The 57671-nt window shown below is 60.8% G+C and carries 47 protein-coding genes (1 of these 47 running past the window's edge); 17 read left to right on the top strand and 30 right to left on the bottom strand.

Annotation, left to right across the window (positions count from 1 at the left end; genetic code table 11):
* The 21 genes from nuoG to HFO71_RS20880 all read right to left on the bottom strand — a co-directional run.
* Positions 1 to 1714 carry the 5' portion of an NADH-quinone oxidoreductase subunit NuoG gene (gene nuoG, locus HFO71_RS20980; RefSeq protein WP_221988386.1) on the bottom strand. Its footprint begins 866 nt before the window's first position, so the window shows 1714 of its 2580 coding nt (coding positions 1-1714); the start codon lies at positions 1712 to 1714; the stop codon falls past the left edge of the window.
* Positions 1715 to 1746: 32 nt separating this feature from the next.
* Positions 1747 to 3009 carry an NADH-quinone oxidoreductase subunit NuoF gene (nuoF, locus tag HFO71_RS20975; protein ID WP_168257961.1) on the bottom strand — a complete coding sequence of 421 codons (1263 nt, stop codon included), beginning with the start codon at positions 3007 to 3009 and terminating at the stop codon, positions 1747 to 1749.
* 4 nt (positions 3010 to 3013) lie between these two features.
* On the bottom strand, positions 3014 to 3523 hold the full coding sequence (gene nuoE, locus HFO71_RS20970) for an NADH-quinone oxidoreductase subunit NuoE (protein ID WP_131640135.1): 510 nt from the start codon (positions 3521 to 3523) through the stop codon (positions 3014 to 3016).
* Positions 3524 to 3539: 16 nt separating this feature from the next.
* Entirely contained in the window at positions 3540 to 4754 is a 1215-nt protein-coding gene (gene nuoD / locus HFO71_RS20965) for an NADH dehydrogenase (quinone) subunit D (RefSeq protein WP_027663739.1), read from the bottom strand.
* Between the two features lie 29 nt (positions 4755 to 4783).
* Positions 4784 to 5320 (bottom strand): NADH-quinone oxidoreductase subunit C, encoded by a 537-nt coding sequence (locus tag HFO71_RS20960; RefSeq protein ID WP_063474343.1) that lies wholly within the window; start codon positions 5318 to 5320, stop codon positions 4784 to 4786.
* On the bottom strand, positions 5317 to 5820 hold the full coding sequence (locus HFO71_RS20955) for a NuoB/complex I 20 kDa subunit family protein (protein ID WP_017961917.1): 504 nt from the start codon (positions 5818 to 5820) through the stop codon (positions 5317 to 5319). Before HFO71_RS20955 ends, HFO71_RS20960 begins: the two co-directional genes overlap by 4 nt.
* Complete coding sequence (locus HFO71_RS20950) at positions 5808 to 6173, bottom strand: NADH-quinone oxidoreductase subunit A (RefSeq protein WP_017961916.1); 366 nt, start codon at positions 6171 to 6173, stop codon at positions 5808 to 5810. Before HFO71_RS20950 ends, HFO71_RS20955 begins: the two co-directional genes overlap by 13 nt.
* 134 nt (positions 6174 to 6307) lie before the next feature.
* The gene (locus HFO71_RS20945) at positions 6308 to 7765 is read right to left on the bottom strand and encodes an NADH-quinone oxidoreductase subunit N (RefSeq protein ID WP_131640133.1); all 1458 of its coding nucleotides are present in this window, start codon (positions 7763 to 7765) and stop codon (positions 6308 to 6310) included.
* On the bottom strand, positions 7762 to 9237 hold the full coding sequence (locus tag HFO71_RS20940) for an NADH-quinone oxidoreductase subunit M (RefSeq protein WP_131640132.1): 1476 nt from the start codon (positions 9235 to 9237) through the stop codon (positions 7762 to 7764). Before HFO71_RS20940 ends, HFO71_RS20945 begins: the two co-directional genes overlap by 4 nt.
* Before the next feature lie 8 nt (positions 9238 to 9245).
* Positions 9246 to 11006 (bottom strand): Na(+)/H(+) antiporter subunit D, encoded by a 1761-nt coding sequence (locus tag HFO71_RS20935; protein WP_131640131.1) that lies wholly within the window; start codon positions 11004 to 11006, stop codon positions 9246 to 9248.
* A complete protein-coding gene (locus HFO71_RS20930; RefSeq protein WP_017961912.1) occupies positions 10999 to 11253 on the bottom strand; it encodes a hypothetical protein in 255 nt (84 codons plus the stop codon). Before HFO71_RS20930 ends, HFO71_RS20935 begins: the two co-directional genes overlap by 8 nt.
* Positions 11250 to 12713 carry a monovalent cation/H+ antiporter subunit D family protein gene (locus HFO71_RS20925; protein ID WP_077977074.1) on the bottom strand — a complete coding sequence of 488 codons (1464 nt, stop codon included), beginning with the start codon at positions 12711 to 12713 and terminating at the stop codon, positions 11250 to 11252. The genes HFO71_RS20930 and HFO71_RS20925 overlap by 4 nt, the downstream gene beginning before the upstream one ends.
* A gap of 4 nt (positions 12714 to 12717) precedes the next feature.
* Positions 12718 to 13020, bottom strand: coding sequence for an NADH-quinone oxidoreductase subunit NuoK (nuoK, locus tag HFO71_RS20920; RefSeq protein WP_131640157.1), 303 nt, complete (start codon positions 13018 to 13020; stop codon positions 12718 to 12720).
* Positions 13020 to 13520 carry an NADH-quinone oxidoreductase subunit J gene (locus HFO71_RS20915; RefSeq protein WP_131640130.1) on the bottom strand — a complete coding sequence of 167 codons (501 nt, stop codon included), beginning with the start codon at positions 13518 to 13520 and terminating at the stop codon, positions 13020 to 13022. Before HFO71_RS20915 ends, nuoK begins: the two co-directional genes overlap by 1 nt.
* A gap of 234 nt (positions 13521 to 13754) precedes the next feature.
* Positions 13755 to 17132 (bottom strand): DEAD/DEAH box helicase, encoded by a 3378-nt coding sequence (locus HFO71_RS20910; RefSeq protein ID WP_221988385.1) that lies wholly within the window; start codon positions 17130 to 17132, stop codon positions 13755 to 13757.
* A 134-nt stretch (positions 17133 to 17266) separates the two neighbouring features.
* Positions 17267 to 18919 carry a GNAT family N-acetyltransferase gene (locus tag HFO71_RS20905; RefSeq protein WP_077977690.1) on the bottom strand — a complete coding sequence of 551 codons (1653 nt, stop codon included), beginning with the start codon at positions 18917 to 18919 and terminating at the stop codon, positions 17267 to 17269.
* Positions 18920 to 19188: 269 nt separating this feature from the next.
* On the bottom strand, positions 19189 to 19680 hold the full coding sequence (locus tag HFO71_RS20900; RefSeq protein ID WP_017962677.1) for a hypothetical protein: 492 nt from the start codon (positions 19678 to 19680) through the stop codon (positions 19189 to 19191).
* 120 nt (positions 19681 to 19800) lie between these two features.
* Positions 19801 to 21150, bottom strand: a complete 1350-nt coding sequence (locus tag HFO71_RS20895) for an HlyD family type I secretion periplasmic adaptor subunit (RefSeq protein ID WP_077977691.1) — start codon at positions 21148 to 21150, stop codon at positions 19801 to 19803.
* A gap of 5 nt (positions 21151 to 21155) precedes the next feature.
* Complete coding sequence (locus tag HFO71_RS20890; protein ID WP_131640127.1) at positions 21156 to 23393, bottom strand: type I secretion system permease/ATPase; 2238 nt, start codon at positions 23391 to 23393, stop codon at positions 21156 to 21158.
* A 25-nt stretch (positions 23394 to 23418) separates the two neighbouring features.
* On the bottom strand, positions 23419 to 25452 hold the full coding sequence (locus tag HFO71_RS20885; protein ID WP_131640155.1) for a hypothetical protein: 2034 nt from the start codon (positions 25450 to 25452) through the stop codon (positions 23419 to 23421).
* Between the two features lie 144 nt (positions 25453 to 25596).
* Entirely contained in the window at positions 25597 to 26553 is a 957-nt protein-coding gene (locus HFO71_RS20880) for a fibrinogen-binding protein (protein WP_131640126.1), read from the bottom strand.
* An 828-nt stretch (positions 26554 to 27381) separates the two neighbouring features.
* Between HFO71_RS20880 and HFO71_RS20875 the strand changes: the two genes are divergently transcribed.
* Positions 27382 to 28164, top strand: a complete 783-nt coding sequence (locus HFO71_RS20875; RefSeq protein ID WP_131640125.1) for a helix-turn-helix transcriptional regulator — start codon at positions 27382 to 27384, stop codon at positions 28162 to 28164.
* 16 nt (positions 28165 to 28180) lie between these two features.
* Here HFO71_RS20875 and HFO71_RS20870 read toward each other — a convergent pair whose 3' ends face one another.
* A complete protein-coding gene (locus HFO71_RS20870; RefSeq protein WP_131640124.1) occupies positions 28181 to 28501 on the bottom strand; it encodes a hypothetical protein in 321 nt (106 codons plus the stop codon).
* 385 nt (positions 28502 to 28886) lie between these two features.
* Between HFO71_RS20870 and HFO71_RS20865 the strand changes: the two genes are divergently transcribed.
* From HFO71_RS20865 to HFO71_RS20845, 5 genes are read left to right on the top strand one after another with little or no spacing between them, the layout of a single operon-like run.
* Positions 28887 to 29909 (top strand): UDP-glucuronic acid decarboxylase family protein, encoded by a 1023-nt coding sequence (locus HFO71_RS20865; RefSeq protein ID WP_131640122.1) that lies wholly within the window; start codon positions 28887 to 28889, stop codon positions 29907 to 29909.
* Position 29910: 1 nt separating this feature from the next.
* Entirely contained in the window at positions 29911 to 30894 is a 984-nt protein-coding gene (galE, locus tag HFO71_RS20860) for a UDP-glucose 4-epimerase GalE (RefSeq protein ID WP_131640121.1), read from the top strand.
* Positions 30891 to 32759: a glycosyltransferase family 2 protein gene (locus tag HFO71_RS20855; RefSeq protein ID WP_131640120.1), complete on the top strand. Its 1869-nt coding sequence runs from the start codon at positions 30891 to 30893 to the stop codon at positions 32757 to 32759. Before galE ends, HFO71_RS20855 begins: the two co-directional genes overlap by 4 nt.
* Before the next feature lie 38 nt (positions 32760 to 32797).
* A complete protein-coding gene (locus HFO71_RS20850; protein ID WP_077977083.1) occupies positions 32798 to 33319 on the top strand; it encodes a DUF995 domain-containing protein in 522 nt (173 codons plus the stop codon).
* Between the two features lie 3 nt (positions 33320 to 33322).
* Positions 33323 to 34291 carry a glycoside hydrolase family 26 protein gene (locus tag HFO71_RS20845; protein WP_131640119.1) on the top strand — a complete coding sequence of 323 codons (969 nt, stop codon included), beginning with the start codon at positions 33323 to 33325 and terminating at the stop codon, positions 34289 to 34291.
* Positions 34292 to 34353: 62 nt separating this feature from the next.
* On the opposite strand, the gene HFO71_RS20840 is transcribed toward HFO71_RS20845, so the two are convergent.
* A complete protein-coding gene (locus tag HFO71_RS20840) occupies positions 34354 to 35640 on the bottom strand; it encodes an ABC transporter substrate-binding protein (protein WP_025396562.1) in 1287 nt (428 codons plus the stop codon).
* A gap of 147 nt (positions 35641 to 35787) precedes the next feature.
* On the opposite strand from HFO71_RS20840, the gene HFO71_RS20835 reads away from it, so the two are divergent.
* Genes HFO71_RS20835 through HFO71_RS20825 form a run of 3 tightly spaced genes read left to right on the top strand, consistent with a single transcriptional unit; the run spans position 35788 to position 39694 of the window.
* Positions 35788 to 36822, top strand: coding sequence for a LacI family DNA-binding transcriptional regulator (locus HFO71_RS20835; protein ID WP_131640118.1), 1035 nt, complete (start codon positions 35788 to 35790; stop codon positions 36820 to 36822).
* An 8-nt stretch (positions 36823 to 36830) separates the two neighbouring features.
* A complete protein-coding gene (locus tag HFO71_RS20830; RefSeq protein WP_131640117.1) occupies positions 36831 to 38687 on the top strand; it encodes a DUF2264 domain-containing protein in 1857 nt (618 codons plus the stop codon).
* On the top strand, positions 38684 to 39694 hold the full coding sequence (locus HFO71_RS20825; RefSeq protein WP_221988384.1) for a hydroxyacid dehydrogenase: 1011 nt from the start codon (positions 38684 to 38686) through the stop codon (positions 39692 to 39694). The genes HFO71_RS20830 and HFO71_RS20825 overlap by 4 nt, the downstream gene beginning before the upstream one ends.
* A 29-nt stretch (positions 39695 to 39723) precedes the next feature.
* Here the strand turns inward: HFO71_RS20825 and HFO71_RS20820 are convergent, their stop codons facing one another.
* The 5 genes from HFO71_RS20820 to HFO71_RS20800 all read right to left on the bottom strand — a co-directional run bounded on the left by HFO71_RS20820 (position 39724) and on the right by HFO71_RS20800 (position 45025).
* A complete protein-coding gene (locus HFO71_RS20820; RefSeq protein ID WP_131640116.1) occupies positions 39724 to 41001 on the bottom strand; it encodes a Gfo/Idh/MocA family protein in 1278 nt (425 codons plus the stop codon).
* 42 nt (positions 41002 to 41043) lie between these two features.
* Positions 41044 to 41874, bottom strand: coding sequence for a sugar phosphate isomerase/epimerase family protein (locus HFO71_RS20815; protein WP_131640115.1), 831 nt, complete (start codon positions 41872 to 41874; stop codon positions 41044 to 41046).
* Between the two features lie 26 nt (positions 41875 to 41900).
* Positions 41901 to 43064, bottom strand: coding sequence for a dihydrodipicolinate synthase family protein (locus HFO71_RS20810; RefSeq protein ID WP_077977091.1), 1164 nt, complete (start codon positions 43062 to 43064; stop codon positions 41901 to 41903).
* 3 nt (positions 43065 to 43067) lie between these two features.
* Positions 43068 to 44216 (bottom strand): Gfo/Idh/MocA family protein, encoded by a 1149-nt coding sequence (locus HFO71_RS20805; protein WP_077977092.1) that lies wholly within the window; start codon positions 44214 to 44216, stop codon positions 43068 to 43070.
* Positions 44217 to 44347: 131 nt separating this feature from the next.
* Entirely contained in the window at positions 44348 to 45025 is a 678-nt protein-coding gene (locus HFO71_RS20800; protein ID WP_077977093.1) for a TetR/AcrR family transcriptional regulator, read from the bottom strand.
* A 198-nt stretch (positions 45026 to 45223) separates the two neighbouring features.
* Between HFO71_RS20800 and HFO71_RS20795 the strand changes: the two genes are divergently transcribed.
* The 7 genes from HFO71_RS20795 to HFO71_RS20765 all read left to right on the top strand — a co-directional run bounded on the left by HFO71_RS20795 (position 45224) and on the right by HFO71_RS20765 (position 53959).
* Complete coding sequence (locus tag HFO71_RS20795; protein ID WP_077977094.1) at positions 45224 to 46510, top strand: ABC transporter substrate-binding protein; 1287 nt, start codon at positions 45224 to 45226, stop codon at positions 46508 to 46510.
* A gap of 6 nt (positions 46511 to 46516) precedes the next feature.
* Positions 46517 to 47476, top strand: coding sequence for a carbohydrate ABC transporter permease (locus HFO71_RS20790; RefSeq protein WP_017962699.1), 960 nt, complete (start codon positions 46517 to 46519; stop codon positions 47474 to 47476).
* On the top strand, positions 47469 to 48356 hold the full coding sequence (locus HFO71_RS20785; RefSeq protein WP_003544261.1) for a carbohydrate ABC transporter permease: 888 nt from the start codon (positions 47469 to 47471) through the stop codon (positions 48354 to 48356). The genes HFO71_RS20790 and HFO71_RS20785 overlap by 8 nt, the downstream gene beginning before the upstream one ends.
* Positions 48356 to 49453: a Gfo/Idh/MocA family protein gene (locus HFO71_RS20780; protein ID WP_170269373.1), complete on the top strand. Its 1098-nt coding sequence runs from the start codon at positions 48356 to 48358 to the stop codon at positions 49451 to 49453. The genes HFO71_RS20785 and HFO71_RS20780 overlap by 1 nt, the downstream gene beginning before the upstream one ends.
* Positions 49454 to 49485: 32 nt before the next feature.
* A complete protein-coding gene (locus tag HFO71_RS20775) occupies positions 49486 to 50562 on the top strand; it encodes an ABC transporter ATP-binding protein (RefSeq protein WP_077977095.1) in 1077 nt (358 codons plus the stop codon).
* 70 nt (positions 50563 to 50632) lie between these two features.
* Positions 50633 to 51508 (top strand): phosphotransferase, encoded by an 876-nt coding sequence (locus HFO71_RS20770; protein ID WP_131640113.1) that lies wholly within the window; start codon positions 50633 to 50635, stop codon positions 51506 to 51508.
* Positions 51509 to 53959 (top strand): GcvT family protein, encoded by a 2451-nt coding sequence (locus tag HFO71_RS20765; RefSeq protein WP_221988383.1) that lies wholly within the window; start codon positions 51509 to 51511, stop codon positions 53957 to 53959. It abuts the gene before it with no gap.
* A 412-nt stretch (positions 53960 to 54371) separates the two neighbouring features.
* On the opposite strand, the gene HFO71_RS20760 is transcribed toward HFO71_RS20765, so the two are convergent.
* Together HFO71_RS20760 and uxaC are read right to left on the bottom strand one after the other, a co-directional pair.
* Positions 54372 to 55829, bottom strand: a complete 1458-nt coding sequence (locus HFO71_RS20760; RefSeq protein ID WP_131661760.1) for a mannitol dehydrogenase family protein — start codon at positions 55827 to 55829, stop codon at positions 54372 to 54374.
* A complete protein-coding gene (uxaC, locus tag HFO71_RS20755) occupies positions 55826 to 57241 on the bottom strand; it encodes a glucuronate isomerase (protein WP_077977099.1) in 1416 nt (471 codons plus the stop codon). The genes HFO71_RS20760 and uxaC overlap by 4 nt, the downstream gene beginning before the upstream one ends.
* 177 nt (positions 57242 to 57418) lie before the next feature.
* Here uxaC and HFO71_RS20750 point away from each other — a divergent pair, with 177 nt between their 5' ends.
* Entirely contained in the window at positions 57419 to 57628 is a 210-nt protein-coding gene (locus HFO71_RS20750; protein WP_077977694.1) for a SlyX family protein, read from the top strand.
* Positions 57629 to 57671 lie beyond the last annotated feature (43 nt).

Below are 57671 nucleotides of genomic sequence, written 5' to 3'. Positions count from 1 at the left end.
CGCCGGATTCAGATGGGATTTCGGCGCTCCAGTTTCGTGCAAGAGTTGCGCGCCCCGCGTCATCGGCGACCGCCCGCAGCCCCGGCAGAGCCGCCGGCAGGACCCCCATGTCCCAGGCGCCCATCTGGTTGGCACGGTCGAAGAGAAACTGCATCGCCGGGCCCTTGCCTAGCAGGCGGAGAACGTGCAGCAGGTTGTTGAGCTGCTGCAGCGTCGCACGCGCTTCGGGTGATCTCAGGAGGTCGACGCTGACAAGCACGGTGACGCTGCGGCCTTCCGTGAGCGCGGCGGCCAGGCGATCCGGCCCGTCACTGCCGGCGCCCGCCGCTGGCCTGCCGATTGCCGCATCGATGTCCGCAACAGCGCCGCCCGGCAAGGCCTGACCAGCGGCCGCCACGAGACCGGCCACCACCGCCGCAAGGCTCGCCGCTTCTCCGCCCGGAGGCACACGAACCACCACCCTGGCATCGGCGTCCAGACGCGATGGCCGCGCCGATAGCATGAGCAATCCGGTCTGCCGCCGCCGCGCGCTGTCCCGCAGCAGGTATTCGGTGACCGGGTTCTCCTCGGTTATATTGCCTCCGACGACGAGCACGCAGTCGTTGCCGATTAGGTCGTCCAGCGGCGTGCGGCTGTAGAAAGTTCCCAATAGCGGGCCGAGCGTATCGAAGGGCGCGGCCCAGCGTGACGAACAATCAATGTTGTTGGTCCGAAATACTGTTCGCATCAGCTTCTGGAACTGATAAAGCACTTCGTTGGGCAGGCGAGGTGAGGCCAGCCCGCCGGCATCCTTGCTCTCGACGGCCAACAGTCGCCGGCGCAGATAGTCCCCCGCTTCGTCCCAGGAAACCGGAACCAGGGCGCCATCGTGACGGATCATTGGCTGCTTGATCCGGTCCCGGCTTGCAACGAAATCGAGGCCGAAGCGTCCTCGCACGCAGAGCGTTTCGTGGTTGACACCTTCGTCCCACTTCGAGCGCACCCGCATGAACTCGCCCTTGCGCGTGCCCACCGTCAGCTGGCAACCGGTGCCACAATGCGGGCAGACCGTGTCGGTCTCTATGAGATCCCAGGGGCGCGCCTTGTAGCGATAGGGGAAGCTCATCAGCGCGCCGACCGGGCAGACCTCGACGCAATTGCCGCACTGGTCGCAACTTGCCAGACTGCCCTCGAAGCCGGTGACGGCGGTATCCATGCCTTTTTCGACGGTGCCCAGCGCCACCGCGCCGACGACCTCCTCACACATCCGGACGCAGCGCTGGCACTGGATGCAGCGGTTGACGTTCATGATGATGACCGGGCTCAGACGAATGTCCTCGGAGTGGAACACACGTTTGTCATCGCGGAATTGGCTCTCGCGAGGCCCGTAAGCCATCACCTGGTTCTGAAGCTCGCATTCGCCGCCCTTGTCACAGATCGGGCAGTCGAGGGGGTGGTTGGCGAGCAGCATGTCGAGCATGGAAGAGCGCGTTTCCTCGATCAGAGGCGTGTTCGTCCGCACCACCATACCGTCGGTGACCGCGGTGGCGCAGGACGGCTGCAGCCGCCGCAGCCCCTGGATCTCCACCAGACACATGCGGCATGAGGCCAGCGCCGGCAGCCGTTTCATATAGCAGAAGGTCGGGATGTCGACGCCCAAACGCTCGGCGGCCTGCAGCACTGTCGAGCCAGCTTCCACTTCCAGAGTTTGTTCATTGATCACAATGGTAACCATACTTCCTCGCAGTCCTATCCCGGCGCACGCCTTCAGTGAAACGGGCACCTCCGCTCCTCGATATGGGCGACGAATTCATCGCGGAAATGCGCGAGCGCCGCCCGCAATCCCATCGCTGCGCCGTCCCCCAAGGCACAAAACGTATTGCCGAAAATGCCCTTGCAGAGCATCTCCAGCTGCTCCAGATCGCCGGGTGCGCCATCCCCCGCCTCAATCCGGCGCAGGACCTTCACGACCCAGTTCAGTCCTTCCCGGCATGGCGTGCACTTGCCGCAGGACTCATGGTGGAAGAATTCGATGATCCGGGTGGCAACCTTGACCATGCAGGTGGTGTCGTCGATCACGATCACCCCGGCCGAACCGAGCATCGAGCCGGCAGCAGTCAGCGAGTCGAAATCCATCCCCACGTCCAGCCCGTGCTCCGGGATGACCGGCGCTGAGACCCCGCCCGGGATCACCGCCTTGATCTTGCGTCCCGGCAGCGGGCCGCCGGCGTGATCGACCAGTTCGCGCAGCGGTATGCCCATCGGCAACTCGTAGAGGCCGGGTTTGTGCACCTGCCCGCTGACGCAGTAGAGCTTCGGGCCGGGGCTCTTGTCCGGGCCGATGTCCCGAAACCAGTCCGGCCCCCGCACAACGATATGCGGCACGCAAGCGAGCGTCTCGACATTGTTGATGACTGTGGGGCTGGCGTAGAGCCCGGCCACGGCCGGAAAGGGCGGCTTCAATCGCGGCTGCGCCCGCTTGCCCTCGAGGGACTCGAGCATCGCGGTCTCCTCGCCACAGATATAGGCGCCGGCGCCGCAGTGGATGTGGACGGTGAAATTGAAATCCGAGCCTAGAATGCGCGATCCCAGATAACCCTTTTCGTGTGCCTCGGCGATCGCCTCCTCAAGGCGACGGATCGCCGTCACATATTCTCCGCGGATGTAGACATAGGCGGTTTTGGCTCCAATCGCATAGGCGCTTACCGCCAGCCCCTCGATGAGTTGATGCGGATCGCGCTCCATGATGATCCGGTCCTTGAAGGTGCCTGGCTCGCCCTCATCGGCGTTGCAGCAAAGATATTTCGGCTTGTCGACCTGCTTCGGCACGAAACTCCATTTCATGCCGGTCGGGAATCCGGCACCGCCGCGACCGCGCAGGTTGGACTGTTTGACGAGGTTAACGACCTCGTCAGGCGTGTATTCGCGCAGCGCCTTCGCCAGTGCCTGGTAGCCGCCGCCAGCCTCGTAGGTCGACAGCAGGTGACTGTCCGGCACGGCGACATTCTTGAGGAGAACCGGCTCGAACATGGCGCTACTCTCCGGGCGGTGTGGCGGCGAGATCGACACCTGTCGCTTGCCCCGCCTCAGTCCGCAACCTGTCAAGAAGCGCGTCGATACTCGCGACATCAAGGGCGCCGTGGTAATCGTCGCCGACCTGCATCACCGGAGCCATCTCGCAGGCACCGAGGCACTCGACGGAGGAAAGCGTGAACAGCCCGTCCGGCGTGGTGTCGCCCTTGCTGATCGCCAGCGCCGTTTCCAGATGCTTCAGCAGGTCCTCGGCTCCGCACAGCATGCAGGAAACATTGTCGCAGAGTTGCAGGTGGAACATGCCCACCGGCTCGGTATGGAAGAGCGTATAAAAGGTCGCCAGCTCGTAGACCCAGATCCGTTCGACTCCGAGAGTGTCGGCGACTTCTTCCAGCACCTGACCAGGCAGATGGCCACGCTCCCTCTGCGCGATCAGAAGCGCGGGCATGATCGCAGAGCGCTGGTCGGGATACCGCGCCGCTGCCTCTTTTATCTTTTCGCGCATGGTCATTGCATTCAAATCCCTGCTACTTGTCCACCTCCGCCATCACCGGGTCGAGACTGCCGAGCACGGCGATCATGTCGGCCAGATAGCGGGCGTTGGTCACCCCGAACAGTCCCTGAAGGTTGACGAACGAGGGTGCCCGCACCTTCATGCGGAATGGTTTTGGCGACCCGTCGCTGATGATGTAGAAGCCGAGCTCGCCCTTTGGCGCCTCGATCGCCGAATAGACCTCGCCCTTCGGCACCTTGAAGCCATAGGCCGACAGGTCGAAATGCTGGATCAGTGCTTCCATCGAGCAATGCACCTTATCCTTGTCCACCGGGAAGGCGATTGTTGGCATGTCGATCTGGAACGGCCCTTCGGGCATCTGGTCGAGGCATTGCTCGATGATCCGGATGCTCTCGCGCATCTCCTCGACGCGGCATTGCCAGCGTGCATAGCAGTCGCCCTCGTCGCGGGTGATGACATTGAAGTCGAGCCGGTCGTAAATCTCATAGGGCTCGTCGCGGCGGATGTCCCAGTCGACGCCCGAGGCGCGCAGGTTCGGGCCGCTCAGTCCGAGATCGATGGCGTCCTCGGCGGAGATTACGCCGATCCCCTGCGTGCGCTTCAGGAATACCCGGTTGTTTTCGAGCAACCGCTCATAGTCGCGGATGCGGTTCGGGAAGATGTCGCAGAACTCCCTGATCTTGGGAAGGAAACCGTCAGGCAGATCCTCGCGCACTCCGCCGACCCTGCAGAAGGACGTGTGCATGCGCGCACCGCTGATCATTTCCAGGAGATCCATGATCATTTCACGCTCCCGCATGGCGTAAAGCAAGGCGGTCATGGCGCCGAGGTCCATCGGCAGCGCGCCGGTGATCAAGACATGGCCGGAGATCCGCGCCAGCTCGGCCATCATCACGCGGATATATTGTGCGCGAATCGGTGCTTCTATGCCGAGGAGTTTCTCCACCGCCAGCGCGAAGGCGAGGTTGTTCGACGGTGGACAGAGGTAGTCGAGTCGGTCGGTGAGCGGAAAAATCTGGGTGTAGGTGAAGCTCTCCGCCAGTTTTTCGGTGCCGCGATGGAGGTAGCCGATGTGTGGATCCACGCGCTTGACGTACTCGCCGTCCAATTCCAGGACGAGCCGAAGAACCCCATGCGTGCTGGGGTGCTGGGGGCCGAGATTGAGAAGCACCTCCTTGGTGTCGAACGCTTCGCCTTGCGGGCTGATCAGTTCGGTGACTTCGGTCATTTTAAGTTCCCGGCGTGGAGCGGCCTCCCTTATGGAATGTTCTTGGTGGCGAGGTCGGGCTGCGTCGGCGGCGTGCCTTCGGCGCCAAACGGGTTCAGCTTGTCCTTGTAGCCACGGAGCGGAAAATCCTTGCGCTGCGGGAAGCCCTCGAACCCTTCCCACATGTAGATCCGGCGTAAATCGGGGTGGCCCTCGAACCTGATCCCGTACATGTCCCAGGCTTCGCGCTCATGCCAATTGGCGGTTCGCCAGATCCCCGTCACCGACGGGACCCGCGGCGGATCGGCGAGGCGGCATTTGATGCGAACGCGCAATTTGTTCGGTAGCGAATAGAGGTGGTACACCGTCTCGTAGCGTGGCATCTCAGGATAATGATCGACCCCGCAGATGTCCGACAGGAAGTTGAACCGCAACGCCGGGTGTTCCTTCAGAAACCGGCAAAGCTCGACGATCATGTCAGGCGGAGCGGCGAAGGCATGTACACCATGCGCGAAGCCAAGATCGTCGATTGCCTCGCCGAAACGCTCCGTGATCGTAGTGCGGATGAGGGGCGTCTCCACACTCATGACGCTGCAACCCGATCCAGAGGAGTCCCGGCCAGTGCTCGGGATTTTTTGATCTTCTCCTGAAGTAGCAGGAATCCATGCATCAGCGCCTCGGGCCGCGGCGGGCAGCCGGGCACATGCACGTCCACCGGCACGAAGGTCTCCGCTCCCTGCACCACCGCGTAGGTGTTGTAGACCCCGCCCGAGATAGCGCAGGTGCCCATTGCGATGACCCAGCGGGGCTCCGGCATCTGGTCATACAGGCGGCGCACCACGGGCGCGAACTTCCGCGTTACTGTGCCGGCGATGATCATCACATCGGACTGGCGGGGCGATGGCCGGAACACCACGCCGAACCGGTCGAGATCATAGCGGGCGCACCCCGCCGAGATCATCTCGATGGCGCAGCAGGCAATTCCGAAAGTTTCGGGCCACAGCGCCGAGCTTCGGCTCCAGTTGATAACGCTCTCGGCCGTGGTGAACAGCACGCTGTCGCGGATCGCGTTGTTTACGCCTCCCATTCGAGTGCTCCCTTCAGCCAGGCGTAGGCGAAGCCCACAAGAAGCAGCAATATGAAGACGAACATCTCGACAAAGCCGACCAGCCCGATGTCTTTCAGGACGACGGCCCAGGGAAAGAGGAACATCGTCTCGACATCGAAGACAACCAGCAGGATCGCAAGGATAAAAAACGGCACTCTGAAGCGCCCCGCGGCGGCCTCACCCGCGGCGTCCATGCCGCACTCATAGGGCATGTTCTTTTCGGGATAGGGATTGGACGGACGCAGCAGCGAGGAGACAAAAAGCGTCGCCCCCGTCACCAGAACGACTCCGACGATCATAAAAAGAACCGGCAAGAATTCCATCGCAGCCATATCGCACTGCACCGGTTACCCACTGAGAGCTTTCCTCAGGCCGCGACCGTCCTGTTCAGGACCGTAATGCGGTCGCCCCGGGAAGCAACTTGGGCAATCCTTTCTTGAGCTTTGAGTTTATTCCGTCGGACAGATCATTGCAAATTCAATCGGTCAGCCGCCAACACGGAATGCTGGGCAAGTCCTAAAAACCATGCGGGAAACAGGCCGATGCCGATGGTGCCGGCAGCAGTGAAGGCGAGCGTCGCGCGCACCAAGGGCGTCAGCGCCGGGTCGAACGTCCTTTCCGGCTCGCGCATGTAGATCACCATGACGATGCGGATATAAAAGTAGGCGGCAACAGCACTCAGCAGCACTGCGATCACCGCCAGGATGACGAACCCTCGCTCGACGAGCGCCACCAGCACGTAGAATTTGGCGAAGAACCCGGCCGTTGGCGGAATGCCGGCCAGCGAGAACAGATAGAGCAGCATCAGAAGTGCCAGCCCCGGATGCAACTTGGCGAGACCCGCATAGTCTTCGATAACCTCGCCGGAAAAATCGCCGTTCCGCATCAGGATGACGATGCCGAAAATGCCGAGATTCATGAGCGAGTAGATCAGCAGATAGATCATCACGCTGGCGATCCCGTCCGCCCCGCCGGCCACCACGCCGAAAAGAGCGAACCCGGCATGGGCGATGCTGGAATAGGCCAGCAGGCGCTTGAAATTATCCTGCACCAGTGCAACGAAACTCCCGAGCGCCATCGTCACCACAGCAATGACCGCGACGATGATCCAAACGTTGGAGGTTGCGACCAGAGGGTTGAGGAACACCCGCAGGATCACCGCGAACCCCGCCGCCTTAGGCCCCACGGACATGAAGGCGGTAATCGTCGTCGGCGCGCCTTCATAGACGTCCGGCACCCACATGTGGAACGGCACCGCACCGACCTTGAAGACCAGCCCCGCGACGATGAAGACCACCGCCAGCAGCAAGCCGGGGTCGCGCGGAGCGCCGGTCACGGCCGCAGCCATACCGTCCAATTGCGTCGTGCCGGTGAGCCCGTAGACCAGCGAAACGCCGTAGAGGAAAATTCCGGTCGAGACCGCACCAAGGATTACGTATTTCAGCGCCGCTTCGTTCGATCGCCGCTCACGCCGCAGAAATCCGGTCAGCACGTAGGTGCAAAGCACCATCAACTCGAGGCCCACGTAGATCGAGAGGAGATCGGTCGCCGAGGCCATGATCATCATTCCCGAAAGGGCCAAAAGCAGCAGGACATAGTATTCGCTGCTCCCGATCCCTTCGATTTCGGCATATTTCCGCGAAAGCAGGAATGTCAGAATGGTGGCTATGTAGAACACGAACTTGAAGAAGACCGCGAAGCGGTCGGCGATGAACATGCCAGTATAGGCCGGCCGCACTTCTCCCGCCAGCATCAGTGTCGCCAAGGCGGCAATCAGCACGACCGTGACGGAAGCCCAGACAAGGAAATACTTCTGCCCCTTGCGCAAAAACTGTCCCAGGATCAGCAGGATGCAGGCTCCAGTAATCACCACGATCTCGGGCAGGCTTGCGAGGGCCGACTGGAAAAGTGCGGCGACGATCATTGGCCGCTCCCCTTGGCATGCACCTGCACCAGCAGATGTTCCACCGAAGCGTCCATGATATTGAGAAAGGGCTTCGGATAGAGCCCGACCCACAGCACGAAGACGGCCAGCGGCAGGGTCGCTGCCAGCTCGCGGGCGTTCACGTCGCGTATCTTGAACCGGACGCTGACGCTGGCCGGACCAAGCGCGACTTTCCTATACATGCCAAGCAGATAGGCCGCGCCAAGCAACGCGCCCACAACGGCGGCCGCGCCGATGGCCAGGTTGGCCGCAAACCCGCCCGACAGGACCAGCAACTCGCCGACGAACGAATTCGTTCCCGGCAGCGCCATCGACGACAGAGTAAACAGCGCAAGAAACGCGGTATAGACGGGTGCTGCCTTCATCAGCCCGCCATAATCAGCGATGCTGCGGGTATGGGTCCGCTCGTAAATCAAGCCGACGAACAGGAACAACGCGCCCGTCGTCACGCCATGATTGAACATTTGCAGGATACCTCCTTGGAGCCCGCGGAGGTTCAGCGCAAATATCCCCATGGTCACGAAGCCCATGTGGCTGATGCTGGAATAGGCCACCAGTTTCTTCAGATCGTCCTGTGCCAGCGCGAGCAACCCGCCATAGACGATCGCAAGCGCTGAAAGCGAAAGCATCGGTGTCGAATAATATACCGACGCCTCTGGCAGCATCGGCAGCGAGAACCGCAGGAACCCATAGGCGCCCATCTTCAGGAGTACGCCCGCGAGGATGATGCTGCCCGCGGTCGGCGCTTGTACATGGGCGTCCGGCAGCCAGGTATGGACCGGGACCATCGGCACCTTGACCGCGAAGGCGATCAGGAAGGCGAAGAACAGCCAGGATTGGACCCGGAATGGCAAATCCTGTGCAGTGAGGGCGAGGATGTCGAAGGTCTCGCCGCCGTTGAAATAGAGCACGATGACACCGACCAGGAACAGGACACTGCCCGCCAGAGTGTAGAGGAAGAACTTGAACGCCGCATAGATCCGGCCGTCGCCGCCCCAGACGCCGATGATCAGGTACATCGGGATCAGCATCGCTTCCCAGAAAACGTAGAACAGGAACAGGTCGAGCGCGCAGAACACCCCCAGCATCAGCGCCTGCATGGAGAGCAGACTGACCATGAACGCCTTCACCTTGCGGTCGATCGCAACCCACGAGGCGAGCACACAGATCGAACCCAGCAACGCGGTCAGGAACACGAAGAGCGCGCTTATCCCGTCGATACCAAGCGCATAAGTGATCCCGAGCGCGGGCACCCAAGGGCGCTTCTCTGTGAACTGCATCTCGTGGGTCGTGGTGTCGAATCCGGCCAGCATGGCGATGCAGAGGGCGAGGTCGAGGATTGTGACACCCAGCGCTGTCCAGCGCACCGCATCGTCGCCGCGGAGAAACATCAGAACCGCTGCCCCGGCGACGGGCGTGAAAATTATGAAGCTCAGAAGCGGCAATCCCATCGCGCCCCCTACCGCCATACTACGGCGAAGACCACGGCGGCTGCGATCACACCAGCGATCATCGCCAGCGCGTAATGGGTCACGACGCCGGTCTGGAGCCGCCGGAGCCGCCCGCCGCCGCGCAGGATCGAGCGGGCGACGCCGTTCACGACGGCGTCCACGCCGGTGAGATCGATCCACAGTCCCGCCCGTGCCGTCCCATGCAGGAAGGGTAGCGCGGCTGTCTCGGACACGTTGCTTACCGCCTTCTCATAGCGCGCCAGCGGTTTTTCGGCGAACCACATGAAGAGCCGCGCGCCCTTGCGGTAGAACCAGTCGGTGTCGATGCTGATCGTGTTCTCGGGGTCGAGCGCCCTGAGGAACAGCACGAATCCCAGTGCGGTGAACATCAACAAGCTGAGGCTCTCGGTGAGATGGACGCCCGTATAGGGTTCGAAGTCGACCGAATAGGGAAGGAGAGCGTAAAGCGGCTGCGGGAATACCCCGATCGCAATGCAGAGCACCGCCGCCATGCCCATCGCAACCAGCATGTTGCGCGGCGGCTCCCGCGCCTCCAGTTTCCGGTCCACGCCGAAAAACATGTAATACGGGAGCTTCAGGCCCGTGTGCAGGAACGTCCCCGACGACGCCATCGTCAACGCCACCACCACCAGCGCCCGATGATCCTGTCCGGCGGCGGCAATCACCATCGATTTGGTGACAAAGCCTGAGAAGAACGGAAACGCCGAGATTGCGAAGGCGCCGACCATATAGAGCGCCACCGTTATCGGCATGGTCCTGTAGAGCCCGCCAAGTTCGGTGAGCTTGCGGCGGCCGGTCACGTGGATCACCGCTCCTGCGCCCATGAATAGCAGTGCCTTGTAGAGGATATGCGCGAAGGCGTGGCTGGAGGCGCCGTTCACTGCCATCTCGGTGCCGATGCCGATACCTGCCACCATGTAGCCCACTTGGCTGACGATATGATAGGCGAGCAGCCGCCGGCAGTCGTTCTCCAGCACCGCGTAGATGACACCGTAAAGCGCCATTGCAGTGCCGAGCCAAACCAGAAGCTCGGTCCCCGGAAACGTCCGCGCCAGGACATAGACGGCGGTCTTCGTGGTGAAGGCGCTCATAAACACCGCCCCGGTGACAGTCGCCTCGGGGTAAGCATCAGTCAGCCAAGCGTTAAGGGGCGGCACCGCGGCGTTGAGCATGAACCCGGCAAGGATCAGGTAGGCGCCGACGCCCATCCCCCCCGCGATCGGGCCGAGGAGCAGCGAACCCGTGGCGAGCTCGTGGAGAATGACGCCACCGAGCAGAACGACGCCGCCGGTGATGTGGACCATGAGATAGCGGAAACCGGCGGCAACCGCCTGCCGGCCGCCCTGGGCGAAAACCAGATAGGCAGAGGCAAACGCCATGCCTTCCCAGAACAGGTACAAGGTCAGGTAGTCGCCGGCGAAAACCACACCAAGCGCGCTGCCGACATAGACGAACGCAGCGACATGCTGGCCGGGGCGCGTCAGGTGCAGAGCGTAGACCGTTCCGATCAGCGCCATAATGGTGAAGACCGTTGCGAAGACGATGCTCAGCTTGTCGACCTTCGCGATGAGGATTTCCTGCCCAATGAACGATGCCGCGCCGTAGCTGCCTGACTGCATCGTGAGCACGGTGAGGATCGCAAGTATCGGGATCAGCAGCAGATAGGCCTTGCGGATCGACCCGTTCAGAAAGGGGATCGGCAGGACACCGAGAATGAACAGCAGGGCGGGATGGACGAAGTCAGTCATAATAGTCCTCGCGCCGCATGAGCCCAGCCCGATGACCGAGGAACTTGGAAACGAAAATCAGCAGCACGCAGGATAAGAAGCCGTAGACGGCCGACCAGCCCGGCAGACGGTCCCACGGGTATTCGGCGTGTTCGCGCGGCACCAGGAAGTCGGCGATGACGATCAGGACGAGCACCAGATAGAAAAGCCGACGCCGTTCGGTCGCATACTTTCCGTCGCCAAAGAAATCGACCACGCGCTTTATCACCTGACAACTCCTTCCGCCAAGGCGACGAAATAGTCGGGGAAGATGCCCATCGCCACCGACAGGATGGCGGTCGCAACTAGCGGGATCGTCACCATCGGAATTTCACGGACCGTTGCCGGGCTCCCTTGCGCCTCCGTCCCGAAAAAGGCGACATAGCTGACCGGCAGGAAATAAGCGGCGTTGAGAACCGAACTCGCTAGGAGCACGATCAGGAACGCGATTTCCCCCGCCTCCACCGCGCCTCGCGCCAGATACCACTTGCTCACGAACCCCGCAGTCGGTGGCACGCCGATCATGCTGAGTGAGCCGACGAAGAACGCCCCCATCGTCCAGGGCAACCGGCGGCCGATACCAGCCATGTCGCTGATGTTGCGCTTGCCAGACGCGCAATAGATCGACCCGGCGCAGAAAAACAGTGTGATCTTTGAGAATGCATGCGCCGCGATGTGGATGATCCCACCGACCATCGCGACCGGCGAGAGCAGAACCGCCCCCAGCACGATGTAGGAGAGCTGGCTGACCGTCGAATAGGCGAGCCGCGCCTTCAGGTCGTCCCGCGTCAGGGCGTAGACCGACGCCATCAGAATCGTGAACGAGACCAGATAGGCCGTGGCGATGCCCAGTCCTAGCCCGTCCACCAGCCCCGTGCCGAACACATGGAACACCAACCGCAGCACGCAAAACACGCCCATCTTGACCACGGCCACGGCATGCAGGAGCGCACTGACCGGTGTCGGCGCCACCATCGCGGCAGGCAGCCATGCGTGCATCGGCATCACCGCAGCCTTGGCGAAGCCGAAGAGGTAGCAGAAATAGACGACTGTCAGCAGCGCCGCCGAAGCATCGCTCCCTGCCAGCAGGCCCCCCGTGACAAAGTCGAGCGATCCCGCAATGTGGTAGGTCAGCGCCAGCGCGGCGAGAAGCACGCTCTTTGACGCTCCCATCAAATAGACCAGGTACTTGCGGCTGCCCGCCCATCCCTCTTCGTCTTCGTGGTGGTAAACGAGCGGATAGGTCACGAGGGTGAGCATCTCGTAGAAGATCACCAGCGTGAACAGATTGGCGGAAAAGGCGCCCCCGACCGCTGCCGCGAGACTGGCGGCAAAGCAGGCGAAGAACCGGGTCTGCGCATGCTCGTTCAAGTGCCGCATGTAGCCGATGGAATAGATCGCCGCGACAATCCACAGCAGCGACGAGACGGTGGCAAACACCATGCCGAGCGCATCGACCCGGAAGGCCAAGTCAATCCCCGGCAGAACCTCAAACAGGCGCAATTCGACCGTCCCGCCCGCCAGCACCGTGGGCGCCATCGAGACGACAATTGCGAACATGGCGATTGCCGCCAATGGCGAGACGATATCGCGGAGTTTCTCGCGGTTGTTCAGTAGAAGAACTGCAAGGGCCGCCAGGCCCGCGACGGCGACGGCAAGTAGCGGCCGGATCGATATCACCGGGTCCAAGCCACTATCCTTTCATCATGGTCACGTCGTCGACCTTGAGGGTAGATTTGTTCCTCACGAGGGCGACCAGGATACCGAGGGCGACGGCAACCTCCGCCGCGGTGATTGCGATGACGAAGATCGCGAAGATCTGACCGCGGAAATCGGCGTAGTAACGTCCGAAAGCGATGAAATTGATGTTGACCGAGTTGAGCAACAGCTCCAGCGACATCAGCACGACCAGAATGTTGCGCCTGAGCAGCACGCCCGCCGCTCCGATCACGAACAGCGCCACTCCGAGCAAAATACACCACCAGAGCGGAACCATCACCGCTGCTCCTTCTGCGCCAGCACGATGGCCCCGATCAGGGCGGCCAGCAGGATGACGGACGCAACTTCAAACGGCAGGAGATAGTCGGCGAACAGCGTTGTGCTGAGCTGCCTGACCTGATCGCCACCGCGCACGGTGACGGGCTGCGTGAGCGAAAAGCGGCCGCTCCAGAGCACCAGCGCAACCATCTCGATCCCAAGCAGGACGAGCAACACCAGAGCCGCCATGTTGCCGCCCGGCAAGAACCGTTGCAAGACCGCTTCGCGCACATCGATCATCATGATCACGAAGACGAACAGGACCATAATCGCGCCGACATAGACGAAGATCTGGATGACCGCGAGCAACGGCGCCTCGAGCAAGACGAAGATTGCCGAGATGTTGAGGAAACACGCCATCAGCGCCATTGCGCTGTGCACCGGATTCCGGGCCAAGACCACCGTCAGGGCCGTGATCACGGACACCGTAGCGAACACAAGAAAGAACCCCGGTTCCATCGACGCCGACCCTCCGACGCGAACTGCTACCCGGCGCGAGACGGCCGGAATTGAGATTGCGCCGCAAATTCCGATGCGTTCACAAATTGTGCCCTAATATCGGATTTTTCACAAGATTATTGTCATTGGCGGAGCAAACCAGGCCGGTCCGGATGTGGCGAAGGTCGCTTGCGAAACGTTTCCAGACGTCGGTCGAGGCAAGGATCCAGTGAGCAGTAATCGGATCCCGATCCTTCAGTCCAATTCAATGCGGCCCAGGAATTCTGCTGCCTGCAATGTATCCAAGGCGCTCGCTGTCTCCCGGAAATAAGGCAGGCCCTCCCAGAGGCTGCGATCGCCGACGATATAGAATCGGCGCTTGGCGCGCGTGAGGGCAACGTTCAAGAGGTTCGGCTTCGAAGCGGCCCAACTGGCCGCTCCGCTATGGTCGGCATCGGCGCCGAGCACCATGAAAACGATGTCTTCTTCCTTGCCCTGGAAGGTATGCACCGTGCCGATCCCTTCCTTCAACCACCTCGACAGCTTCGGTGGAGATGCCCGCATATTTCCGTTCGGATCGATCCATGTCGCGTGGGCGAGAGCCTGCCTCAGACTGTTCTTGATCTCTTTGAACGGCGAGATGATATAGAGATCTGGCAACGCGCCGTCCCGGCGATAGGTGGCGGTAAGGACGTCGACGATGAAATCCGTCTGTTCCACAACGGCCTGTTTGCCCGATACCCTGCCCTTGACATCGATCCAGGCGCTGTCGCCGTAAAACGGCGGCACGTCGCCGGCTGGTCGGCGTTCTTCCAGCCCGAATACCATCTTGTTCTGATAGGCGATCTGGTTGGCAAGGCCGAACATCGGATCGATGCAGCGCCGATGTACCCTGAGGGGGCTGCCGATCCAGAGCCCGTCGGCTTCCTCGCCCGAGACCGCCGTCCCATAGCGGTTGGTGGCGTCGGCCAGCATCTGCACCGACGCCCTGTTCGGCGAATATTGTCCTGCCGCCGTGTGGGGCGAGAGAGCCGAGATGGCGGTGATCAGTGCGCTGGGCAGCGTGAAGACCGGTTCGATCTGCTGGGGATCGCCGATCACCATAACGCGGCGGGCCCGCAACAGGGCGCCGACGGCCGCTTGCGGCACCGCCTGACCAGCTTCATCGATGAAGACCCAGCCGATCGAGCCGGTGTCGAGACCGCGGAACTGCCGGGCAAAGGAGGCGAAGGTCGTCGAGACGATGGGAACGATCATGAAAAGGCTCTGCCAGATCAACGCAATGTGCTCGCCGTCGGCGGGTCCGTTGTTGGAAAGCAGTTTGTTGGTGGCGACGATGTTTCCTCCAAAACCTCCGCCTTTCTTGCCCACGTCAGCCAGCCACGCTTCATGCAGCGTCAATGCCGCTTCCACCAATGCAGAACGCAGACCTGCCAGTTCGTCTCGATGCCACAGACCGTCAATCTGGAACTGATCGGTCTCGAGATCGGCGAGACGCCCGGGTAGGATGGGATGATCGAGAATCTTTCCGAGGCGATCGTATTCCTCTCTCTTCCTCGACCAGATTTCCCGTTGCGATCCTAGCGTCTGTTCCGCCCGCTGATATCCCCGCAGCGCCCGTTTCAGCGCAGGTCCATGGGTTTTTGCAATATGACGCTCGCATTGCGCCAGTGCCTTGCGCAATTCCAACTGCCTGCGCGCATTGGCGATAACACTTTGCCGATGCTGGCGGGCAGGATTGGCCGGCAGCACTTTCTCCCACCACGCGGGAGCGCTGCGGTCGAGCAGTTGTTCCTCCTCCTTCAGCTGAGACAATCCTTCCCTGATACGGAGCATTTCGGCCGCGACCATGTCGCATCGGTCCTGCGCATGTCGAAGCTCGCTTGCGGCCGCCCTGACCTTTTCAAGCGCCTCGCGGCAGAAAGTATCCTGCGAAATCAGGGAGATTTCTTCATGGAGATCGGCATAGCGTGCATATTCGCCGATCTTGTCGCGAACCACCTTGTCGGCGGCCTGAAATGCCGCCGATGCTTCGGCGAAGTTTGGTCCCTTATAACCCTTTAGCCACTCCCAGATGGTCTCTGGTTTGTCGGCACCGGACCAGCCGGGCTTCGGCCTTTCGGCGATCTCCATGAAGGCGAAACGTTCCTTGAACGCTCGGCGATTCCGGGAATTGCCGAGCGCACAGGCGATCAGCCCCCATGGGCGGTCGCCGTCCGAGAGCTTGACGACCGCCCCATTGTCCTTCTGGCAAGCGATTTTGTGCGCGATGGTCTGCAGATATTGGAAGGAAGACGTTCTCGCGACCGAGCTTTTCTTCGGAAGGTCGCGCGAAATATTCTCCACGGCGGCGTTGTTGGAGGAGGCGACGACCATTTCGAATCCTGCCAGGGCCGGGATCAGCGCCGATATCGAGGCCGTGCTCCGGTCCGAGAAAATGACGCGGCGCGGCGCGCCATCGAAGGCATCGCGAGCCGTCTTCAAGGAGGCCAGGATGCGGGCGCGCCGAACGATATTATCCGCGAACATGTCGCGAAGCAGCGTCGTCTTTCCCGTCCCTGGCGGGCCGTTGACCGAGAACAGTCCCGTTTCCGACAGGTCGTCGATTGCCGAATTGATCGCGAACTGTTGCATGAGGCTCATGGCGTGGTGAGGTTCGCTGAGCCAGCGCCCGCGGTTGAGTTTTCCAGGATGCAAGGCCCGAACGATCGCCCGGCGTCCGTCCTCCGAGTAGAGGTCGATCCGTTTCTCACGCGCCAGCGGGGTGAGATATTGCCTGAGCGGCGCGGGGATATCGCCATGCGTGACGCGTATCATCGCCCGCTCGATGTCTTCGATGAAGAAGCTGTTCAGGATGCCGATGTCATCTTCAACGCTTGCACTCTCGTCCTCGTCGTCGGCATCGATCGCATTACTATCAGGCGGTGGCGGCAAGGAGATAAGCTCAGGTTTTTCCACCCGGTCTCGATAGCGTATTTCAACAGCGGCGATGGGCTTTTCGTGCTTCGAGGCAAAGCCGGCCCAATCGCAGAGCAATTCATGCAGTGTCAGGATTTCGTTGGCATCGATCGGCTGATCGACCATGTCCTCGGAGGATGAAGATCTCAGATGCCGTTGAGCCCGAAAGTTTTGAAGCAATTCCGAGAGCTGCCGCTTGCTGTCGGCAAATGCCTCGTGGCTGAGCGAGGAGAGGCCGGATTTCCGCACCCGTCCCAGAGCCCATGGAAGCGTGGAAACCGAAAATGTTTCGAACATCGGCTCTCCCAAGGGGGAGAGCTGCAGGCTGGCAAAGCAGGTATCGCCATCGAGATCACCGCGTTCGGCATCGTCATATTCGGCGATATCGGCTGTAACGCTATCGAAGTGTCTGCGGATATCGGCAATTTCGGATTTGTTGAAAATCCCGAGGAAGAGGGTAAAACCCGTGATTTGCTTCTCCTCGGGGATCGCTGGACGGCTGAGTGCGGCACCGTCATCCTCGAGCGTTTTCGCATGCAGCCAGAAAACAGTTCGGCCTTCACCGGAGACGATGCGGCTGGAGAGATCGTAAGGAATGAAGAACTCGATCTTGTGCCAGAAATCGAGAATGGCCAGAAGCCGTTCCCTTTCGGCGCCGTCTGCAATTGTCTGCATGACTTCTCACTGAGGAGTTGCAAAAATAGGCTCGCGCTTTCTTTTAGCAACGATTGCAGCTCAAAATCAAAGACCATGGTGGCTGCGCGTCCCGGAGCCGCCGGACCGCATTTCCGCACCATGGCAAGGCCACATCAATGCAGACGTGGCCGGCGTCGCTCGCTGAGTTGCCGTCCCCGATTCCAGCGGGCGATGGTCTCCGGCACGACGTCCGTCTTGCCAACGGCGGGCTCGGCGATCGAGCGCAGGCGTTCGAGGGCAATCCCCGCCTTGGCGGCATAATCGAGCGAAGTCGGATCGTCCGAATGCACGTCCTGGATCGCGGCGAAGACGGCCTCGGCCTCGGCCAGCCGTTTGCTGGCGGCAAGGGCGATACCGCGCTTGTAATGTGCCTGGATAAGATGCGGCCCAATCTCGCCGACCCGGCGGAAAGTCTCTGCGGCCTGCTCATATTGATGCAGGGCAAGCTGCGTGTCGCCAAGCCGCATTTGGATCGGTGTCGGATCGGACGCTTGCTCGACGAGAACCTTGTAGGCAGTCAATGCCTCCGTCAGCTTGCCGCGGTCGAATAGCAGATTGGCGAGCCCGAATTCCGCGCCGGTATGGCCTGGAGCCGATTGCAGGACCTGGTTGAAGGCGATCTCCGCCTTGCTCCGGGCTCCGTTGCGGTACATGTCGAGCGCCTGTTCATAGACGAAACGAATACTGCGCGGGTTCAGCACGCCATGCAGATTCAGGCCGTTGCGGGTGCGGAACAGGGTGCAGCTGATCCGCCTTTCCTCCGCCCCGAACATATATTTATAGGGTTCGTTTCCGCGAAGGAAATCATAGGTCTTGAAGCCGTGCTCGATCGCTCGCCGGATGCAGTAACCATGCAGGATGAGACCGGGGGACGGCGTCTTCCAGTTTTCGTCGCGGCCGGTGATATAAAAGAGGATCGCCTGCTTCTGCCGGTCGACGATATTCGCCAGCGCGCCGAGCGGCTGGTCGCCATGCCAAAAGACCGGCACCTCGAGATTGCCGCAGTTGAAGCTGTCCATCAGCATCTCGCGCGTGGTGATGATCAGCCGCTCGGTCCGCTCCATGCCTTTGCGGGCACTCCACTTGATCCGCCAGAGTTTGAAGAGGATGTCCAAGTCCCGATCGATGGTCTCGGCGGTTGCCATCGTGATCCGGTAAATATCGTCTCCTTCGACCTTGCGCAGGAACCGCCGGAGCTTCTGGCGAGTCTGGCTGCTCATGCGCTGTTCGAGATAGTCGTCGAAGCTTGCCGGCAGGGGGACGATCGGGCAGATCGTATTGTCGATATTCTCGCTGTTTTTGGGCGAGCTGTCGCGAAACATCACCTCCGGCCCCTGCAGCGCCTCGATCATCTTCTCGCGCCGGCCGGCAGGACCGCTGAAATATTCGAGCTTCAGGTCGGTCCAGTTCTGATGCTTGAGAAACGAAGCAAAGCCGGCAATGGCGTGATGCTCGTAATCCGGTCTGACGATGAAGCCAGTATAATCGGCCGCAAAATTCCCGGCCATGATGATCTCGTCGTAGAAGAGCCCGGTCTTCTCGTTCAGATGCGTGATGAGGCGCAGCGGAAAGAAGGCGACATAGGGTGCTTCGGGATCGCGTTCGCGAAGGGCGAGGATGAACCAGCGGCGTCGGCGGGAGAGATAGTTCTTCAGCCATATCCAGGAGAGGAAATGCTGCGCGTCGGGATCTTCCAGGAAGACCTGATCCCAGTTCTCGCGTACCGCCTCGAACCCTGTAATGGTGTCGATGATATCTATGCGCATGTCCGCCCCCAATACCCCATACGTCACTCGGGAGGTTTCATTCTAGTGGGAAACACCGATCTTCAAATAAACCGTCCGGATGATTTAAGTGGCCTAAATGGGATTAGTCCTGAGCCGGCGCATAACCCAAAATCGCATCCGGTTTCTGGTAGCAATTATACACAGATTCAAAACGTTAGAGCGCAACGGGTCCTGAAGGATGCTGCACTTCAACGGACATCGCCCGAAAGTGTGCAGCGGTTTTGAGAACATGGGTACATAAGATTAGATCAGAGCTCGCCGGAGATCCGCGGGCTCGCATGGATGAAGGCCCAGAGCGTCCGGCTGATGGCGACGATCTCGGCGATCGACTTTTCGAGAAGGTCGAGTTCGCGCGCGTCCATCTGTTCGATCTTGCCGTAGCGGATCTGCTTGTCGTCCTCGACGAGCCGCATCAGCTGCGTGCTCGAGATCTCTCCTTTTTCGTCGAAGGAATAGATGCAGTGATTGTACTTGTTGCGGATCTTGGATTCCTTCTTCAGCCGCGCCATGGCCGAAAGAATCGCCTTCCGGTCGGAAGGGGAGGTCGAAGCGAGCTTGGACAGCCGTTCGATGAGATCGATCCGGGCGCGCGTGGTGTTCAGCGTCAGGAACACGACGATTGCCGCATCCTTTTCGACCCGGAGAAGATGGGCGATGATGTAGATCAGCAGGCTTTCGGTGTTCGTCCAGACATAGTTCAGGCGGCCGACCCGCAGCAGGACATCGGACATCGCCGCCATGCTTGCCCCTTTCTCCCCGGAGGGATCCATCCCTCAAGGGATGAACATGTGGACATTACATCAGAACAACGGGCAAGTCCGTCATATCTACCGGACCGCCCGTTGCCGGATCGTGAGCGATCAGCGCTCCTTGAAAGCCCGGGACATGCTGTCGGTGATCGGTTTGCTCAGATATTCGAAGAAGGTGCGTTCCGACGTCTGAATCAGCACTTCGGCCGGCATTCCAGGAACGGGATGGAAATTGTGCACCCGCGCAATCTCGGAATCGGGTATTCCGACGCGGACGATATAGACGTCCTTGACCGAAGCTCCCGCATTTTCCTCGATCGAATCGGCTGAGACGTAGAAGACCTTGCCCTGCAAAACAGGGGTCGTGCGCCGGTTGAGCGCCGTGAGGCGGATCGAGGCCGTTTCTCCCTCATGCAACTGGTCGATGGAGTTGCGCAGCACCTTCGCTTCCAGGATCAGCGGCACATGCGACGGCAGGATCTCCATGATCGGCTTTCCTGTCGTGATGACACCGCCGGCTGTGTGAAAATAGGAGCGCACCACCGTGCCCGACACCGGCGAACGGATAGTGGTGCGTTCGAGCACGCCGGCGGCCTCGCGCATCTGTTGGCGCACACTGTCCAGATCGGTTTCGGCGGTCTCGAGCGCATCGAGTGCCGCCTGCTTGTTGGAGTTGACGGCGATGACGGCTTCCTGGCGGAATTTGGCGATCTCCGCTTCGCTCTCGTTGAGCTCGCCGTTCAGTCGAGCAATGTCGCCCATCGCATCGGCGATCGCTCGCTCGATTGCCAGCAGATCCGTCTTGCGCATATAGCCGACCTTGACCAGCCGAGCCTTGGAGTCGCGTTCCTCGGTCAGCAGCGACAGCTGCCTTTCGAAGGATTCTCGCTGGCCCCTATAGCCGGCGAACCGGAATTCGAGCGATGCGATGTTCTTCCCGATCAGATTGAGCTGCTCCTCGAGTTTGATCTGCTTGCTGCGGAAGACGACGTTCTGGCTCTGGATGATCGCGTTGATATCGGGATCGCCGGCCTCCTTCGTCACGATATCGGGAAGCTGGAATTCGCGCAGGCCCTGCGCTTCGGCACGGAGCCTGGCGACGACGGCTTCAAGGCGCAGGCGACGAAGCTGCAGCATCCGCTCGTTCGAGCGGGATGCTGTGGGATCGAGGGTCAGCAGGATGTCGCCTTCCCTGACCGTATCGCCTTCGCTGACGCGCATCTCCTTGATGATGCCGCCTTCCAGATGCTGGATGATCTTGTTGTTGCCGGTCGCGACGAAGCTTCCCTGCGCGATAACGGCGGAGGCGAGCGGCGCCGTCGCCGCCCAAAAGCCGAAGCCTCCGAACGAGGTGAAGAGAACCGTCAGGCCGACGATGCTGTGCACACGGATCGAGCGCGGCACATCGCTATACCACTCGAGCTGCGCCGGACCTGTCGTCTCCCGATTTTTCCGTCCCATGTCGTTCATCCCTCAATGCGCGGTGCTTGTTGACCGTTATTGCCGTTGTTCTTGGAAAGCGCCTGCAGCACCTCGATCCTTTCCCCGAACATGGCGACAGTGCCGTCCTTGAGCACAAGGATCTTGTCGACGCATTGGAGAAGAGCCGGGCGCTGGGTGATGGTGACGGTGGTAATGCCCTGCTTCTTGGCGTGGATCAGTGCCCTGGCAAGGGCTGCCTCGCCCTGCGTATCGAGGTTCGAGTTCGGCTCGTCGAGCACCACGAATTTGGGATTGCCGAAGAAGGCGCGGGCGAGCGCGATGCGCTGCTTCTGGCCGCCCGAAAGCGGAGCGCCATCGGCCGCCACGATGGTTTCGTAGCCCTGCGGGAAGCCTGCGATGAGTTCGTGAACGTCGGCCAGCACCGCCGCCTCGTAGATCTGGTGATCGTCGACGTCGTCGCGCATGCGGCAGATATTGGCCTTGATCGTGCCGGGAAAGAGCTGCACGTCCTGCGGCAGATAGCCGATGCTTTCGCCGAACTGGCGCTGATCCCAGTTGCGCAGATCCATTAGGTCGAGGCGTACATTTCCCGATGTCGGGACGATCGAGCCGACGAGCATCTTGCCGAGCGTCGTCTTGCCGGATCCGGAATTTCCGATGATCGCAAGCGATTCCCCCTTCCTGAGCGAGAAGGAGATGCCGTTGAGAATGACCTTCTTTTGCGGTGGCGGCACGAAGAGAATGCGTTCGACATCGAGCCGGCCTTCGGGATTGGGGAGGCGCAGGCGCGGGAAGTTCAATGGGGAATTCAACAGTAGTCCCTTGATCCTGCTATAGGCGGCTGCCGACCGGTTGAACTGGTTCCACCCTTCTATGGCGCCTTCGATTGGTGCCAGCGCGCGTCCCGAGATGATCGAGGCCGCAATCACCATGCCGCCCGTCAGTTCGCCGGCGAGCGACAGATGTGCGCCCCAGCCGAGCAGGGTGACCTGGGTGATCATGCGGCAGGCCTTCGATATGCCGGAGAAGATGATATTGCGGTCCTGTGCCTCGACTTGCGATTTCAGCGAACCCGCCGTTTCCCGGCCCCACATCTTCACGGCCTCGGGGATCATCGCCATTGCGTTGATGATCTGCGAATTGCGCGACATGGAATCGAGATGGAAATTCGCCCGGCTGAGATAGCCGTTGGATTCGGCGAATTGCCGGGCGGTGAATTTCTGGTTCAGATAGGCGATGACGAAAAGCACCGCGCAGCAGACCATGATGATGATGCCGAGATGCGGATGCACGAAATAGACGACGACCACGAAGAACGGCATCAGCGGCGCATCGAGAAATGCGATCAGCGTGCCTGATGTCAGGAAGCCGCGCAGCAGCTGCAGATCCTGCAGCGTCTGATAGTCCTTGCCGCTGCCATGCAGCGATGCCCTGGCTGCAGCGCTGAGGATCGGCGCGCCGAGCTGTACTTCGAGCTCCACCGCGGTGCGCATCAGGATGAAGCGGCGCACCGAATCCATGAAGGCCTGTAGTAGCACGGCGCCGAGCACGGCGATCGAGAGCATGACGAGCGTGTCGATGGAACGGCTTGTCAGCACACGATCGGATATCTGGAATAGATAGAGCGGGATTGCCAGCAGAAGGACGTTGATGGCGATCGTGAACATCATGACGACCACCAAATTGCGCCGTACCGCCGCCATGCCCCGCGAGAGGCTGGCGGCGAAATTCACAGGCTCGCTACGCTTGTGAAAACCGCCGCCGCAGGTGCGCAGCCGCCTGTTGTTCTCGCTGATCGGACCGCTTTCGCCTTCGATGGTCCTGCCGAAAGGCATCGTCGGGCTCGATTTAAGCTCGGTCTTCTCTTTCGGCAGTTCGGGGGTCACCCGCGCTTCGATCTGCGGCCGGGCTGGCGCTTCCGGCGTTTTTGCTGTCGCCAGGCCCTGCGCCACCGCGACATGAGGTGCCGTTTCCACTTTAGCTTCCGGCACCACCATCTTTTCCGGGAGCGGCGCCTGCGTAGCGCTTGCGCGTCCGATATCGGCAGCCTCGTTTGCCGCAGCTTCGGACGTCTTCTTGTGGCGATCGGGAGACGAAGCAGCGGCGCCGCTCAGCCTGCGAAGGTTCTCGACCGCCTCGTCGATCGCGGATATGCACATATCGGTCATCGGCGCATCCGAGGGAGCAGCGGAGGGAATAGTGCCCGATCTCAGATCGAGGGCGCTGCCTGCCGCAAAGATTTGTTTCGAAATCTGGTTCATCGTGGTTTCCTCGCAATACTCAAGGTCAGGCGACCATGGCTTGCATTACGTCGGCGGGGTGCGTCGACGACCATGAAAAATCGTGCCCGGCATTGATGACGCCGTCAGCGGAATCGCCGCCCGCCGGATCGTCGTTGTCGAGAAAGGCGATGACTTCATTGGCGAGCCCGTCGTCGACCGGCTGTGGCTGTGTCGTGTCATGCTCCACCAGTCCGCCCTGAATGAGGATGGCGTCTGAATAGAGCTGGCCTGCCAGATAGGTCGTCTGGCCGAAACTGTCGTAGTCGACGATCTCGGCGATGTTGACGACCGCATTGCTGCCCGTGTCGATCGTAACCGTTGCGTCGGGATTGTTTTCGAGAATGGTCGATGCCGCCTGGGTCACATCGTCGGAATCGCCGAGGATGCTGACCTGCTTTATGATCGTCATGTCGTAGAGATTGCCGGTGATATAGAGAACGTCGAGGCCGGCATATCCCTGGAAATCCACATCGAAGGACAGCCCTTCCGGCATGTTGGGATCGCGATCTTCGATCGCCTTCTGCGTGTCGACCATGTAGTCGGGCATGGCCTCGAACGGGCCGCCCGTCCCGACATTGTGGATCGAGGCGAAATTCCAGATCAGGTTGTTGCCTGTTTGTAGGTCGGCGCCGGGATCGAGGTCGCCCTCTGCCCGCACCCAGTCATTGTCGTAGAGCAGCGAGACCTGCGTGATGCTGTTGATATCGAGCACATTGCCGCCGATGATCACCAGATCATATTGCAGGCCCATCTGGAAAAAGGAGGAGAAATTAATCGAAGTATTGCCGCCCGTCAGAACCGTGGCTTCGGACCCTGAGGTGGTGACCGTCATCGTGTCGTTGTCGGTGACGAAGTGATATTGCTCGATCCACTGTACGAAGGAGACGTCGCCATCGATGACGCTGACGCGCCAGCTGTTGGGGAACGTCGGATCGGCCGAATCGGGTTCGGCATGGCTCGATGCTTCGAAGGTGCTTTGTTCGAAGAGGGCGATATTCTTGGCGATCGTTCCCGTCTCTTCGGCCGAATGGCCGGATGAATGCAGTGCCGAGGCGATCTCGTCGTTGTCGCTGTAGACAAAGGCCTGGGAGATCGCGTCGATCTGGTGATAGTTGCCCATCACCGCCGAGACCGAGGTGATGACGCCGGTATTGATCACCGAGGCGACGTTGACGACGAGATTTGCACCGGCGGTGACATCGAGGCTGTTGCCGCTCGGGTCGGTCTGCTCGACGGATGTATTGCTGTCATCGGGTTCCTCTGGCAGCTTTGCGAGACCGCGGTCGGGCAGAAAATCGTCAAGGACGGGTATATCGGCTTCGACCTTGCCGTTGACATAGACTTTGTCATCCATGGGTTCGGTGGTGACGAAATGATGCGTCACGTCGCTGTCGGGCGAGGCCACCCCGCTATCCTCGGTATTTCTGGCATTCCGGATATAGTTTTGGAGATCCTCGGCGATCTTCAGGGCGCCATCATAGGTATCTGTCCGGTGGAGGCTCGCAAAAGGCGTGAAGATCTCGGCCTTGGTGCTGAAATCCGCGAGCTGCTCGATGACGAAACTCGTGTCTCGAGGCGCATGGACGCCATCCGTCATATCGAGATAGTCGTCGTCGTAGAGGGCGTTGACCTGGAGGACATGACTGATCGCCGAACCAGGCCCGGCAAAGACTGTCAGTTCCGGCTCATCCGTGAGCACGATATCCGTAGGATCGCCGAAATGCGGTAACGGGATGTCCTTTCCGGCTATCGCCGCCAGCTTCTCGAGGCTCTCTTCGAAGACGCGGCCGAAATGGCGCGCCGGGCCAAATTCGATTTCGTAGCTGCCGCTTTTGTAATTGATGCCCGGATCGTAGTCCTTGAGCTGGAGATCGGAAGAGAAGGCGGCGGTAAAGGCATCCTGATCCGGCAGAGCCGGTCCATCCGCGCCCGGTCCTGCGCCTTCGGCATAGTTGGCACGCAACCTCATCTCGTCGGTCGTCATCTCGAAGAGACCGATGAAGTGCGCAATGATTTCCGAAATCTTCTCGATATGCATGGTTCGGCCCTCCCATTCGAGATGACGATCGGCCTTGGTGGCGCCCGCCCGGGGGAGCCGTGGTGTGGTCGTCAAATCGTTTTCAAGCAATCAAACTGCACCGGCTTGAGCCGGTGCAGTTCGTCTTGGTCGCTGGAGGTCGTGTCAGGTGCCGGTATCCTCGCCGACGTCGGAGGCATGAGAATTGCCGCCGATGACGCTGGAGTCGACTGTGTTGCTGAGCAGGTTCGCACCCTGAACGAGCTCGAGGTGGAAGCCGGAATTGGCAAGGATCGCCGAAGCATCGGCCGCGCTCGATCCGCTCGCGTCGTCGCCGGCCTTGAGATCCCAGCCTTTGCCGTCCATCTCCATGCCTTCTGCGCTGTCGGCGGTGCCGCCATTGGCATTCAGGTGGTTCTGAGCTCCTGCGTTGTCCATCTTGGTGTTCCAGGCGCTATCCTGGTCAGCCAGATGGTTCGCCTGGATGGCGCTGAAGCCGCTGTCATTGCCTTCGCCGGTCAGCGAATTGTTCAGGATGCTGTCGACGTCGAGAGTGAAGGAGAAGTCGTCCCCGAGGTTGAAGGTGAGGTCGTGTCCGGCAACGCCGAGGTTGGAGTCCTTGACGTCCTCGATGACGGCGAAGTCTGTGTCCGTCTTGTTGAAGCTGTCGGAGGTGTTGTTGCTGTCGGTAACCGTCTTCGTATCCGTATCCGTCTCGGTAACGGTCTTGATATCGGTGTCGGTCACGGTCTTCGTATCGGTGTCCGTGATCGTCTTGGTGTCGGTATCGTTGTCGCTGTATGACTTGCTGTCATAGCTCCAGTCGTAGTCGGTCTTGGTGTCGGTATCGGTGATCGTCGTGGTCTTGGTGCTCGTATCGTCGTCGGACTTATAGCTCCAGTCATATTCGTTGTCGCGGTTGTCGCCATTGTTGGCGGCGACATCGATCTCCGACTTGACGTCCACGTCGACGCTGTTGTCGGTATTGTCGCGATTGTCGCCATTGGCGACGCCGCCGACATAACCGGTCGAATCGTCGTCGATTTTAGTCGAATTGATCGCGCTGTTGGCAAAGCCGTCGGCAAGCGCCCCGGCCTTCGTGATTTCGGTGTCGTCAGACATTGCATTCTCCAGAAAAAACCGGAGCAGCTTCTCGAAATCCCTCTCATCTCAAATGGGATTTTACTCGCGCTCGCTCCGATGCGGTTAACATCGGCAGATGTATTCGATACTGGTCATCTGCAGCTTCATCGCGATTTGTTGATCAAACCGTTGGTATTGGGAACGTACGTACAAAGTACAAGGCCGCACATATCCGGCTCCGAATCCTGGGAAGGATAGGGAGTATTCAGGTTTTCTTTTCGTTGGGTTGCCCTAAATGGAGGCCGCGCATCAAAAACGCATGACAATGCATGGCTTTCCATGTCGCCACTTGGACGACGATCACAGAATGCTGTAAAGAATATGGATCCGATAGATACCAATTCGGGCTAAGGCCGATTTGCCACTTCCGGCTAGCCCCTGTCGTTGGAGCGTTGAGACTTCTTCAGCCGGGGCGACGCTAAGCTGCGAGAATCCAGGACTTCCGGCATTCGCCGCTGGGCTGAGGAGCAGCTTTCGAGGTCTGCCTGTCTCATATCCGACACTTCATGCGTGATGAAAATATAACAATCTGTACTGAAGCATTACATTTAGCTCTCATCTATAGTGAAGGCAAATATAGCCTCTAAGTATATATTGCAGTAAGAATGCAACCGTTGCTTGGTATCGTATCGTTTTTAGTCCGCTAAAACTAATTACTTTGGGCCATTTCCTTCCTTCTCAATCCGTATTAACATAATTAAGAAATGTCTAAAAAATAAAGCGATGACTTTGGGGTCGGCATTTCTTACTAGCTAATACCCGCCATCGCGCCGAGTTGAGTAAAGTGTAACGCTAGGGGAGGCGTATATGTTCATGACAGGCTCAGGAATGGAGAATGCGGACCAGGGAAGGAATTTGGGTTCGTCCGGAGATACTATATTAGTGGTAGCAAAGGCGGATCTTTTTTCAGAATGCATGGTAGAAGCACTGGCAAAGAAATTTCCGAACTGTGATGTGGCAAGCATAACGAGTACAAAGCCGATGCTGGAAAAAGATACCGGCGATATGAAACTCGTTTTATTCTACCATATACCCGGCCCGGAGCTCCATGAAGCGTTGCAGGCTGTCCGCGAAAACCATCCTGAAACCTCGATCGGACTTGTCGTAGAAGCTATCGACATGCTCGAGACTTATGTCAGCCGGCTGGTAGAAGCGCGGATCATCGATGGCGTCCTGCCGCTCAACCTCCGGCTCGATGTCTTCATGGCTGCAGTGGATCTACTGATGAAGGGCGGCGAACATTTTCCGTCAGCACTTCTCAATCGCCTCACCAACAAAAACGCCCAGCTGGAGCCTTCGCTCTATCAGACAAAATCGGTCGATGCGGCCCGCAGCAATGCGCTCAAGCTAAGACGCGACAGCATCTCCGCTTTGACCACCCGGGAGGTTCAGATCCTGGATCTCATCTGCAAGGGGACGCAGAACAAGATCATCGCCGACAAGCTGCATCTTTCCGAGAATACCGTGAAGGTTCACGTCCGCAACATCTACAAGAAGATGAACGTGCGAAACCGCACGGAAGCGGCATCCCGCTTCTTCAATGAGCATCCCGCCGGCGAAGACGACATGTCCGGACGCTGGCGCAATTGATCTAGCGCTTTTTGCTTCAGGTTGAGGGCCGCGCAAAGCAGCGCGATTTTTGTCCGAAGCCGCTTGGAGAGCAGATATAGGGCGCTGAGCCGTGATAGGCTGCGGTGCGGAGCGTCGGCGTAGCCGGCCGCTCGGCCCGGTTTACCGGATAGGCGTAGGCCTTCGAGACGCGCGGGGCTTCGATCCCGTCGATGTTCTTTTTCGCGACGACCGCGAAATCGTCGTCAACGACCGTGCAAGCCGTCGTTCCGATCGCCAGAAGCGCCGTTCCCCAGACGAACATCGCCGAGCGGAGGCGCCAGCCTTTGAGCTGCGTCGCGTCTTGTTTTTTCAACATACCAAATCCCTCGCATATGGCGCTTCCGGATGCAAGACCGGCGGTGAGGTTGAGCTCGGCCAATCTGCTGCGTTCCCTCGTATATTAGCTGCATTGAGTGAAGCTTGAGAGGTGGATGAGAGGCGTATTGGTGGTATTGCGTTGAAGGTGATTAATCATTTGTTACCTTAAGTATACTTGCGTAATTACTTCGGATAGTTGGATTTTTTCAAGTTGACCTTACCGGCGTTAGTTGTATTATTTTAATAGTAATTCGGTTATCCGAAGAGTAACTACAAAGTTATTCATGGGTTGACGCTCAGTTTTATGAATATCGGGTGCGGATAACGGACGCATGCAGTGCATAAATAAAACAAAAGACTAGATACCTGGGAAGGAGTTTGTAATGCGTAGTTTCGTTCCCAACGAAGGCTATTCTAAAGTATCAGGCATACCGGTGCTCCAAGGGCGACGCACCGTCCTTGTGAATGGCGGGGGCGGCTTCCTCGGTTCGCATCTCTGCGAAAGGCTCCTGCACCGCGGCCACAGCGTCACATGCCTCGATAATTTTTCGACCGGCCGCCGTGCGAATGTCGCTCATCTTGCATCGAACACCCGCTTCCGCATCGTCGAGCACGATGTTAGGCAGCCCTTCGATATCGACGCGTCGCTCATCTTCAATTTCGCCTCCCCCGCCTCTCCGCCTGATTATCAGCGGGATCCTGTGGGAACGCTGCTCACCAACGTGCTCGGCGCCGTCAATACCCTGGATTGCGCGCGAAAGACCGGTGCGATCGTCGTCCAGTCGTCGACGTCGGAGGTTTATGGCGACCCGATCCAGAGCCCGCAGCACGAATCCTATTGCGGCAATGTCAACCCGATCGGACCGCGCGGCTGCTACGACGAGGGCAAGCGCAGCGCCGAAACCCTGTTTTTCGACTATCACAGGACTTATGGCGTCGACATCAAGGTCGGCCGCATCTTCAACACCTATGGACCCCGCATGCGCCTGGACGACGGGCGGGTGGTTTCCAATTTCATCGTACAGGCCCTGCGCAACGCGGATCTGACGATCTATGGCGATGGCCAGCAGACCCGTTCATTCTGCTATGTCGACGATCTCATCGAGGGTTTCCTGCGTTTTTCGGCCGCCGGCAGCGCCTGCAACGGCCCGATCAACCTCGGCAATCCAGCCGAAATGACTGTTCGACGCCTGGCCGAAATCATCCGGGACCTGACGAACTCGCGTTCCCGAATCGTCCACCTGCCTGCGGTCACCGACGACCCCCGTCAGCGGCGGCCGGATATTTCCCGGGCCATGGCCGAGCTGGACTGGCAGCCCCGCATCGGGCTCGAAACCGGCTTGGCTCGCACCGTCGACTATTTCGACGGACTGCTCGCCGGCACAGAGAAGGCGGAGGTCGTATGAGATGCCCCGCTACATTCTCGTCACCGGCGGCGCCGGTTTCATAGGCAGTCATATCTGCAAAGCGCTGTCGCGCGCCGGCATGATCCCGGTCACCTACGACAATCTCTCGACAGGACATGCCGACAGTGTCCGCTGGGGTCCGCTCATTCGGGCGGAACTTGCCGACGCCGCCACCCTGCGCCGGACTCTTGCAGAGTTTTCGCCCGATTGCGTCATTCATTGTGGTGCCAATGCCTATGTCGGCGAATCCGTCGACATGCCCAGGAAATATTACCGCAACAATGTCGTTGGCAGTCTGACCCTGCTCGAGGCCTGCCTCGATCAGGATATCGACCGGATCGTCTTTTCGAGCAGCTGCGCCACCTATGGCGTTCCCGCCTCGTTGCCGATACGCGAGGAAAGCCCGCAGCATCCGGTTAACCCCTATGGCCGCACCAAGCTGATCTTCGAGATGGCGCTCGAGGATTTTGCCGCTGCCTATGGCATCCGCTATGCCGCGTTGCGTTATTTCAACGCGGCCGGAGCCGATCCCGATGGTGAGCTCGCCGAGCGTCATCAACCCGAGACCCACCTCATTCCGCGCGCCCTTCTCGCCGCCGCCGGCAGGCTGGAGCGGCTCGATATCTTCGGCACCGATTATGCGACCGAGGACGGAACCTGTGTTCGCGACTATATTCATGTCAGCGATCTCGCGCAGGCGCATCTCGCCGCCGTCAACCATCTGATGGCGGACGGCGGCTCGCTCAGCGTCAATCTCGGCTCAGGTCGGGGCACCTCGGTGCGGGAGATTCTCGAGGCGATCCATCGCGCCAGCGGCTGCGAAGTCCCCGTCCGTTATTGCTCGCGCCGCATCGGCGACCCGCCGATCCTCTTTGCCAATACCGCAAGGGCGCAGGCGGAACTCGGCTTTGCCCCCGTCCTCTCGGACATCGATACGATCATTCGCACCGCCGGCCCCACCTTCGGCCTGCAGGTGACGGCATGAGCGACATTTCCCAGATCAGCCACCGCGTCAGGACGGCCAAAGCCGTCGCAGCGGACGCGTTCGATCCTGTTTTCACCGGCTGGAACCGCGTCGCCTATGGTTTCGGCATCCTCTGCTGGTTGACGGCACTCGGCTATTTCTGGATCTGGTGGTGCCAGTCAGCCCATATCATTTCCTGGACGGCCTTCGTACTCATCACCCTCGTGCTTGCCTGGATCACTCTGGTGCCCGCCTATTTTATCCTGATCTTCCTCGATGCGAGTACGGTCAGCCCTCGCGCAGGGCTGCCGGAAGGGCAGGTGGCTATGGTCGTCACCAAGGCGCCATCCGAGCCCTTTGCCGTCGTCCGCGCCACGCTGCAGGCGATGCTCGACCAGGTCGACGTCGATTTTGATGTCTGGCTGGCCGACGAGGACCCCTCGGAGGAAACCAGGCGCTGGTGTGCGGCGCATGGCGTGCTGATCTCCACCCGAAAGGGCGTGGCGGAGTATCATCGCACCACCTGGCCGCGCCGGACACGTTGCAAGGAAGGCAACCTCGCTTATTTCTACGACCGTTTCGGCTATGCGCGTTACGATTTCGTCGCCCAGTTCGATGCCGACCATGTGCCGACGCCGACCTACCTTCGCGAAATCTTGCGTCCCTTTTCCGACCCCGGGATCGGCTATGTCTCCGCTCCCAGCATCTGCGATGCCAATGCCGGGACAAGCTGGGCGGCGCGTGGCAGACTCTATGCGGAGGCAAGCCTGCACGGTTCGCTGCAGACCGGCTACAACAATGGCTGGGCGCCGCTTTGCATCGGCTCGCATTATGCGGTTCGCACCGCTGCCCTTCGCCAGATCGGCGGCCTCGGCCCCGAGCTTGCCGAAGACCATTCGACGACGCTGATTATGAATGCCGGCGGCTGGCGTGGCGTGCATGCCGTCGATGCGATCGCCCATGGCGACGGCCCGGCAAATTTCACCGACCTCGTCGTCCAGGAATTCCAGTGGTCACGCAGCCTGGTCACCATTCTGTTGCAATATTCCCGCCACCACATCATGCACCTGCCCTGGCGGCTGAGGTTCCAGTTCGTGTTCTCTGAGCTCTGGTACCCGCTCTTTTCGGCCTTCATGGCCATGATGTTCCTGCTGCCGGTTGCCGCGCTGCTGACGGGCCGTGTCTTCGTCAATGTCACTTATCCGGATTTCCTGCTGCACTTCGTGCCGATGTCGATCGTGCTGACGCTGTTTGCCTTCTTCTGGCGGGCAACGGCAACCTTCAGGCCGCACGACGCGAAATTGTTCGGCTGGGAAGGGCTTGCCTTCATCTTTCTGCGCTGGCCGTGGTCGCTGGCCGGCAGCCTTGCCGCTGTTCGCGACCATATCTGCGGCTCCTTCGTCGATTTCCGCATCACGCCGAAGGGAAGGCAGCAGCAGCGGTCTTTGCCGCTGCGCGTCATCGCGCCCTATATCGGGCTCGCCGGTCTTTCCGCCGCCGCAATGATGTTTGCGACCGATGCCGCGGCCGCCCAGGGTTTTTATGTTTTCGCCATGATGAACCTCTCGGTCTACCTGTCGCTGACGGTGCTGATCGTCGTTCGCCATGCGGTCGAAAACGATCTGCCGCTGTTGCCGCAATCGCGCGCGCGGTGGCTTGCGACAGCCACCGGGCTGGCGATTTTCGTCGCCGGCGGCACGCAGGCGGGGAGCCACGGCCTGCGCGGCCTCGAAGCTCTTTCGCACGGCCAGACGTTTGTCAGTTTCACCGAAACGCAATTTGCCGTGGCCGGCGCCGGCCTCGGCGGCGGCAAGACCAGGATCGTGAAATTCCACCTGAAATGGAATGGTTTCGGCAGAACCGGCCGAGACGAACAGGGTGCGTGAGCCGGCGGAACCGGCAAGTGTCGAGTATGGAGGATGTAATGAGTATCGGATCGAGACTATGGGGAACAGCGCTTGCTCTCAGCCTGTGTCTGCCGGCGGTAGCGCACGGCGCCGAGGTTGCCAAAAAGGACGCGCCGACGCCGCTCAGCGCCTATGAGCTCTATCGGATCTACGGCGACAAGACCTGGACCTGGAACACCGGCGGCGGCCGCTTCTTCGATGACGGCCGGCGGTTCGTCGCCTGGAGCAACGACAAGGGGAAGCCGTCCTTTGCCGAAGGCAGATGGGTGGTCGATGATCTCGGTCAGCTCTGCATGCGCGCCACCTGGACGAATGCCGAGGGCGCGGCCCGCGCCAGCACCTGTTTCGGACATCGCAAGATCGGCAACACGATCTATCAGCGGCGCCAGCCGAACGGCGAATGGTACGTCTTCCGCCACGCATCGGTGCGTCAGGGTGATGAGTTCCAGAAGCTTGTTCCCACCGATACCGTGAGCGCGAAGGCAAGCGAACTGAAGCAGATCCTGCTGAGCCAGGAAGTAGCCCGAAAAGGAGGGTGAGCCATGAAGAAGCTAATGAAAAACAACCTCTCGACCGCCGCAATAGCGCTGCTGCTACTGTGTGTCGCGGATCTGCCGGGCCGAAGCGAAGTGCAATATGCCGGCATTGCTCCGAACCCGGCGGCGGCCGTGCGGACGATCATCGACAAGCGCCCCGTCCTTCATGCCGAGGGCATCAAGTTCGGTGCCTACGATCCGCACGGCGATTTCGGCGCCCAGGCAAATGTCGCGACCGAAGCCCTGTTCCTGCCGTGGGAGGACGTCGACCTCGAGACGTTGCGCGTCGCCGATGCCTATGCGCAGGCTAGAGGCCGCAACCTGCTGATCACCGTGGAGCCATGGTCCTGGGACGTCGATTGGCGGCTGACCTCCGCAGAGCTTCGCGCAAAGGTTCTGCGCGGCGATTATGATGTCAATATGCGTGCGATCGCGCAGATGATATCGGCGCTGAAAAGCCCGGTGATCGTCCGCTGGGGGCAGGAGATGGAGGACAAGTCAGGGCGGTTTTCATGGTCCGGCTGGAACCCACAGGACTATATCACGGCCTACAGGCGGATGATGGACATCGTCCGCCTGGAGGCGCCCGGCACCGAGCTCATGTGGTCGCCGAAGGGAGAGCCTGGCCTCGAGACCTATTATCCCGGCGACGATTACGTCGACCTCGTCGGGCTCTCGGTCTTCGGCCTGCAGCGCTACGACGAGCTTGCCTATAATGAGCACCGGACCTTCTCTGAAGCGCTAAAGCAGGGATATGATCTCGTTGCCGGCTACGGAAAACCCATCTGGGTGGCGGAGCTCGGCTATGAAGGCGGCGACGCCTATATGAAGCCGTGGATCGAAACGGTTACGTTGAAGCAGAGCGCCTTCCCGAAACTGCAGGAAGTGGTCTATTTCAACGACCGGGATGTGCATGCCTGGCCCTTCGATCTCGGCCGGCCGAACTGGCGCGTGGTCGAAAGCCTAGGCAACTGACATTCTGAAAAGAGAGGCCCGCCGGGGTGTTGCGGGCCTCTCCTCTCACGTCCGGCGACCGATCATCCCTTGATCGTTGCCTTACCCTCTTCGATGAGCCGGGTTGCCGCATCGGCGGGCGAGACCCGTTCGAAGGCGAGTTCGTCACAGATCGGGCGCAGCACACGCTGGTCGAACTGGGTTGCGCCCATTGGCACCGGCGGCGGATATTCGCCGACCTGATCCTTGAGCATGTTCACGTATTTGACCGTCTCCTGCTCCGTCGGGTTGAGCTGCGGCAGGATGGCTTCGCGCACGGTAGGCGACATTGGCACGCCGCGTTCCACGCCGAGAATCTTGCCGGCTTCGGGATCGTTAACGAAGAAGCTGATGAACTTCGCGGCAGCTTCGCCCTGTTTGGTCGTCGCCCCCACACTCCAGATCAGTGCCGGACGGTAATAATGGCCGGATGGACCGCCCTTCTTTTCACGCGGCAGCATGGTGATGCCGAGCTTGTTCTTGATGATCAGCTGATAGCCGATCATCTGGTTTGAATAGGCCATGCCGATCACCGATTTGCCGAGACCAAGCGCATTGGTGTCGATGGTGTTCTGATCGAGCGTCTGGACGTCGGCGGCGACGGTGCCGCCCGCCTTGCGCAGCTTCTCCCAGTACTCGAACCATTCCCTGGCATCGTCGGCCGTGAAGCCGAGCCCAACGCTTTCCCCCGCAAAGAGACTCTTGCCACGTTGGCGCAGCCAGGCATCGAACACATAGGCGTAGCGTGCCGCATAGGGGCCGCCGCTCTTGCCGGAGGACTTGGAGAGTTCTACGGCGAGCTTGGCATACTCATCCCAGGTGAGGTCGGGGGTCGGCAGAGGGATGCCCGCCTTTTCGAATTCGACTGTGTCGAAGAACATCGAGAAGGAGTTGAGCCCGAGGCCGACACCATAGAGCTTGCCGTCGATGGTGGTCAGTTTCAGCATGTCGGCGCCGAAGGACTGGACGTCCAGCGCGGAGGGGACGAATTCATCGAGTGGCAGGCAGGCGCCGCGCTTCGAATAGTCCGAGATTGTTCCTGGCTCGAGCTGGAAGATGTCGGCGATCGAGCGGCCGGCCATCTGCGTTGCGAGCTTCGTCCAGTAGCCGTCGCCTGAAAGCGATTCACCGACGACGGTGACGCCAGGCGACTTCGACTGATAGAGCTTGGCAACCTCGAGCGTGCGCTTGGCGCGGTCGTTGGACCCCCACCACATGGCGCGCAGCTGTGCGTCTTCGGCAAAGGCTGGAATGGCGCTTCCGGCGCCGAAGGCGAGGCCGGCGGCCGCACCGGCTGAACCCATCAGGAATGAACGGCGATTGACCTGCATGATAGTCCTCCTTGTTCCAATATGCCCGCTGCCATCCTCCAATGGCGTTGTCAGGGCATTTCAGCAAACAGAGTACGCAAAAAAATTTTTATTGCAAGAACCAACCATTTTCTTGCAAATTTGCATTATTTGCATAATGTTTGCCCCATGAACGACCAAAAAATCAGACGGCCGCGTCAGGCCGATATAGCCACATTGGCCGGCGTCTCGGTCTCCACTGTGTCACGCGTGCTCGCCAACGAACCTGGTATCAGCGAAAGCGTGCGCCGGCAGATATTGAAGGTGGCGGCCGAGAACGGGTATCCCGTCAAGCCTGCTTCCGAAGCCATTGCGGGGGGACTGGCGCTGATTGCCAGCGACGGCGTCACCGGCACTCTCAGCGTCTTTTATGAAGCGATCGTCGACGGCTTGCGCGCTGGCGCTGCCGAAGCGGGCATGCCCTTCGAAGTCCGGCTGGTCCGCGAGGATCGAACCACGCCGGATGCCGTGCGCGACTATATGCAGACCGCAGGCGCTGAAGGTCTCTTTCTCGTCGGTATCGATCCGAACGAGATGTTGCGCGACTGGCTGCAAGCCAGCGTGACGCCCACGGTTCTTGTCAATGGCACCGATCCGAGGATGCAGTTCGATGGAGTTTCGCCGGCTAATTTCTTTGGCGCCTATGAGGCGACCAACCGGCTGATAAAGGCTGGCCATCGACGCATCCTGCATCTGAGCGGCTCCCACCGCCATACGATCCGGGAGCGCGTGCGCGGTTTTGAGGCGGCGATTACCGCCGTCCCCGGTGCCGAGGGCTGTTTCGTGTCCCTGACCCTCCAGGGCAGCCCCATCCGTGAGGCGCATGAACGCACCGCCGCAGCACTTGCCGAGAATGCCGGTTTTACCGCCGCCTTCTGCATGAATGATTTCATCGCCGTCGGCGTGCTCGAGGCTGTGACCGAGGCCGGCCTGCGTGTGCCGGAGGATTTCGCGATTGTCGGTTTCGACGATCTGCCCTGCGCGCTGATGACCAATCCACGGCTGTCCACCATGCGAATCGATCGCGCCGCTCTCGGGCGCGAGGCCGTGTCGCTGATGCTTGCCCGTTTCCGCAACAGGACGGCACCGGCCCGCCACATTTGCCAGGCGGTCGTTCCCGTTCCGGGTGGAACTGTTCCGAATCCGAATGCCGAAAACCCGTGAGAGATGCGATGACCTATGATCCCGCCAGCGCCAACCCGCTCGCCGGCAATCCGCTGGAAACCCGCGCCGATATGAGCCGCGCCCTGCTTGCGCTCTTCGATCCGCTGCTTGCCTGTTTCTCGAACGGTAATGCCCGCGTCACCCTCAATGGCGGCGGCGCCCATTTCGACCGGGCGGCGGCCGATCTGGAAGGGTTCGCCCGCCCGCTCTGGGGATTGGCGCCGCTTGGCGCCGGCAACGGCGAATTCGCCCATTGGCATCGTTTCGCCGAAGGCCTCGCAAACGGCACAGACCCCGCCCATGCCGAATATTGGGGAACGGTCAATGGCCGCGATCAGCGGATGGTCGAGCTTGCCGCTCTCGGTTTCGCCCTGGCGCTGGTGCCGGAAAAGATCTGGGAGCCGCTCGATGCGCGCGCCCGCGGCAATGTCGTCGCCTATCTCAAGCATGTCAGGCAGTTCGACTATGCCGACAACAATTGGAAATTCTTCCGGATCTTCGTCGATATCGCGCTCGGTCGTCTCGGCGCCGATTTCGACCGTAGCCTGACGCGGCAATATCTTGAGGAGCTCGAAGGTTTTTATATCGGCGACGGCTGGTATCGCGATGGAAACGTCCGCCGCATCGACCACTACATTCCCTTCGCCATGCATTTCTATGGCCTGGTCTATTCGAAGCTCGTCGATGACGATTATGCAAAGCGCTACCGCGAGCGCGCGGCCCTCTTCGCTCGGGATTTCCGGCATTGGTTTGCCGCCGACGGGGCGACGATCCCCTTCGGCCGCAGCCTGACCTACCGCTTTGCCTGTGCCGGTTTCTGGTCGGCGCTCGCTTTTGCCGATGTCGAGGCTCTGCCCTGGGGCGAGGTCAAGCATCTCTGCCTGCAGCATCTGCGCTGGTGGAAGGATAAGCCGATTGCCGATCGCGACGGCGTGCTGTCGATCGGTTTCGGCTATCCGAATCTGCTGATGTCGGAGAGTTACAATTCCGCCGGCTCACCCTACTGGGCCTTCAAGGCCTTCCTGCCGCTGGCGATCGCTGAGGATCACCCATTCTGGACGGCGAAGGAGAAAGTGCCGGAGCAAGCACCTGACATCATCCCTCAGCGTCATCCCGGCATGGTGATCATGCGGGCGGGCGGCGATGTCGTGGCGCTGTCTTCCGGCCAGGAAAACCTGCAGATGCGGTGCGGCACGGAAAAATACGCGAAGTTCGCCTATTCCGCCCGCTACGGCTTCAGCGTCGAGGCCGATGAGCGCGCCTTTGCGCTTGCCGTCTTCGATTCAGTGCTTGCCTTCAGCGATGACGGCCTGCACTACCGCGTGCGCGAAACGAACGAGGAAGCCAAGATCGCAGGCGAGGTGCTGTTTGCCAAATGGTCGCCTTTTGCCGATGTCGACGTCGAAACCTGGCTCGTGCCCGCCGCACCCTGGCATATCCGCTTCCATAGGATCAGGACAAGCCGGCCGCTGCGGATTGCCGAAGGCGGATTTGCCATCGGCCGCCGGGATTTCGAGCTGGATACGCTGTCCGCTTCGGGTGGGATTGCCTATGCGGTCGGCGAAGCCGATTTCACCGGCATTCTCGATCTCGGCTCCTCGGTCAAACGTTCGGGTATTGTCCAGAAGGCAATGCCCAACACCAATGTGATCGTCGCGAAAACCCTGGTGCCGCAGCTGCGCGGGCAGATTCCGGCCGGGGAAACCATCCTGGTGACGGCAGTGCTGGCACTTGACGATCCCGCCGCGCTCTCGTCTGCGTGGACGAGACCGCCGAAAGCGCCTGAGATTGCAGCGCTGGAGGCCCTGGTGAGGGAAAAGGGCGTGACAGTCAGCGCCATCGAAGCGCCCGGACAAATGCCATGAGCCAGCCGGCCATTATCCTTGCCATGCAACCGTCGCGCACGCAGCATGTCCTGTCGGATGAGGTCCTGCGGCGGCTGGGCGGCATCGGTCGCCTGCTGGATTCCAAGCCGTTGCAGCGCTTCGACGACGAGCGTGCGAGACGTCTGCTGGCCGAGGCGGAAATCCTGATCACCGGCTGGGGCGGGCCTTATGTCGGGCCCGAAATTCCCGCCGCGGCGCCGCATCTGAAATTCATCGTCCATGCGGCGGGCACGGTAAAGGGCGTCATCGACGACGCCATCTTCGAAGCCGGTATCCCGGTCAGCCATGCGGCCGAGGCCAACGCCGTGCCGGTGGCCGAATTCACGTTGGCGGCGATCATCTTCGCCGGCAAGCGTGTTTTCCGTTTCCGCGACCTCTATGTTGCCGACCGAAACCGCAACCGGACACATTTGATGCAGCGCGAAGCGATCGGAAACTACCGCCGCACTGTCGGTATCGTCGGCGCTTCGCGCATCGGCCGGCGCGTGATCGAGCTCCTGAGACCGTTTGACTATAGGTTGTTGCTCTCCGATCCGACCCTTGATGCCGCCGAGGCCGCCGGCCTGGGAACGGAAAAGGTCGATCTCGACGAATTGATGCGGCAATCGGATATCGTTTCCCTGCATGCGCCGTCGCTGCTGTCGACGCAGCATATGATCGATGCGCGAAGGCTGTCGCTGATGAAGGACGGCGCGACGCTCATCAACACGGCGCGCGGCATTCTCATCGATGAGGCCGCCCTGCTTTCAGCGCTCAAGACTGGCCGCATCGACGCGGTCCTCGATGTCACCGAACCGGAAATCCCGGAGGCGGGCTCTGCTTTCTACGATCTGCCGAACGTCTTTCTGACACCGCATATTGCCGGCGCCGTCGGCTTGGAACGGGCGCGCCTCGGCGAGATGGCGGTGGACGAGATAGAGCGCTTCGTGACCGGTCAGCCGCTGCTTTACCAGATCTATCAGGCAAATCTCGAAAACATCGCCTGAGGCGCGTCACGCGCCTCAGGCGATGGGTATCAGCGCGACGTCCTCAGCGAGTTTGGCGAACCGTCATTGGCAAGCTCAGGCATGAGATCGGCAATATCGACCACCTTGCCGGTGCGCGAGCTCTCCAGCGCGGCAATGCCGCAGAGCACCGACATGGCGCCCGCCCGCGTGCCGGCGCGTTGCGCAAGCTTGTCTTCTATTTCGGGCTTGAAGATCATGTTGCGCATCCGGTCGTCGCCGCCGTAATGGCCACCTGTGAAATGCGGAACGACGATGCGCTCCACCGCCTCCTTACCATCAGGGAAATTGCGGATAAGGAGGATCGTGTCCTCCTTCGGCTCTTCCCAGGGCTGGGCCTCATGCTGGCGAATTTCGATCCGACCTTTGGTGCCGTTGAAGGCAAGGTGATGGCCCTCTATCGGCTGGAAGGTGTTCAGCGAATAGGAGACATGGACGTTGTTGCGGTAGCGGATGCCGACCACCATCGTATCGGGAATGTCGATGTCCTCGCGGAAGACGCAGCCGTCTCGGAAGTAGCCGTCGATCTTCGAGGGATCTTCGTAGAGTGAATCGAGGAAGGGATCGGCCTCGAGATCGAGATAGTAGTCGCATTCATGCGCGTGCGGACAGAGCTTGCAGCGTGGGCCGCGGAACGGGCCCTTGCGGCCGTAATTCTGCAGATCGGCAAAGGAGGTGACGGCATCGGGATCGCTGTCGAGATACCAGTTCAGCAGATCGAAATGATGCGTCGCCTTGTGGACGAACAGACTGCCGGAATTTTCCGTATAGGCATGCCAGCGGCGGAAATAATCGGCGCCGTGCTTGGTGTTGAGATACCAATGAAAATCGACAGATGTGACCCGGCCGATTTCGCCGGCATTCAGCAATTCCTTGATCTTTGCGGCGGTCGGCGCATAGCGATAGTTGAAGGAGACGTCGACCCGGCGGCCGGTGCGCTTTTCGGCATCCAGAATCCGGCGGATTTTTTCGACCGAAGTGGTCATCGGCTTTTCGGTAATGACGTCGATGCCGGACTCCAGCGCCCGCACGACGATATCGTCATGCGTATGGTCGGGCGTACAGACGATGACGAGATCCGGCTTCTGCTCAGCAAGCATCGAATCGATGTTTTCGTAGAGCGGCGCATTGCTGCCGATCATGTTGCGGGCGCGTTCGCCGCGCAGCGAATTCTTTTCGACGATCGCGGTGAGGTCGACATGTTCGCGCCAGCCGGCAAGCAGATCCTTGCCCCACATGGTGGTGCCGCGGTTTCCCGTACCGATCAGGGCAAAACGGCGTTTCTCCATCGAATGATCCTCCTGCATGCGTGATGAAACTTTTAATGAAAATCAGGCCTGGCAGCAGCTTCTGAAGCGCTCGACGCAAGTGGCGATCACTTCGTCGGCCGGGCGTTTCCACCAGTTTTCGACCGAAAAGATCTCCACCTCCTGAGCGCCGAAGAAACCGGCGGCCTCCACCATCCGTCTTATGCCTTTGAGGTCTATCACACCATCGCCCATCATGCCGCGGTCGAGCAGCATGTCCTTTGTCGGCACCAGCCAGTCGCAGATGTGATGGGCGAAGATGCGTTTCATGCTGCCCGCGCGGGCGATCTGGTTGGCAAGATCGGGGTCCCACCAGACATGGTAGACATCGACCGCAACGCCGACATCCTCGCCGAGCTGCTCGCACATATCGAGCGCCTGACCGAGTGTGTTCACGCAGGCACGGTCGGCGGCATACATTGGATGCAGCGGTTCGATGGCGAGCTTTACGCCGGCAGCCTGCGCATGCGGCAGCACGGCGGCGATGCCGTCGAACACCATCTGGCGGGCTGCGACGATGTCCTTCGACGCGCCCGGCAGACCGCCGACGACGAGGACGAGGCAATCGGCTGAAAATGCCGCCGCCTCGTCGATGGCACGCCTGTTGTCGTCGAGGTTTTTCTGCCAGTCGGCATCGTTTGCTGCCGGGAAGAAGCCGCCGCGGCAAAGACCGGTCAGTTTGATACCGTTCGATTTGACGATCCGCACCGCCTCGTCGAGACCGACCTTGGCGACCTGGTCGCGCCAGGGGGCGATCGCGGTGATGCCGTGTTTCAGGCAGATATCGACAGCCTCGGCAAAGCCGCATTGCTCGCGGATCGTCGCCAGGTTGATCGAAAGTCCTTCGACCTGCATGTCATTCCCCTCCCGTTCCGCGTGCTTCAGTTGACGCCGTGGACGGCAAGCACCTGCTTCATGCGCGTCGTTGCGAGTTCCGGATCGGCGAGAACCCGGGCCTTGTCGGCCAGGCGGAAGAGTTCGGCCAGATGTGTCAGCGAGCGGGTGCTCTGCTGGCCGCCGACCATGACGAAATGATCCTGCAGGCCGTTGAGATAGGCGAGGAAGACGACGCCGGTCTTGTAGAAGCGGGTCGGCGCCTTGAAGATGTGGCGCGACAGCGGCACGGTCGGCTCCAGCAGGTCGAAGAATTCATGATTGCTCTTGCGACCGAGCGCTTCGAGGGCTGCAGAGGCAGCCGGAGCGATCGCATCGAAAATGCCGAGCAGCGCGTCGGAATGGCCCTCTTCGTCGCCGGCGATCAGTTCGGCATAGTTGAAATCGTCGCCGGTATACATGCGCACGCCTTTCGGCAGCCGGCGGCGCATCGCCACTTCCTTCTCCTTGGAAAGAAGCGAGATCTTGATGCCGTCGACCTTGGCGGCATTGGCCTCGATCACCTGCAGGCAGGTGGACATCGCTTCGATATGATCGCCGTTGCCCCAATAACCCTCGAGCGCCGGATCGAACATTTCGCCGAGCCAATGGATGATGACGGGTTCCTTGACCTGGCGAAGGATGCGGTCATAGACGCGGATATAATCGTCCGGCCCTTTTGCTGCGGCGGCAAGGGCCCGGCTCGCCATCAGGATGATGCGGCCGCCGGCCGCCTCCACCGTTTCGATCTGCTCCTCATAGGCCCTGAGGATCGTGTCGACCGTCACGTCGGGGCCGGGCGTCAGATGGTCGGTACCGGCGCCGCAGGCGATCAGCGCGTCCTTGCGGCCGGCCGCTTCGGCAAGCGCCCGGCGGAGGAGGTCGCGCGCTTCCGGCCAGCCGAGGCCCATGCCGCGCTGTGCCGTATCCATCGCTTCGGCGACGCCGAGGCCGAGGTCCCAGAGCCGGTGACGGAAGGCGAGGGTGCGATCCCAGTCGATCGCCGGCGTCAGCCACGGATCGTTGTCGGCGAGCGGATCGGCGACGACATGGGCGGCGGCAAAGGCGATGCGCGGGAAGCTTTTAGCCTCGCGCTTCTTCAGTTCGATCGGCGTGCCGGTCAGCGTGTAGGGGGCGATCTTGCCGTCGAGAGGGAGATTGATGGTCGCCACGGCTCAGAACTCCAGTGCAGGAACGTCGAGCCAGCGACGCTCGGCCCAGGATTTCAGCCCGAGTTCGGCAAGCTGCACACCCTTGGCGCCGGCTTCCAGGCCATAGGGCCACGGCGCATCTTCGACGACATGGCGGATGAACATTTCCCACTGCGCCTTGAAACCGTTGTCGACGGCCTGCGTATCGGGAACCTCGTCCCAGGTCTTGTAGAAGTCGATCGTCTGCGGCTGGTCCGGGTTCCAGACCGGCTTCGGCGTGTTGACGCGGTGCTGGCTCCAGCATTTCGTCAGACCGGCGACGGCCGAACCATGCGTGCCGTCGACCTGGAAGGTGACGAGGTCGTCGCGGCGGACGCGGACGGCCCAGGAGGAATTGACCTGCGCGATCGCGCCGCCTTCGAGCTCGAAGGTCGCATAGGCCGCATCGTCGGTGTCGCAGTCATAGGGCTTGCCCTGCTCGTCGATGCGGCGCGGAATATGCGTAGCACCGAGGCAGGATACGGCTTTGACTTCGCCGAACAGATTGTCGAGCACGTAGCGCCAGTGGCAGAGCATGTCGAGGATGATGCCGCCGCCGTCGCCCTTGCGGTAGTTCCAGGACGGCCGCTGGGCCGGCACGCCCCAATCGCCTTCGAAAACCCAGTAGCCGAATTCGCCGCGCACCGAGAGGATCTTGCCGAAGAAGCCGGAATCCCTGAGCAGCGCCAGCTTGCGCAGGCCGGGCAGGAAGAGTTTGTCCTGTACGACGCCATGTTTGAGGCCGGAGCCGCGCGCCTTGCGGGCAAGGTCGAGTGCCACCTGCAGATCGTCGGAAATCGGCTTCTCGCAATAGACATGCTTGCCGGCATCGAGCGCCTTGGACAGAAGTTCGGCGCGCATCAGTGTCGTGCCGGCGTCGAAGAAGATCGTGTCGTCGGGATTGGCGAGGGCTGCATCGAGATCGGTCGACCAGCGCTTGATGTTGTGCTTCTTCGCCAGCTCTTCCATCTTGGCGCCGTTGCGGCCGACGATGATGGGGTCGATCTCGAGTTTCTCACCCGATTTCAGCGTGATGCCCCCCTGATCGCGGAGGGCGAGAATAGAACGCACCAGGTGCTGATTGTAACCCATGCGGCCGGTAACGCCGTGCAAGATGATCCCCAAGCGTGCCATTTTTTCCTCCCAGCAAATTTTTGCGGCGGGAGCGGGCATCCTCGTCCGGTCCTCCCGAGCCGGTAACTAAACAGTTACTTGATGGCAGAAGAGCAACGCGGCTGTCAATAGTCAAATCCGATTTTACAAATTCAGCGCTTGATCGAGGTCAGCGTGACGTGGACGATATGCCTTTCCCAGGCATTGAGGTGGGTCGGTTCGATCAGGTCGCGGCCGAAGATCGTCGAAAGCGTGTACTGGTTGGACAGGTAGAAATAACCGAGCGAGGCGATCGTCAGATAGACATGCAGGGGATCGGCGGTCTCGATGAAGACCCCCTGCTTCTTTCCCCGTTCGAGCACGTCCGAAAGCTCGCCGATCAGATGCGAATGCAGTTCTTTGAGCCGGACGGACTGGCGCAGCCAGCGGGCCCGATGCATATTTTCCGTGCCGAGCAGGCTGAGGAATTCCGGGTGCTGGAGGAAATAACGCCAGGTGAAGAGCGCCAGTTCGCCGATGCCTTCCTCGGGGCTGCGGTCGCCGATATGCAGCGCACGTTCGGCGGTGCGGATGCCGACATAGGCCTCTTCGAGCACTCTGAGGTAGAGCTGCTCCTTGTCGCCGAAATAATGATAGAGCATGCGCTTGTTGGTGCCGGCGCGCTCGGCGATGGCGTCGACACGAGCCCCGCCCATGCCGTTTTCGGCAAATTCCCGGGTTGCCGCGTCAAGGATAGCAGCGCGTGTCCGCTCCGGATCGCGTTGGGCCGTGCGTTCGGCAGATGGGCGCCGAGACCTTTTCTTTTCCCCATTCCCCCCGCTGTCGTTCATCTCTCCACCTCCGTCTCACATGTTGCGCTCATAAGCCTTCGGTGCGAAATTGTAAAAACCGAATTTGAAAGCCCTGCGCGCGACACCGCTTGACACGCTCGCCGCTTTGCCCGTAGCTTGTAACCAATTAGTTATTTATGCAAGGGTAACTAGGTTCGGAAGCGTGAGGAGGCGCTTCCCTTTGGAGGAGGAAAAGAAATGACATTCCGTGTAAGCAGACGCAATTTCGTCGCGGGAGGCGCCACGCTTCTCTCGCTCTCGGCGCTGGGAACCAGCGCTTTGGCACAGGAAACGCGACTGCGTCTCCTGTGGTGGGGCTCGCAGCCGCGCGCCGACCGCACCAACAAGGTATCGCAGCTCTATCAGTCGAAGAAGCCGGGAACGTCGATCACCGGCGAATTCCTCGGCTGGGGCGACTACTGGCCGCGCCTTGCGACCCAGGTGGCTGGCCGCAACGCGCCCGATGTCATCCAGATGGACTATCGCTATATCGTCCAATATGCGCGGCGCGGCGCGCTCGCCCCGCTCGAATCCTATATGCCGGCCAAGCTCAACCTCGACGATTTCGACAAGGCGCAGATCGAAGGCGGCAGCGTCGACGGTCATCTCTATGGCGTCAGCCTGGGCGCGAATTCGGCGGCCACGGTCCTGAACACCGCGGCCTTCAAGGAGGCCGGCGTCGATCTGCCGACCCAGGCGACCACCTGGGAAGAGTTCGCCCGTATGGGTGCGGAGATCACCAAGGCAGGAAAACGCAAGGGCATGTTCGGCATCGCCGACGGCAGCGGCAGCGAACCGCTGTTCGAAAACTGGCTGCGTCAGCGCGGCAAGGCTCTTTATACTGCAGACGGCAAGATCGCCTTCGACGTGGACGATGCCTCCGAATGGTACGACATGTGGGCCAAGTTCCGTGAGGCCGGCGCCTGTGTTCCCGCCGATATCCAGGCTCTCGACAAGAACGATATCGAAACCAACACGGTCTCGCTCGGCAAGTCGGCCGCCGGTTTTGCCCATTCCAACCAGTTCGTAGGCTATCAGGCAATGAACAAGGACAAGCTGGCGCTGACCAACTACATGCGCGTCAAGGGGGATTCGAAGGGCGGCCACTATCGCAAGCCTTCGATGTTCTTCTCGGTCTCCGCCCAGTCGAAAGCCATAGATATGGCCGTGGACTACGTCAATTTCTTCGTCAAGAACCCCGAAGCAGCGCTGCTTCTGGATGTCGAACGCGGCATTCCGGAATCGAAAGCCATGCGCGAGGTGGTCGCGGCGAAGCTTGATGAGAACGGCAAAGTTGCGCTCGCCTATGTCAGCGGCCTCGGCGATCTCGCCGGCAAATTGCCGCCGCCGCCGCCGGCCGGCGCCGGTGAAGCTGATCTGATGTTACGCAACATCGCCGAACAGGTCGGCTTCGGACAGCTGTCTCCTTCCGACGGCGGCAAACAGCTTGTCGCTGAAATCACGCAGATTCTCGCACGAGGCTGATCCCGTATGAGCAATGCGATGCGCACGCCCGCAGGGGCCATCAATGTGGAAAGATATCAGGGGGCCGTGGCCGAAGGACGCTTCAAGCGTCTCTGGAATGCCAATGCTCCCGGCTATCTTTTCCTTCTTCCATGGCTCATCGGCTTTTTCGGGCTGACGCTCGGGCCGGCCCTGATTTCGCTCTACCTTTCCTTCACCGACTTCGACATGCTTCAGTCGCCGCGGTGGGTGGGAATGGCGAATTACGTGCGCATCGCCACGGCGGATCCGAAATTCTCGGCCGCCATGTATGTCACCCTGACCTATGTCGTCTTCTCGGTGCCGTTCAAGCTGACCTTCGCATTGCTGGTCGCCATGGCGCTGAACCGCGGCCTGCGCGGGCTGTCGGTCTATCGTGCCATCTTCTATCTGCCGTCACTGCTGGGCGGTAGCGTGGCGATCGCCGTGCTCTGGCGCCAGCTTTTCGCCAGTGATGGCCTCGTCAATGCCGCGCTTTCGTATTTCGGTATCGAAGGTCCGAGCTGGATCTCGCATCCGAACTATTCGATCTATACTCTGGTGGCGCTGTCCGTCTGGCAGTTTGGCTCGCCGATGATTATTTTCCTGGCCGGCCTGCGCCAGATCCCGCAGGATATGTATGAGGCCGCCAGCCTCGACGGCGCCTCCAAGTTCCGGCAATTCTACAAGATCACGCTGCCGCTTCTGACGCCGGTGATCTTTTTCAATGCCGTCGTCCAGACGATCGATGCCTTCAAGGCCTTCACGCCGGCCTTCATCATATCAGGCGGTACCGGCGGTCCGATCAACTCGACGCTGTTCTACACGCTCTACCTCTATCAGGAAGCCTTCGGCAATTTCCGCATGGGCTATGCCTCGGCGCTCGCCTGGATCCTGGTGGTGATCATCGCGATCTTCACCGCCTTCTCCTTCCTGACCTCGCGTTATTGGGTGCACTACGATGACTGAGATGACCGCTTCCGTCACTGCGGCCAGGCCGCCATCCGACATCACCAAACGCAGCCTGCCGGCGTCGCTCATCATCCACGCCCTGCTGATCGCCGCTTCGCTCCTCATGCTCTATCCGCTGTTATGGATGGTTTCGGCATCGGTCAGGCCGGAAACCGAGATCTTCTCGTCGACCTCGCTCATCCCGTCGTCGATCGATTTCTCCTCCTATGCGCGCGGTTGGGTCGGCCTCGATGTCAGCTTCGGCCGGTTCTTCTGGAATTCGCTGGTCATCTCGCTGCTGGTGGTGACCGGCAATGTCATCGCCTGTTCGCTGACGGCTTTCGCCTTTGCGCGGCTGCGTTTTGCCGGCCGGAATTTCTGGTTCGCGATCATGCTCGGCACGTTGATGATCCCCTATCACGTGACGTTGATCCCGCAATATGTGCTCTTTCTCGATCTCGGCTGGGTCAACACCATCCTGCCGCTTGTCGTGCCGAAGTTCCTGGCAAGCGATGCCTTCTTCATCTTCCTGATGGTGCAGTTCTTCCGCGGCATCCCGCGCGAACTCGACGAGGCGGCGATGATGGACGGCTGCAGCGCTTGGCGCATCTACTGGAAGATCATGCTGCCGTTGTCGCTACCGGTGCTGGCAACGGCCGCCATCTTCTCCTTCATCTGGACCTGGGACGATTTCTTCGGTCCGCTGATCTACCTGAACGACATGAACACCTATACGATCCAGCTCGGCCTGCGCACCTTCGTCGACTCAACCAGCGCATCGGATTGGGGCGGTTTGTTCGCCATGTCGACCCTGACGCTTGTGCCGGTGTTCTTCTTCTTCCTGTTCTTCCAGCGCCTGCTGATCGAGGGCATCGCCACGACGGGCATGAAGCGTTGATGGCGATGACGGGAAAGAACGACATGAGCATCAGGACGGTCGCGATTATCGGTTGCGGTATAGGCCGCTCCCATATCGTCGAGGGTTACCTGCCGCATTCCGACAAGTTCAAGGTGGTGGCGATCTGCGACCTGAACGAGCAGCGCATGGCAGCGGTCGGCGACGAGTTCGGCATCGAACGGCGCACCACCTCCTTCGCGGAATTGCTGGCCGACGACACGATCGACATCATCGATATCTGCACCCCTCCCGGCATCCATTTGGAACAGGTGGTCGCAGCGCTTGCCGCCGGTAAACATGTCGTCTGCGAAAAGCCGCTGACGGGCTCGCTTGCCGCCATCGATACCATCATGGCAGCGGAAAAGACCGCCAAAGGCGTGCTGATGCCGATCTTCCAGTACCGTTACGGCGACGGCATCCAGAAGGCCAAGCGGATCATCGACGCCGGTATCGCCGGCAAGCCCTATACTGCTTCGGTCGAAACCTTCTGGCTGCGCAAGCCGGAATATTACGCCGTCCCTTGGCGCGGCAAATGGGCGACGGAACTCGGCGGTGTGCTCGTCACCCATGCCCTGCACCTGCACGATATGCTGATGCATCTGATGGGTCCGGCTGCCAGGGTCTTCGGCCGCGTCGCCACCCGCGTCAACGATATCGAGGTCGAGGATTGTGCCTCCGCCAGCCTGCTGATGGAAAGCGGCGCCTTTGTCTCGCTTTCCTGCACCCTTGGTTCGCAGGAACAGATTAGCCGGCTCAGGCTCCACTTCGAGAATGTCACCTTCGAAAGCAGTCACGAGCCCTATACACCCGGCAAGGACCCCTGGAAGATCATCGCCGCAAACGACGACGTGCAGCAGCAGATCGACAGGGTGGTTGGCGACTGGCAGCCGGTCGCGCCGCGCTTCACCACCCAGATGGGCCAGTTCCACGCTTTCCTCAGCGGCCATGCGCCGCTGCCGGTGACGACAAAGGACGCCCGGCGCGCGCTGGAACTCGTCACCGCCATCTACCAGTCTTCCGATAGCGGCGCCGACGTGCCGCTGCCGGTGGGTTCTGATAGTCCGAAATACGCCGATTGGCGCGCAAGAACGAAGTAACCGGTAAAATAAAAAGAGAGGGTTTTGAGAAGATGGCAACCAGTGTCGTTCTTCAGAAGGTCGAGAAGCGCTACGGCGCGATGGATGTGATCCATGGCATCGACCTGACGATCGATCCCGGCGAATTCGTCGTTTTCGTCGGCCCCTCGGGCTGTGGAAAATCCACCCTTCTGCGCATGATCGCCGGTCTCGAGGAGATCTCAGGCGGCGGGCTGCTGCTCGACAACGAGCGCATGAACGAGGTGGCGCCTGCCAAGCGCGGCATCGCCATGGTCTTCCAGTCCTATGCGCTCTATCCCCATATGTCGGTCTATAAAAACCTCGCCTTCGGCCTGGAGACGGCGGGTTACAAGAAGGCCGATATCCAGCCGAAGGTGAAGCGCGCCGCCGAGATTCTGCAGATCGAGAAGCTCTTGGAGCGCAAGCCGAAGGCGCTCTCCGGCGGCCAGCGCCAGCGCGTCGCCATCGGCCGCGCCATCGTGCGCGAGCCGCGGATCTTCCTGTTCGACGAGCCGCTGTCGAACCTCGATGCCGAACTGCGCGTGCAGATGCGCGTCGAGATCTCCCGCCTGCACCGCAGCCTCGGCAATACGATGATCTATGTCACCCATGACCAGGTCGAAGCCATGACGATGGCGGACAAGATCGTGGTGTTGAATTCCGGCCGCATCGAGCAGGTCGGCGCCCCACTCGATCTCTACAACAACCCGGCCAACCGCTTCGTCGCCGGTTTCATCGGCAGCCCGAAGATGAATTTTTTGAAGGCCCGCATAGAGCAGGTTGGCGAGACCGAAACCAGCATCCATGTCTGCGGCAATTCCGTCCGCTTGCCGCGCCGGCTGAAAGGCGGCGCGGGAGAGGAGGTCACCTTTGGCATTCGCCCCGAGCATCTTTCGCTGGCCGAAGGCGCAATCACGCTTTCGACCGTCAACGTCGATCTCGTTGAAAACCTCGGCGGCGCTACCATGCTCTACACCACGACGCCGGATAACCAGCTCCTGACCGTCGCACTCGACGGCCAGCAGAAGGTGGCCCCCGGCGCCAATGTGAAGGCTTCCTTCGATCCGGCCCGCTGCCACGTCTTCGACGCCGCCGGCAAGACGATCTAAGCGCGCGGCTGCTTGACAGCCGATCCTCCTCTGGCCCATCATTTCACGAGGGGCCGCAAGGGGGTTGAGCATGACGCCTGAAGATAGGATTCATGCGCTTGGCATCTGGCAGGGGCCGATCGCAATCTCGCCGATAGCAGGCGGCATCACCAATAGGAACTATCTGGTCAGCGATGCCGTCGCACGCTGTGTGGTCAGGCTCGGCACCGATATTCCGATCCACCACATCAACAGGCAGAACGAGCTTGCCGCGAGCCGCGCCGCCCATGCGGCCGGCATATCGCCTGCCGTCATCCACCATTCGCCGGGCGTCCTGGTGCTCGAATATATCGAGGCGCGGGCGCTGTCGCCGGAGGATATCAGGACCCCGCACACGCTCGCCCGGGTCTTGCCGCTGGTGCGCGCTTGCCATCGCGACATCGCCCGGCATTTCCGCGGCCAGGCAATGATCTTCTGGGTCTTCCACGTCATCCGAGATTACGCCGCCAATCTGAAGGCGTCGGCGAGCAGCTATCTTCCTCTGCTGCCGGGGCTCGTCGGTAGGGCTGAGACGCTGGAAGAAGCGGCAGGGCCTTTCGAGATCGCCTTCGGCCACAACGACCTGCTGGCCGCCAACTTTCTCGATGACGGCAAGCGGCTCTGGCTGATCGACTGGGACTATGCCGGTTTCAACACGCCGCTTTTCGATCTCGGCGGATTGGCCTCCAACAACGAGCTCTCGCAAGCGGCCGAGCACACGATGCTGGAGACCTATTTCGACCGGCCGCTGACCGATGATCTCAACAGGCGCTATGCCGCGATGAAATGCGCCTCGCTGCTGCGCGAGACGCTCTGGAGCATGATTTCAGAAATCCATTCCAGCATCGATTTCGATTACGCCGGCTATACGGCCGAAAATCTCGCGCGCTTCGAGCGCGCCTATCAAGCCTTTGAACAGGACCGATAAATGACGAAGGAATTACCGAAGGCGGCGAAAGCCGTGGTCATCGGCGGCGGCATCATCGGCTGCTCGACAGCCTATCATCTCGGCAAGCTCGGCTGGACCGATACCGTGCTGCTGGAGCGCAAGAAGCTTACCTCAGGCACCACCTTCCATGCCGCCGGCCTCGTCGGCCAGCTGCGCACCAGCGCCAACATCACCCAGCTTCTCGGTTATTCCGTCGATCTCTACAAACGGCTGGAAGAGGAAACGGGCCTCGGCACTGGCTGGAAGATGAATGGCGGCCTGCGCCTTGCCTGCAACGAGGAACGCTGGACCGAGGTCAGGCGCCAGGCAACCACCGCGCAGTCCTTCGGCCTCGAAATGCAATTGCTGACGTCGCAGGAAGCCTTCGACCTCTGGCCGCTGATGACGGTCGACGATCTCGTCGGCGCCGCCTTCCTCCCTACCGACGGCCAGGCCAATCCCTCCGACATCACCCAGGCGCTGGCAAAGGGCGCCCGCATGTCGGGCGTTTCGATCTTTGAGGATACCGAAGTCCTCGACCTTGAAATCGACAAGGGGAGGATCCGTGCCGTCGTCACGGCGCAAGGGCGCATCGAATGCGAGCGTGTCGTTGTCTGCGCCGGCCAATGGACGCGCGCTTTCGCCGCCCGATTTGGCGTCAACGTGCCGCTGGTTTCCGTCGAGCATCAATACATCATCACCGAATCCTTCGGCGTGCCCTCCAACCTGCCGACGCTGCGCGATCCCGATCGCCTGACCTACTACAAGGAAGAGGTCGGCGGCATCGTCATGGGCGGCTACGAGCCGAATCCCATTCCCTGGGCGAAGGACGGCATCCCCGACGGTTTTCACTACACGCTGTTGGACAGCAATTTCGATCATTTCGAGCAGATCATGGAACAGGCGCTCGGCCGGGTCCCGGCGCTGGAAAATGTCGGCGTCAAGCAGCTGCTGAACGGCCCGGAAAGCTTTACGCCGGATGGCAACTTCATTCTCGGCGAGGCCCCGGAGCTGAGAAATTTCTTCGTCGGCGCCGGTTTCAACGCCTTCGGCATCGCCTCTGCCGGCGGCGCCGGCATGGCGCTTGCCGAATGGGTGACGAAGGGCGAGCCGCCCTATGATCTCTGGCCGGTCGATATCCGCCGTTTCGGCCGGCCGCATTTCGAAACCGACTGGGTGCGGACACGCACGCTCGAAGCCTACGGCAAACATTACACCATGGCCTGGCCGTTCGAAGAGCATGCGAGCGGCCGCCCCTGCCGCAAATCGCCGCTCTATGACCGGCTGAAGGCGCAGGGCGCCTGTTTCGGCGAAAAGCTAGGCTGGGAACGGCCGAACTGGTTTGCCGATCTCTTCGCCAACGAGGAGCCGAAGGATGTCTACAGCTACACCAGGCAGAACTGGTTCGACGCGGTCGGTCGTGAGCACAAGGCCGTGCGCGAAGCGGCGGTCATCTTCGACCAGACGTCCTTTGCCAAATTCGTGCTGAAGGGCAGGGATGCCGAGGCAGCTCTGTCCTGGATCGCCTCCAACGATGTCGCAAGGCCGGTGGGATCGCTCATCTACACGCAGATGCTGAACGATAAGGGCGGCATCGAATGCGACGTGACGGTCGCCCGCATCGCCGAGAACGAATATTACGTCGTTACCGGTACCGGCTTCGCCACCCATGACTTCGACTGGATCGCACGCAATATCCCGGCGGAGATGCATGCCGAGCTGGTCGACGTCACATCCGCCTATTCCGTGCTGTCGCTGATGGGACCGAATTCCCGCGCCGTGCTGGAAAAGGTGACGGGCAGCGACGTCTCGAATGCGGCCTTCCCCTTCGGCAAGGTCAGCACCATCGGCATTGCAGGCTGCCCGGTGCGGGCGCTGCGCATCACCTATGTCGGTGAGCTTGGCTACGAACTGCATATTCCCGTTGAATATGCGACCACGGTCTATGACGTGCTGATGGCAGCAGGCGGCGAGCTCGGCCTCGTCAATGCCGGCTACCGCGCCATTGAGAGCTGCCGCCTGGAAAAGGGTTATCGTGCCTGGGGCTCGGATATCGGTCCCGACCATACGCCTGTCGAGGCCGGTCTCGGCTGGGCGGTGAAGATGCGGAAGAATATTCCGTTCCGCGGCCGTGAGGCGATCGAGCGGCAGCTTTCGGGAGGCGTCAAGAAGCGCCTCGCCTGCTTCGTTCTCGAGAATGCCGATGCCGTGCTGCTCGGCCGTGAAACGATCTATCGCGACGGCAAGCGCGTCGGCTGGCTGTCGAGCGGCGGCTTCGGTTATACGCTGGGCAAGCCGATCGGCTATGGCTACGTCCGCAATCCCGACGGCGTGACCGAGGATTTCGTCCTCTCCGGCACCTATGAGCTTGACGTCGCGCGGGAACGCATCCCCTGCAGCGTGTCGCTGTCGCCACTCTACGATCCCGATATGGCGCGGGTGAAGGTCTGACCATCCCGTATGGTTGAGAAGAGCCTGTAACCCCGAACTCCCTCATTCCTGTGCCCGTCACAGGAATCCAGCCACGCGCGTCGGCGCAGTGAAAGACTCTACGATCTGGATAGAGTTTCTCGCGCCCAAGGACTTAGGCGCACTGGGTCCCTGTGACGAGCACAGGGATGACGGGGGGAGAGGGCCATGCCGTGCGGCGCCCCCTCTGCCCTGCCGGGCATCTCCCCCACAGGTGGGGAGATTACAAGTGGCTTGGCATTCTCACCCCTCTACCGTTTCGCCGGGCTGCGACACCAGTTGCTTGGGAAGCCATTGCGCCCAGCCGATCTCCCCCCTTGTGGGGGAGATGCCCGGCAGGGCAGAGGGGGGTGCCACACCGCAAACCCTCGCTACACCAGAGAAGTCCCAAGCCTCAGAACAGCGGCAGCCGGTCGTCCTGGATCAGGATCTCCAGCTTGTCAGCCACATCCTGCGTCCAGGCCCGGTGGCCTGTCAAAGCTGCCGGGAAGAGTCCCGGAAGGGTGAAGAGAGCCGCTGAGATCGCCAGGCCAGTGCGCGGGATATCGGCAATGAGAGCGGCAATTTCCGCAGCCCTGGGATCGCGCAGTTCGTAGCGCTCACCGTTGCCGTGCTCGCCGATCGCATAGCGCATCCACGCTGCAACGGCGATCGCATAGGTCTCCGCCCTGTCGCCATGCGCCAGCGCCTCGCTTGCCGGCTCCAGCAGCCGCTGCGGCAGTTTCTGCGTGCCGTCCATGGCGATCTGATAGGTGCGATGTGCGATCGCCTTGTTTGCAAAGCGTGCTATCAATTCGCTGGCATAGGCATCGAGATCGATGCCCGGCACCGGATCGAGCGTACGCGCGGCCGCATGCATGTGGCGGTAGGCAAGTGCTGCCAGGGCTGCATCGTCCATCACGTCGCGAATGAATTCATAGCCGCCGATGTAACCGAGATAGGCGAGCAGCGAATGGGCGCCGTTCAGCATCCGCAGCTTCATTTTTTCGTAGGCCGAGACTTCCTCGACCATCAGCGCGCCGCGGACCTTTTCCCAGGCCGGCCGGCCATTGGCGAAATGATCTTCTATGACCCATTGCGTAAAAGGCTCTGTCTCGACCGCCGCCATGTCGGTGCGGCCGGTGAGCCGCTCGGCATCGGCATAGGTCGCTTCGGTGCTTGCCGGCGTGATGCGGTCGACCATCGTCGAAGGGAAGGGCACATTCGCTTCGATCCAGCGATGCAGGTCGGGATCGATACGGGAGGTGAATTCGAGCACGAGGCGTTTCAGAACGGCGCCGTTGCTCGGCAGGTTGTCGCAGCTGAGCGGCGTAAAGGGCACGATCCCCTTCTGCCGGCGGCGCGCAAGGCCTTCGACGAGGTAACCGATGACGCCGCGCGGCGCATGCCGGCTGGCGAGATCGGCGACGATATCGGGGTGCTTCAGGTCGAGGCCGCCGGTTGCCGGATCGAAACCATAGGCCTTTTCCGTCACCGTCATGCTGACGATGCGGATAGCGGGATCTTCGAGCCGCGCCAGCAGGCCAGCCGGATCGCGCGGCGCCACATGCGCCTTCAGGATCGAACCGATCACCTCAGCCGTCGTGCCCGAGCTGTCGCGGATCAGCGTCGTATAAAGCCCGTTCTGAGCGCTCAGATTGTCAGCGACATCGGGCGTGCGCAGGCTTGCTATCTCGATGCCCCAGTCGCCGCCTGCGGCTGCGAGCGCAGCATCCGTAAACGGCGCGAAATGCGCGCGGAAAAAGGCGCCCGGCCCAAGATGCAGGATGCCGCTTTTCAGCTGGTTGCGGTCATAGGTGGGAAGCTTCGCCGTCGAGGCGAGGCCGGAAAGGGTCTGCAGTCGTTCGGTCACAGCTTGTAGGCCTTCTTTGCATTGCCATAGGAGAGCTCGCCTGCGACGATCTCGGCTTCCCGCTTGGAAAGCCGGTGCTCGGCGGCGAGCTGCGCAAGGAAGCGGCAGACTTCGCGGCGCCAGACGTCATGCCGGGCCGGGATCGATAGCAGCGCGCGCGTATCGTCGTTGAAACCCGCCATATTGGCAAAACCCGCCGTCTCCACAACCTGGTCGAGATAGCGCCGGATGCCGAGCGGGCTGTCGTGAAACCACCACGGCGGGCCGATCATCAGGCAAGGCCAATGACCTACCATCGGCGCCAGCTCGCGTGCATAGGTCGTCTCGTCGAGCGTGAAGAGCAGCACGCGCAAATCCGGCGCGTGGCCATATTTCGATAGCAGCGCATTCAAGCCGCCAACCCAGTCGGTGGGTGTCGGGATATCGGCGCCCATATTCGCGCCTCGGGTCGAGAAAAGGCCGCGGTCGGTATTGCGTCTCGAGCCGGCATGGATCTGCATCACCATGCCGTCCTCGGCCGAAAGTCCGGCCATCTCGGTCATCATCTGGCCGCGGAAGAGCTCGGCATCCTCGGCCGAAAGCGGACCCTTCAGCGCCTTGTCGAGCAGCGCCTGTTTTTCCGCCAGCGGCAGATCGGCGGTGAAGGCCGTGGGCACGCCGTGATCGGTCGCGGTGGCGCCGAACTGGCGGAAATAGGCGCGCCGGCGCCGATGCGCCTCGATCAGGCCGTCCCAACGCGTGACCTCAGTGCCGGTGATCTCTCCGAACTTGATGAGATTGTCGCGGAAGCCGACGGCATCGGGATCGGTAACGCTGTCCGGCCTGTAGGTGGTGCGCACCTTGCCGATCCAGCCGTCGGCCGCCATCTTCTGGTGATGCGCCAGCGGATCGAGCGCTCCATCCGTCGTCGCGATCGTTTCGATGCCGAATCGCTGATGCAGCGCCCGCGGGCGGAATTCTGGAAGGGCAAGCCGGGCATTGATATGGTCGTAGAGCGCATCGGCATTGTCTGGTGTCAGCGGTTCGGTGCAGCCGAGCACGGCCGACATGGCGTGGTCGACCCAGAGGCTTGAAGGCGTTCCGCGGAAGAGATGATAATGCGCGGCAAAGGTCCGCCAGATCGCCCGCCCCTCAGCCACCGGTTTGCCGTCAAGCCGCGGCACGCCGAGCTCATCCAAAGTGACACCGACGCTGTGCAGCATGCGGAAGAGATAGTGATCGGGAATGACCAGCAGCGAGGCCGCATCTTCGAAGGGCTTGTCGTCGGCAAACCAGGAGGGTTCGGTATGCCCGTGCGGGCTGACGATCGGAAGATTGCGCACCGTCTCGTAGAGGTCTCGCGCGATGGTCCGTGTTGCCGGATCAGCCGGAAAAAGCCGGTCCGGATGAAGAAAGCCGTTTCCTGCATCCATCAGTATTCCTCCCTGATGGATAACGGCCTACCCCACAACATCAGGCACGGCAAGGTCTTTTAGTAACCAAACGGTACAGTTTTGCGCGTGGCCGCGCCGGGCATGGAAAGCATTGACGAGGCGGCCTATTTCCGCTTTGGGAGAACCATCTGTGCCGGTTTCGGCAAAGGAGCATCGATGTCCGACGAGACGAACCGCATCACCCGGCTGGAAGAAATGCTGGCCCACCAGGCAAAGACGATCGAAGAGCTTTCCGATCAGCTCGCCGAGCAATGGAAGACCGTCGAGCAGATGCGCACCAAGCTCGACCGGCTGACAGAACGCTTCCTGTCGCTGGAGGAGCAGTCGCTGGACGCGCCAGCGATCACCCGCCCGCCGCATTATTGACGACACGCGGCGCAATGCCGCGTGCCCTCTCATTAGGATGATG

The sequence above is a fragment of the Rhizobium laguerreae genome (assembly GCF_019778565.1).
GTDB lineage: Bacteria > Pseudomonadota > Alphaproteobacteria > Rhizobiales > Rhizobiaceae > Rhizobium > Rhizobium laguerreae.
The sequence above is the reverse complement of the archived record's forward strand: the minus strand, read 5'-3'. Positions and strand labels throughout refer to the sequence as shown.

Coding starts and splice junctions, on each gene's coding strand:
- nuoF (WP_168257961.1), bottom strand. CDS start 3,009: ATGTTCGAGCCGGTTCTCCTCAAGAATGTCGCCGTGCCGGACAGTCAC.
- nuoE (WP_131640135.1), bottom strand. CDS start 3,523: ATGACCATGCGCGAAAAGATAAAAGAGGCAGCGGCGCGGTATCCCGAC.
- nuoD (WP_027663739.1), bottom strand. CDS start 4,754: ATGACCGAAGTCACCGAACTGATCAGCCCGCAAGGCGAAGCGTTCGAC.
- HFO71_RS20960 (WP_063474343.1), bottom strand. CDS start 5,320: ATGAGTGTGGAGACGCCCCTCATCCGCACTACGATCACGGAGCGTTTC.
- HFO71_RS20955 (WP_017961917.1), bottom strand. CDS start 5,820: ATGGGAGGCGTAAACAACGCGATCCGCGACAGCGTGCTGTTCACCACG.
- HFO71_RS20950 (WP_017961916.1), bottom strand. CDS start 6,173: ATGGCTGCGATGGAATTCTTGCCGGTTCTTTTTATGATCGTCGGAGTC.
- HFO71_RS20945 (WP_131640133.1), bottom strand. CDS start 7,765: ATGATCGTCGCCGCACTTTTCCAGTCGGCCCTCGCAAGCCTGCCCGAG.
- HFO71_RS20940 (WP_131640132.1), bottom strand. CDS start 9,237: ATGGGATTGCCGCTTCTGAGCTTCATAATTTTCACGCCCGTCGCCGGG.
- HFO71_RS20935 (WP_131640131.1), bottom strand. CDS start 11,006: ATGACTGACTTCGTCCATCCCGCCCTGCTGTTCATTCTCGGTGTCCTG.
- nuoK (WP_131640157.1), bottom strand. CDS start 13,020: ATGGTTCCGCTCTGGTGGTGTATTTTGCTCGGAGTGGCGCTGTTCGTG.
- HFO71_RS20915 (WP_131640130.1), bottom strand. CDS start 13,520: ATGGAACCGGGGTTCTTTCTTGTGTTCGCTACGGTGTCCGTGATCACG.
- HFO71_RS20910 (WP_221988385.1), bottom strand. CDS start 17,132: ATGCAGACAATTGCAGACGGCGCCGAAAGGGAACGGCTTCTGGCCATT.
- HFO71_RS20905 (WP_077977690.1), bottom strand. CDS start 18,919: ATGCGCATAGATATCATCGACACCATTACAGGGTTCGAGGCGGTACGC.
- HFO71_RS20900 (WP_017962677.1), bottom strand. CDS start 19,680: ATGGCGGCGATGTCCGATGTCCTGCTGCGGGTCGGCCGCCTGAACTAT.
- HFO71_RS20895 (WP_077977691.1), bottom strand. CDS start 21,150: ATGGGACGGAAAAATCGGGAGACGACAGGTCCGGCGCAGCTCGAGTGG.
- HFO71_RS20890 (WP_131640127.1), bottom strand. CDS start 23,393: ATGAACCAGATTTCGAAACAAATCTTTGCGGCAGGCAGCGCCCTCGAT.
- HFO71_RS20885 (WP_131640155.1), bottom strand. CDS start 25,452: ATGCATATCGAGAAGATTTCGGAAATCATTGCGCACTTCATCGGTCTC.
- HFO71_RS20880 (WP_131640126.1), bottom strand. CDS start 26,553: ATGTCTGACGACACCGAAATCACGAAGGCCGGGGCGCTTGCCGACGGC.
- HFO71_RS20875 (WP_131640125.1), top strand. CDS start 27,382: ATGTTCATGACAGGCTCAGGAATGGAGAATGCGGACCAGGGAAGGAAT.
- HFO71_RS20870 (WP_131640124.1), bottom strand. CDS start 28,501: ATGTTGAAAAAACAAGACGCGACGCAGCTCAAAGGCTGGCGCCTCCGC.
- HFO71_RS20865 (WP_131640122.1), top strand. CDS start 28,887: ATGCGTAGTTTCGTTCCCAACGAAGGCTATTCTAAAGTATCAGGCATA.
- galE (WP_131640121.1), top strand. CDS start 29,911: ATGCCCCGCTACATTCTCGTCACCGGCGGCGCCGGTTTCATAGGCAGT.
- HFO71_RS20855 (WP_131640120.1), top strand. CDS start 30,891: ATGAGCGACATTTCCCAGATCAGCCACCGCGTCAGGACGGCCAAAGCC.
- HFO71_RS20850 (WP_077977083.1), top strand. CDS start 32,798: ATGAGTATCGGATCGAGACTATGGGGAACAGCGCTTGCTCTCAGCCTG.
- HFO71_RS20845 (WP_131640119.1), top strand. CDS start 33,323: ATGAAGAAGCTAATGAAAAACAACCTCTCGACCGCCGCAATAGCGCTG.
- HFO71_RS20840 (WP_025396562.1), bottom strand. CDS start 35,640: ATGCAGGTCAATCGCCGTTCATTCCTGATGGGTTCAGCCGGTGCGGCC.
- HFO71_RS20835 (WP_131640118.1), top strand. CDS start 35,788: ATGAACGACCAAAAAATCAGACGGCCGCGTCAGGCCGATATAGCCACA.
- HFO71_RS20830 (WP_131640117.1), top strand. CDS start 36,831: ATGACCTATGATCCCGCCAGCGCCAACCCGCTCGCCGGCAATCCGCTG.
- HFO71_RS20825 (WP_221988384.1), top strand. CDS start 38,684: ATGAGCCAGCCGGCCATTATCCTTGCCATGCAACCGTCGCGCACGCAG.
- HFO71_RS20820 (WP_131640116.1), bottom strand. CDS start 41,001: ATGGAGAAACGCCGTTTTGCCCTGATCGGTACGGGAAACCGCGGCACC.
- HFO71_RS20815 (WP_131640115.1), bottom strand. CDS start 41,874: ATGCAGGTCGAAGGACTTTCGATCAACCTGGCGACGATCCGCGAGCAA.
- HFO71_RS20805 (WP_077977092.1), bottom strand. CDS start 44,216: ATGGCACGCTTGGGGATCATCTTGCACGGCGTTACCGGCCGCATGGGT.
- HFO71_RS20800 (WP_077977093.1), bottom strand. CDS start 45,025: ATGAACGACAGCGGGGGGAATGGGGAAAAGAAAAGGTCTCGGCGCCCA.
- HFO71_RS20795 (WP_077977094.1), top strand. CDS start 45,224: ATGACATTCCGTGTAAGCAGACGCAATTTCGTCGCGGGAGGCGCCACG.
- HFO71_RS20790 (WP_017962699.1), top strand. CDS start 46,517: ATGAGCAATGCGATGCGCACGCCCGCAGGGGCCATCAATGTGGAAAGA.
- HFO71_RS20785 (WP_003544261.1), top strand. CDS start 47,469: ATGACTGAGATGACCGCTTCCGTCACTGCGGCCAGGCCGCCATCCGAC.
- HFO71_RS20780 (WP_170269373.1), top strand. CDS start 48,356: ATGGCGATGACGGGAAAGAACGACATGAGCATCAGGACGGTCGCGATT.
- HFO71_RS20775 (WP_077977095.1), top strand. CDS start 49,486: ATGGCAACCAGTGTCGTTCTTCAGAAGGTCGAGAAGCGCTACGGCGCG.
- HFO71_RS20770 (WP_131640113.1), top strand. CDS start 50,633: ATGACGCCTGAAGATAGGATTCATGCGCTTGGCATCTGGCAGGGGCCG.
- HFO71_RS20765 (WP_221988383.1), top strand. CDS start 51,509: ATGACGAAGGAATTACCGAAGGCGGCGAAAGCCGTGGTCATCGGCGGC.
- uxaC (WP_077977099.1), bottom strand. CDS start 57,241: ATGGATGCAGGAAACGGCTTTCTTCATCCGGACCGGCTTTTTCCGGCT.
- HFO71_RS20750 (WP_077977694.1), top strand. CDS start 57,419: ATGTCCGACGAGACGAACCGCATCACCCGGCTGGAAGAAATGCTGGCC.